This is a genomic window from Cupriavidus oxalaticus, from assembly GCF_038900635.1.
Taxonomy (GTDB): domain Bacteria; phylum Pseudomonadota; class Gammaproteobacteria; order Burkholderiales; family Burkholderiaceae; genus Cupriavidus; species Cupriavidus oxalaticus_B.
This window is the reverse complement of sequence record NZ_JAYMRX010000040.1, coordinates 1-45642: the sequence shown is the minus strand read 5'-3', so window position 1 is coordinate 45642 and position 45642 is coordinate 1. Positions and strand designations below refer to the sequence as shown.

Genomic DNA, 45642 nt, shown 5'->3' with positions numbered 1-45642 from the left:
GATAACGCCCAAGCGCGCACCGAATCTCGCATCGAAGTCGAGGGGAATCGCTCATTGAACTCACTTGGCCACGCTCTCACGGTCAACTCGGCGCTGCGGACGTTGTTTTGAACACCATCCCTAGCGCTGTCCACGGCAACTACAGCATCAACGGGATGACAGAACGCTATCGCGTCTACGCCAATGCACTAGTTGTCTTAACGGACACGCCAAAATTTCCATCTGGTGATGGGGTTATTCGTGAAATTCCAGATGACTTTACGCGGAGGAAGCCGTGGTGATTAAATTACTGAATAAGTCACGTGTTTTCCCGGGACTTCTACTTTGTACCTTCTTGGTTTCGGCAAGCGCCATGTCGCATGCCAGAGAACGCGTCACGTTGTCGCCTTCCAAGAGTTCGGCTATTAAGACGCATTTCATAACCGTCGGCGCCTGTCTCTTTCGCTTGAAAGATTCGCTTGGAGGGAAGGTTCGTCAATACCCCGAACAAGACATACCCAGCGCGACTTATGATGCAGAGCTGAAGCGTTCCACATTGCCAAATGCACTAATAATAGATTTCCTGTGCGACGCAAAGGGGCAAGACGAATTTTGCCGCAGATTCGCCGGCCTTGAAAAGAGAGATGGGCACTGGGTGCAGTGGCGACATCCTGACCCTGATTACGGTCCCCCACCCGAGGCGCATTTTACTGTTCGTGAAATGAATAGCATCAATGGAATTGGTGCGACGAGCACCAAAGACGACACTATTGGAGACGAAAAGGATCGTGTACGTCGACTATCAGTTTGTCTGATCTCCCCGGGTGGCAACGCCCTGATTGGAAAGGCAGTCGTTGATAGTCTGTACGGCAATCACAGAAGCACGGAACCAGAGGTAAGAAAACTGCTGGAAAGCATTGAATTCATTGAGAACCGCTAACCTGCAAAAGCCTCCCAAAGACCGGCTCGCGGCGCCGGTCCTCTAACTGCCCTCAACTGCCCTCATACCTCCTTCTCCCCATGCCTGACCGGCAACGCCGGCGCAGCCTCCTGCCTCCCCAACTGCATGAAGATCCACGCCGATGCGCAAGTGATCAGCCCCATGCAGACAAAGGTGGCATGAAATGCCGGCAACACCGCTGCCGTGTCCCCGCCAAACCGATGCTGGAACGTTGCCAGCAGCGCCCCCGCCGACGTCACCGCCAGGCTCATCGACAGCATCTGTACCATCGACAGCATGCTGTTGCCGCTGCTGGCGCCGGCACCGCTCAGGTCCTTGAGCGTCACGGTATTCATCGCCGTGAACTGGATCGAATTGACCATGCCGAACACGGCCAGCAACGGGATCAGTAGCCACAGCGGCAGTTGCGGCGTGATCAGCGCGAAGGCGGCCATCACCAGGCCGACCACGAAAGTATTCGAGACCAGCACGCGGCGATAGCCGAGACGCTGGATCAGGCGGGTGGCGAGCCGCTTGGAGGCCATGCCGGCGGCGGTGACGGGCAGCATCATCAGGCCGGCGTCGAATGGGGAATAGCCCAGGCTGACCTGAAGCGTCAGCGGGATCAGGAACGGCATCGAGCCATTGCCGATGCGGGCGAACAGGTTGCCCAGCAGGCCGACGCTGAAGCTGTGGATGCGGAACAGGCGCAGCGGGAACAGCGGCTGCTTGCGGCGGTTGGCGTGCAGGCCGTAGGCGGTCAGCGCGGCCATGCTGGCGATCAGCAGCAACAGCACGGTGGCGTGCTCGAACCCCAGGCCAGCCAGGCCGTCGAGCGAAAACGACAGCGCCAGCATCGCGATGGCCAGCAGCAGGTAGCCAGCGATGTCAAAGCGGCCGATGCCGGACAGTCTCGCGTTCGGCATATAACGGATCGTGGCAATCGCGCCAAGCAGGCCGACGGGCACGTTGATCAGGAAGATCCAGTGCCACGACAGCGCCTGCGTCAGCCAGCCACCCAGCGTGGGGCCGATCAGCGGGCCGATCATGCCCGGGATGGCGACGAAGCTCAGCGCCTGCAGGTACTGTTCGCGCGGGAAGGTGCGCAGCACCGAAAGCCGCCCGACCGGCAGCAGCATGGCGCCGCCCACGCCCTGCACCACGCGTGCCCCGACCAGAAAGTTGAGCGTGGGCGCGTACGCGCACAGCAGCGAGCCGGCCACGAACAGGCCGATCGCGGTCTGGAAGATGGTGCGCGTGCCGAAGCGGTCGGCGAGCCAGCCCGAGGCCGGGATGATCACCGCCATGGTCAGCGAGTAGGCGATTACCACGGACTGCATGCGCAGTGGGCTCTCGCCGAGGCTGCGCGCCATCGACGGCAAGGCGGTATTGACGATGGTCGAGTCCAGCGTCTGCATGAAGAAGCCGACGGCCACGACCCACAGCATGATACGGCGGGTACGGTCGTCCGGCGGTGGCACGACGGGAACGTCTGGCAGGGGCGCGGTCATTACGCAAACTCCGGGGTGGCGCGCGCCGCCGCCGGCAATGACCAGTGGGGCATGCCGGCGGACGCGGCCAAAGCCAACACCTTAAAGGGCAATGGCGCGACAGGCAATGAACGAAATCGGGCGCGACCACCACCCGCCACGTGCCGGACCTACAAGGCCGCGCGCAGCCCGATGAAGAAGCGCCGTCCTGGTCCTGGCTCGAAATAACGCCCGTTGGCCTCGTTGACGATCACCGAGCCGATATAGCGCCGGTCGGTCACGTTGTCAATGCGCCCGAACAGGTAGGCGCGGGTCGGGCCGATGCGGAATTCATAGCCCGCGCGCAGGTTGAAGACCGCGTATCCGGGCGCGGCCTGCGTGTTGAGGTCGTCGGCATAGACGCGGCTGTCGACGCGCATCTCGGCGCCGAGCGTGAGCGGCGCCAGCGGCCGCCAGGCCACCTCGGCGCTGACGCTGTGGCGCGCGGTGCCGGGCAGCCGGTTGCCCGCGGCCACGGTCTGGCCCTGCGCGTTGACGAAGGCATCGCCGAAATAGGCATCGAGCCAGGTATAGGCCAGACCGGCCTCAATGCGGCTGCCCCCGCCCTGCCCCGGCGTGCCGACCTGCCCCAGGAAGCCGCCGCGCCAGCCCAGCTCGAAGCCGCGCCGGCGCACGCCGTTGACGTTCTGGTAGACGGTGCGGCCCGCGTTGTTCGATTGCGGCACCACTTCGTCGTGGCTGTCGGCATCGAACAGTGCCGCTTCCAGCCGCTGCCCGCCAGCCTGCCACTTGATGCCGATCTCGCCCTGGCGGCTGGTCGAGGCGCGCAGGCCGAGGTTGCTGCCGACCCCGCCGGGGCCGTAGGCGACCTCGGTCAGCGTCGGCGTCTCGAAACCGCGACCGAGGTTGGCGTAGACGTTCAGGGTATCGAGCGCATGCCACACCAGTCCCAGTACCGGGCTGACGTTGCTGTAGGTAGCGGTGCCGCTGTCGTCGGGGCTGGCCGCGGTGATGAACTGGTCGTCGATGCCCAGCCGCACGCGGCTGGCGCGCACGCCGCCGACCACTTGCCAGGCGGGATGGAAGGTCCAGTCGACCTGCGCGAAGGCGCCCAGGTCGGTCGCGGTATTGGTCTCGTCGCGCCGTAGCGCGCCCTGGCTGCCATCCTGGTTGACATAGCCGTTGCGGCCGTCGCGCATGCCGTTGGCCCCCACCCCGGCGGTCCACAGCAGCGGCAGGCCGTTGGCGGTGGTGCGCCGGCTCCAGGACAGCGCGCCCCCGCCATAGATGCGATCCAGGTCGACGATGCCGCCGGCAGACGTCGGCGCGGCGCCGCTGAACCCGAGCCGCTGGTACAGGTTGCGGGTCCCGCCATAGAGACGTCCGGAGAGGCTGTCGATGTCGGTCAGCCGCTGCTCCACCACCACCCCCGCCTGCGCCTGCTCGACGTTCTTGCCGGTGTCGAACTGGGTCGCCGCCGGCACCGCCTGGCGCGGGTTGGCATCGGCCTGCGCGCGTGTCAGCCCGAGCGGATCCTGCGCCAGCGGCTGGTTGAAGTAGTTGAACTGGCCAATCACGCGCGTGCCGCTGGCCGGCTGCGCCACCACGCGTGCATTGAGCTGGTAGCGGCGCGCCGCCGAGTGGTCGCGGTAGCCATCGGTCTGGTAGGTCCAGGCATCGAGCGAGCCGCCCAGCCGCTCGTTGCCGCCGGCCAGCGCCACCCCGGCCTGCCACTGGCCGTCCGAGCCGATGCCGGTCGACGCGCGCGCGGTAAAGCCGTCCTTGGGCGGATCGGGCGTGAACACCTGCACCACGCCGCCCGAGGCATTGCCGTACATCTGCGCAAACGGGCCGCGCAGCACTTCGACGCGGCCGGCATTGGCGAGGTCGGCGGTGGAGGCCTGGCCCTGGCCGTCGGGCATGGTCGCGGGGATGCCGTCGACATAAAGCCGCACGCCGCGCACGCCGAACGTGGAGCGCGTGCCGAATCCGCGCACCGCCAGTTGCAGGTCCTGCGAATAGTTCTGCCGGTCACGCACGGCCACGCCCGGCACACCCGCCAGCACCTCGGACAGATTGACCAGCGGTGTGGCGCTGCGCAACGGATCGACCGGCACGCTGTCTACCGCAGCGGGCGCATCGAAGCGGCGCTGCTCGCTGCGGGTGGCGGTGACCACGATGTCGGGGAGGATCTCGCCGGTGGCGGCGGCCACCGCGCTGTCCGGCGGATCGGCGGCGCGCACGCCGGTGCATGTGAGCAGCAGGGCTGCCAGCGCCAATGCCCTGGGCACCGGCACACGGAGGCAGCGACAGCGCTGATGCATGGCCGACGAAGGCTGCGTGCCGCCTGGTCTCATGATTATCGGGGGCGTGGGCACAGGTGGAGGTGTCGCAACTTTATCGTGTCCCGCGGCGCATTTCCATGGCCGCCGCTGCGGGGAAAGCCCGGCATACCGCTGCGTAGATGCAGCATCCGCCAGAACGCTGACGAATATTCAAAATATTTCAATAATTCATTTCACGGACGGCCCCACGCAGGGGCAACCCTCTGCCTAAACTCTCTTCACCGGCCGACACAAGCCGCGATGCAAATGGCAAATCGCTACAGCGCAACGCAGCAAACGGTCATTCAGATTTTTAAATCAAGGGACTAGACACCATGCATAGCCAACCTACCCGCGTCGCCATCGTCTACCACAGCGGCTACGGCCACACCGCCAAGCAGGCCCAGGCCGTCGCCCGCGGCGCCGGTAGCGTGGCGGGCGCCGAAAGCCTGCTGATTCCGGTGGAGGACATCGACCAGCACTGGGACACGCTGGAGCAGGTCGACGCCATTATCTTCGGCGCGCCAACCTACATGGGCAGCGCCTCGGCGCAGTTCAAGGGCTTTATGGACGCCACCTCGCGCAACGTCTTTGCCAAGGGCGGCAAGTGGGCGAACAAAGTCGCGGCCGGATTCACCAACGCCGCCTCGCGTTCGGGCGACAAGCTGGCAACGCTGCAGCAAATCGCCATCTTCGCGGCACAGCACGGCATGCACTGGGTCAACCTGGGCCTGCCTCCGGGCCACAACAACTCCAAGTCGACCGAAGACTCGCTGAACCGCCATGGCTTCTTCCTGGGCGCAGCCGCGCAGTCCAACGCCGATGAAAGCGCGGACGTGGTGCCGCCGCTGGCGGACCTGCGCACCGCCGAGCACCTCGGTGCGCGCGTGGCCGAAGTGGCGCAACAACTGGTGGCAGGCCGGCGCGCGCTGGCAGAACTGAAGCAAGCCGCCTGACCTTTCACCACGCATCGCACGTGAATTGCCTGCCGGCCCTTCGGGGCCGGTTTGCGTTTTGGGAGACGTGCGTTGCGCCGCAGTGGATATGCCCCGCGCGCCAGTATGGCTTTGCGCCAGCGCAAGCGCGGCCGACGCAGGCCAGATGCCAGCCATGCCGGTTGACAGCCATCAACCCGGGCGCAGAACAGCTGACTCCGGCAACGCTTGACCACTATATGTAGTGCTAATCTGCCAATCAGACACTACATAAAGGGGCAAGAATGCACGACGCACAGCAAGCCGGCACGCTGCCGCCGGCACAGCCAGGCGGCCAGGTCGACGTGGCCAGCGCCATGGAGGAATACCTGGCCCAGCGCGACTGGCGCGTGCGCGCCAACGCCAACCAGGGCTACAGCCTTGGCGGACTGATCCTGAACGTCGCCGGCAAGGTCACGGCCAACTACTGGCTGTCGCACATCTTCAGCCCGGAAGCGGGGCAGGCGCATCGCGACGGCGACCTGCATATCCATGACCTCGACATGCTGTCCGGCTACTGCGCCGGCTGGTCGCTGCGCCAGTTGCTGGCGGAAGGCTTCAACGGCGTGCCGGGCAAGGTCGAGGCCAACCCGCCCAGGCATATGTCGGCCGCCGTCGGCCAGATCGTCAACTTCCTTGGCACGCTGCAGAACGAGTGGGCCGGCGCGCAGGCGTTTTCCAGCTTCGATACCTATATGGCGCCGTTCGTGCGGCACGACCGCATGGACTACCGCGCGGTGCGCCAGGCGATGCAGGAACTGGTGTTCAACCTCAACGTGCCAAGCCGGTGGGGCACGCAGACGCCCTTCACCAACCTCACCTTCGACTGGACCTGCCCGCAGGACCTGGCCGGCCAGGTACCGTATATCGCCGGCGAGGAAATGCCGTTCACCTACGGCGACCTGCAGCCGGAAATGGACATGATCAACCGCGCCTACATCGAGGTGATGATGCAGGGCGATGCGCGCGGGCGCGCTTTCACCTTCCCGATTCCGACCTACAACATCACGCCCGACTTCGACTGGGACCATGCCAATGCCGAGCCGCTGTTCGAGATGACGGCGCGCTACGGGCTGCCCTACTTCCAGAATTTCATCAATTCCGACCTGGAGCCGCATATGGTCCGCTCCATGTGCTGCCGCCTGCAGCTGGACCTGCGCGAACTGCTCAAGCGCGGCAACGGCCTGTTCGGCTCGGCCGAGCAGACCGGCTCGGTCGGCGTGGTCACCGTCAACTGCGCGCGCCTGGGCTACCTGCACGCGGGCGACGAGGCGGGGCTGATGGCCGCACTGGACCGCCTGCTGGCGCTGGGCCGCGACGTGCTCGAAGACAAGCGCCGCGTGGTGCAGCACTACATCGACGCGGGGCTGTATCCCTATACGCGCCGCTACCTCGGCACGCTGCGCAACCACTTCAGCACGCTCGGCGTCAACGGCATCAACGAGATGATCCGGAATTTCTCCGGCGATGCCGACGACATCACGACGCCGCGCGGGCATGCCATGGCTTTGCGGCTGCTCGACCATGTGCGCGCGCGCATCGGCGAGTTCCAGGAAGCGACCGGCCACCTTTACAACCTGGAGGCAACGCCGGCAGAAGGCACTACCTACCGCTTCGCGCGCGAAGACCGCAAGCGCTGGCCCAACATCCTGCAGGCGGGCACGGCCGAACAGCCCTACTACACCAATTCCAGCCAGCTGCCGGCCGGCTGTACCGACGACCCGTTCACCGCGCTGTCGATGCAGGAGGCGCTGCAAGGCAAGTACACCGGCGGCACCGTGCTGCACCTGTACATGAACGAAGCCCTGTCCAGCGCACAGGCGTGCAAGGCGCTGGTCCGGCGCGCGCTGTCGCGCTTCCGCGTGCCGTACCTCACCGTCACGCCAACGTTCTCGATCTGCCCCAAGCACGGCTACCTGAGCGGGCGCCACGAGTTCTGTCCCCGGTGCGATGCCGAGTTGCTGGCACGCACCCCAGCCGCGGCCAGCGCGCCGCAAACCCAACCTGAAGAGGAACTCTCATGAATACCGAATCGCGCCAGCCAGCCACGCCGGCCCTCGATCCCGCCCTGCGTACCCGCTGCGAGGTCTGGACCCGGGTGATGGGCTACCACCGGCCCGTGACATCCTTCAACACCGGCAAGCAGGGGGAGTTCAATGAGCGGCGCTTCTTCACCGAAAGTGCCTGCCGCTGACGGCCACTGCCTCACGGCCACGCCGATGCCCGCGCCGGCGCCAGCGGCGTCATTGCGCGGCGGGCCGGCGCTGGCCGGGCTGGTGCCCTTCTCCAGCGTGGACTGGCCCGGCCAGCTGGCCGCGGTGCTGTTTATCGCCGGTTGCCCGTGGCGCTGCGGCTATTGCCATAACGCCCACCTGCAGCAGCGCCATGCGGCCTATGCCTGGCCAGCGGTGCTGGACTGGCTGAAGACCCGCGCCGGGCTGCTCGACGGCGTGGTGTTTTCCGGCGGCGAGCCGCTCAGTGAAGCGCGCCTGCCGCAACTGGCCGCGGCGGTGCGCGCGCTCGGTTTCAAGGTGGGGCTGCATACCGCCGGCATCTACCCGCGCCGTCTCGCCACGCTGTTGCCGCGGCTGGACTGGGTCGGGCTGGATATCAAGGCGGACGCCGCCGGCCACGATGCGCTGGTCGGACGGCCCGGCGGCCTGGCGCGGGTGCAGGCCAGCCTGGCGCTGCTGCTTGGCGCCGGCGTTCCGTTCGAATGCCGGACAACGTGGGATCCCGCCTGCCTCAGCGAGCCGCACTTGCTGGCGCTGGCAAGTGCGCTGGCCGCGCAAGGCGTGCGCCACTATGCCGTGCAGGCCTGCCGGACGGGCACTGTGGCGGTGCCTGGCGCATCGTTGAGTGCGCCGGCGCGCGAGGCGCTGGAGTCAGCGTTCGAGACATTTTGCTACCGCGAAGGATGAGACGGGCCGCCGACCCGTGCCTTTGGCTCCCGTCTGAAAAATCCCCTAAAGCCCCGCCTTCCCCAGTCGATAACAGTAGGTTGAGGCGTCAAGCGTGCGTGCCGGCAAACCGGGACCGGCGTGGCGCCGTAACAGCCGACTAGGAAAGCTGGGGAACGGAGGAGACATGCAGAACCTGGGGATACGGATGAAGCTTGGCGCGGCGTTCGGCGCCATGTGGGCACTGGCGGCGGTCGGCATCGCGATCGCACTGCCGCGCATGCAGGGCGCCGCCGACGGCAACGCGCGCAACCTGCTGGTGGCGCTTGGCCTGGCTGGATTGGGTGTGGCGATTGCGGCCACCTGGGCGCTGGCGCGCAGCATCGAGGCGCCGCTGGCAGAAGCCGTCTACATCGCCGAAACGGTGGCCGCCGGCGACCTGAGCCAGGACTTCGAGACCGAGCGCGGCGGCGAATTCGGCCGGCTGCTGGGCGGACTGGGCGAGATGGAGGACATGCTCACCGACCTGGTGACGCGCATCAAGGCCGCCACCGATTCCATCGGCGCGGCCTCGCACCAGATCGCCGCCGGCAATACCGACCTGTCGCAGCGCACCGAGGAACAGGCCGCCTCGCTGCAGCAGACCGCGGCCAGCATGGGCGAGCTGACGGCGATGGTGCGCCAGAACACCGAACGCGCACGTGCGGCCAACGGCCTCGCGGAAGCCGCATCCGGCATCGCCGAGCGCGGCGGCGAGGTGGTCGGCAACGTAGTTCAGACCATGTCGGCGATCAGCGCCAGTTCGCGCAAGGTCACCGACATCATCGAAGTGATCGAAGGCATTGCCTTCCAGACCAACATCCTCGCGCTGAACGCCGCAGTGGAAGCCGCGCGCGCCGGCGAGCAGGGTCGCGGCTTTGCCGTGGTGGCAGGCGAGGTGCGCACGCTGGCGCAGCGCAGCGCCGCGGCGGCCAAGGAAATCAAGCAGCTGATCGATGCCTCGGTGCAGCAGGTCGGCAGCGGTTCGGCGCTGGTGGGCCAGGCCGGCGAGACCATGCATGAAATCGTGCAGTCGGTCGGCCGCGTCACGGCGCTGCTGGGCGAGATCACCGTGGCGTCGGAGCAGCAGAGCGCGGGGATCGCGCAGGTGAATGAAGCGGTGGCGCAGATGGACAGCGTGACGCAGCAGAACGCCGCGCTGGTGGAGCAGGCGGCCAGTGCTTCGAGTGCGCTGGCGGGGCAGGCTACCGAGCTGCAACAGGTGGTGGGGGAGTTCAAGCTGGAGGCTTGAGCGGGGATTGAGCCGAGTATTCCGGGCCGACAGCACTGCGAATGTTGCCGCCCCTCTCCCGCAAGCGGGAGAGGGGAGCAAGCCGACGGAATGGGATCTGTCCTCGGCTTTCCCAAGCGGCCTTCGCCGCGTCACTGCCTTACACCGCCGCAGCCACCCCAACCGGCAGCACCGACTGCACCGCCTCAGCAAAGCGCTCCACGATGTTGTCGATATCCTGCCCGGTGCAGATGAACGGCGGCGCAAACAACACGTGGTCGCCGCGCACACCGTCCACCGTGCCACCCATCGGATAGACCAGCAACCCGTTCTGCATCGCCGCCGACTTCAGCCGCGCATGCGTCTTCAGCGCGGGATCGAGCGTCGCCTTGCTGTCGCGGTCCGCGACAAACTCCACGCCGACAAACAGCCCGCGCCCGCGCACGTCGCCCAGGTTGGGATGCTCGCCCAGCGCCTCGCGCAGCCGCGCACGCAGTTGTTCGCCGCGGGCCAGCACATTGGCCAGCAGCCGGTCTTCGGCAATCGTGCGCTGCACCGCCAGCGCCGCCGCGCATGCCGTGGCATGGCCGATGTAGGTATGGCCGTGCTGGAAGAAGCCGCTGCCGCCGACGATGGCGTCATAGATGCGGCGCGTCGACAGCATCGCTCCGATCGGCTGGTAGCCGGCTCCAAGGCCCTTGGCAATGGTGACAATGTCCGGCACCACGCCATCCTCTGCGCACGCAAACAGGTAGCCGGTGCGGCCCATGCCGGACATCACCTCGTCCAGGATCAGCAGCACGCCGTACTTGTCGCACACGGCGCGGATGCGTCTCAGGTAATCGCCCACCGGCGGCACCGCGCCGGCCGTGGCCCCAACCACCGTCTCGGCGACGAAAGCGGCGACGGTGTCCGGCCCCAGTTCCAGGATCTTCGCTTCGAGTTCGTCGGCGAGCCGCTGTGCGTACTGCGCATCGGTCTCGCCCGCCTGCTGGTCGCGATAGGCGTAGCACGGCGAGACGTGGTGCGCCGGCACCAGCAGCGGCAGGAACGGTTCGCGCCGCCACGCATTGCCGCCGATCGCCAGCGCGCCGAGCGTGTTGCCGTGGTAACTCTGGCGGCGCGCGATGAAATGGCGGCGGCCCGGCTGGCCCACCTCGACGAAGTACTGGCGCGCCAGCTTCAGCGCCGATTCCACGGCCTCGGAGCCGCCCGACACGAAATACACATGGTCGAGATCTCCGGGCGCGGCTTGCGCCAGCGTTTGGGCCAGCGTTTCCGACACCTCGGTAGTGAAGAACGAGGTATGGGCGTAGGCGATGGTGTCGAGCTGCGACTTGATCGCCTCGATCACGCGCGGGTGCGCGTGCCCCAGGCACGACACGGCGGCGCCGCCGGAGGCATCGAGGTAGCGCTTGCCTGCGCTGTCGATCAGTTCGATCCCCTGCCCGGCAACGGCGACGGGCAGTGTCTGGCGCGGATTGCGATGGAATACGTGGGTCATGATGGTGTTGAAGTGGCAAGAGCTGGACGGTGCGGCCGCGCGGCATTGGCGATACGCGCCGTGGTGCCGTACGGAACAGTATAGGGACTTGACGCCAATATATGCAACATTTGTTGCATATGCAGATATTCCAAGCTGTAGCCGCACTTTTACCGCACGCCCCGAGGGAAACGTCCCAAAGCCCCCCAATACGAAACAACTGTTTCACGGAAAAGCGCGTTATTGCGCCTCCCGGACACCCTCACCCCCTTCTCATTGCCGCTTTCCGCTTGGTGCCCTCTCCTTCGGCAAGCGCCTCCACCAACGCGGCCTCCACGCGCCTTTGCTCGGTCACGTCCTGCGACGCGCCCACCATGGTCAGCGCATTGCCGTGCTCGTCCAGCGTGACCTCGCCTTCCTCGTGGATGTCGCGGAGGCTGCCATCTGGCAGCGTGATGCGGTAGTCGACGCGGTACGGCGCCTTGTCGACAGTGGCCGCGCGGATGGCGGCCTGCACGCGCGGGCGGTCTTCCTCCACGATCGATGCCAGGTAGCGGTCCATGGTCACCTTGAACGCCTGCGGCGCCCAGCCGAAGATGCGGTAGGCCTCGTCGGTCCAGGCGCAGTCATCGGTCTGGATGTTCCAGGTCCAGCCGCCCAGGTGCGCAATCTCCTGCGCCTTGGCCAGCAGCGCCTCGTTCTGGCGCAGCGCGGCCTCGGCGCGGCGGCGCTCGGTGATGTCCAGGCTCACGCCGATCATCTTCACCGGGCGCTGGTCGAAGTCGCGCACCAGCGTGGCGCGCGACGAGATCCAGCGGGTCGTATCCTCGTGCACCACGCGGAATTCCCACTCGTGCATCTCCTGCGCGCCGAGCGTGCGCGCCAGCACTTCTTTCAGGCGCGCCACGTCGCCCGGATGCACGCAGGCCCAGAAGTCGTCCATGTTGCGGATATGGCGGCCGAACAGCGTGACGTCGTTGGACGAATAAGTCAGGCCATCGGTCAGCACGTTCCATTCCCAGGTAACGATGCCCGAGACTTCCTGCGCGAATTTCATCCGCGCCTCGCTTTCCATGATCTCGGCGAGGTGCTTCTGGCGCAGTTCCTTGATGTGCGGATCGGACGCGCTGCTCGCCTCCAGGTCGGCGATGGCCTGCTCGCCGTAGCGCAGCCACAGCCAGTTCACGCCCAGGAAGCGCGCCAGCGCCAGCAGGCGCTCATATTCGATCTCGCCGCCGCGGGTCCACTTGTGTACCGCCGATGGCGAGACCGACAGGGCCTCGGCCACTTGCTTGAGCATGATCCTTTTGCCCTCCAGCACGCCTTTCAGGCGGGTGGCAAAAGTGTCTTCGGTCATGGCATCCCCTCTACTTTTTTTCAACCGATGGTGAATTGAGTAACTCGAACCTTACACCATCGAAGTAAATCGCGCGAATCAATAGCCCAGATCAATTGCGGAGATGAACTCGATCGATTTTCCGATATTGCGGCATCCCCGCTCTGGTCACTAGACTTCGTTTCACATCACTGTTGGTAATTTAATTTACTAATAGTGAATCTACAAGTCGCCGCACAGACCGAGACAACCGAGGAGACACCCCATGCAAGAAACCACCGCCCCCGTCTGCAGCACCGCCCCGCTGGCCTACACGCTGCCGGCCCACTACTACACCTCGCCGGAGATCTTCGAGCACGAGAAGAAGACGGTCTTCGCCCGCAGCTGGGTGTGCGTGATGCACAGGAGCCAGGTCGCCGAGAACAACCAGTACGCCACGGCCAAGGTGGCGGGGGAGAACGTGTTCGTGGTGCGCGGTCGCGACGGCGTGCTGCGCGCGTTCTACAACGTGTGCCCGCACCGCGCGCACGAGCTGTTCGCCGACGGCGCCGGCAAGGCGAAGAACGTGATCACCTGCCCCTACCACGCCTGGTCCTTCGGGCTGGACGGCAAGCTGATCCATGTGCGCAACGCCGAGAACGTGCCGGGCTTCTGCAAGGACAACGCGGGCCTGACGCCGGTGCGTGTGGAAGAGTTCTGCGGCCTGGTTTTCGTCAACCTCGACATGGATGCGAAGCCGCTGGCCGAACTGGCCGCCGGCCTGAACGACGAGATCCGTGCGCGCTGCCCGGACGTGGACAAGCTGGTGCCGGCGCACAAGCTTACCTACGAGATGAAGGCCAACTGGAAGGTGGTGGTCGACAACTACCTGGAATGCCTGCACTGCCAGACCGCGCACCCCGCGCTGGTCGAGTCGATCAGGATGGAGACCTACAAGCACGAAGTGCGCGGCCTCTACACCAGCCAGGTCGGCCAGACCCGCTCGGGCAGCGACGCCTTCACCTATGACAGCGACGCCCCCAACACCGACTTCGCCGCGTACTGGCTGTGGCCCAACGTCACACTGAACGTGCTGCCGGGCGACGGCAACTACGGCGTGTTCTACATGTTCCCGGTGGATGCCGACACCACCATCCAGCACTTCGAGTTCTACTTCCGCGACAGCACGCCCACGGCCGAGCAGGAACAGCTGATCGAGTACTACAAGAACGTGCTCAAGCCGGAAGACCTCAGCATCGTCGAATCGGTGCAGCGCGGCCTGAAGTCGCGCGGCTACCGCAACGGGCAGGGCCCGCTGCTGGTCACCGACGACAAGACCTCCGCCATCGGCGAACACGGCGTGCAGCACTTCCAGCAGATGGTGCTCGACGCCCTGGCCGCCTGAACCCGCAAGAACAACCGGAACCGCAGCAATGATCCAGACCCAGCTCTATATCGACGGCCAGTGGCAGTCGCCCATCGACAACGGCACGCGCGCCATCCTGAGCCCGGCCGACGAATCCGTAATCGCCCAGGCCGCCGAAGCCACCCGCGCCGACGCGCGCCTGGCGATCGCGGCTGCGCGCAAGGCCTTCGACGGCCCGTGGCGCCAGACGACGATCCGTGACCGCGCCAGGCTGCTGAACAAGATCGCCGACCTGGTCGACCGCGATGCCGAAAAGCTCGCCCGCCTGGAGTCGCTCAACACCGGCAAGACGCTGACCGAGAGCCGCACCGACATGGGCGATATCGCCGCCACCTTCCGCTACTTTGCGGGGCTGGTGGCGTCGGAATCGGGCGCCGTCAACGAAGCGCCGCACCACGTGATCAGCCGCACGCTGCGCGAGCCGGTGGGTGTGTGCGGCCTGATCACGCCGTGGAACTACCCGCTGCTGCAGGCCGCGTGGAAGATCGCGCCGGCGTTGGGCGCGGGCAACACGGTGGTGATCAAGCCCAGCAACCTGACGCCGCTGACCACGCACCACTTCACGCAGCTGGTGGCCGAACTGGACCTGCCGCCGGGCGTGTTCAACCTGGTGACCGGCGGCGCCGAAGTCGGCGCCGAACTGGCCGAAAGCCTTGACGTGGACCTGGTGTCCTTCACCGGCGGCGCCTACGCTGGCGAGAGCATCATGAAGGCGGCCACCGGCAACTTCAAGCGCATCGGCCTGGAGCTCGGTGGCAAGAATCCGAACATCGTCTTTGCCGATGCCGACCTGGATGCAGCGGTCGACTACGCGCTCAACGCCGCGTTCTTCCACGCCGGCCAGGTCTGCTCCGCCGGCTCGCGCCTGATGGTAGAAGACAGCATCTATGATGCATTTATCGGCCGGCTGGCCGAGCGCCTGCCGCGCATCGTAATCGGCAACGGCTTCCATGGCGAAACGCAGATGGGCCCGGTGCAGTCGGCGCAACAGCACGAGAAGATCCTCGGCATGGTGCAGGCCGGCATTGCCGAAGGCGCGCGCCTGGTCCACGGCGGCAAGCGACCGGCCGGCGACGTCTACAAGCAGGGCTACTGGCTGGAACCGACGCTGCTGACCGACGTGACGGCAGAGATGAAGATTGCGAAGGAGGAGATTTTCGGGCCGGTGATCACCGCCGAGCGCTTCCGCTCCGAGGAAGAGGCGCTGCGTGCCGCCAACGACACGCCGTACGGCCTGGCCGCCGCGGTCTGGACCCGCGACCTGGACAAGGCCAACCGCATGTCGCGCGCGCTGCGCTTCGGCACGGTGTGGGTCAACGACTACCACCCGTACTTCCCGGAAGCGCCGTGGGGCGGCTACAAGGCGAGCGGCATCGGCCGCGAACTGGCCCGCATCGGCCTGGACGAGTACACCGAACTCAAGCACAGCTATATCAACCTCGCCCCCAAGGCGATGGGCTGGTTTGGCGCCTGAGCACAGCTGACTTCGCAATCGCGTGCGCGGCGGCACCGGCCCCGGGGCCGCCACGCACGGCGTCACGCAAACAAGGAGATTGCACCATGCAGGCAATCCAAGAGTACGACTACATCATCGTCGGCGCCGGCTCGGCCGGCTGCGTGCTGGCCGCGCGGCTGACCGAGGACGCCGGTGTCTCGGTGCTGCTGCTGGAGGCAGGCGGTCCCGACTGGCGCCTGGACTGGCGCACGCAGATGCCGGCCGCGCTGGCCTACCCATTGCAGGGCACCACCTACAACTGGGCCTACGTCACCGAGCCCGAGCCGCACATGAACAACCGCCGCATGACGCAGGGCCGCGGCAAGGGGCTGGGCGGCTCGTCGCTGATCAACGGCATGGTTTATATCCGCGGCAATGCGATGGACTATGACGGCTGGGCGGAGAACCGGTCGCTGGAGAACTGGAGCTACGCCGACTGCCTGCCCTACTTCCGCAAGGCCGAGACCTACGACAAGGGCGCCAACGATTACCACGGCGGCAATGGCCCGCTGCATGTGACCACACCGAAGGCCGATATCAGCCCGCTGTTCGATGCCTTTATCAAGGCCGGCGAGCAGGCCGGCCATGGCCGCACCGACGACCTGAACGGCTACAGGCAGGAAGGCTTCGGCCCGATGGACCGCACCACCACGGCGGGTGGGCGCCGCTGCAGCACGTCGCTGGCCTATCTCGACCAGGCCCGGGAGCGTGCCAACCTGACCGTGCATACGCGTGCGCTGGCCGACCGCATCCTGTTCGCCGGGCAGCGCGCCATCGGCGTGTCGTACCTGCAAGGCGACCACGTGCGCGAAGCCCGCGCGCGCCGCGAGGTGATCGTCAGCAACGGCGCGATCGCATCGCCCCAGCTGCTGCTGCGCTCGGGCGTGGGCAATGCCGACGAACTGCGCGCCTTCGGCATCGATGCCGTAGCCGACCTGAAAGGCGTGGGCGAGAACCTGCAGGACCACCTGGAAATGTACCTGCAGTACGAATGCACCAAGCCCGTCTCGCTGTATCCTGCGCTGAAGTGGTGGAATAAACCGGCCATCGGCATCGAGTGGTACCTGCGCGGCACCGGCATCGCCGCATCCAATCATTTCGAGGCCGGCGGCTTTATCCGCAGCAGCGACGAGTTTGCCTGGCCCAACCTGCAGTACCACTTCATCCCGCTGGCGATGAACTACGACGGCAGCAATCCCGTCCAGTCGCACGGCTTCCAGTGCCATGTGGGCTCGATGCGCTCGCCAAGCACCGGCTTCGTCAAGCTGGCCAGCCGCGACCCGCGCGTGAAGCCGCGCCTGCTGTTCAACTACATGGCGCACGACGTCGACTGGCGCGAGTTCCGCGCGGCGGTACGCCTGACGCGCGAGATCATCGGCCAGCAGGCAATGGACCAGTTCCGCGGCCGCGAGATCAAGCCCGGCATGATGATCCAGAGCGATGCCGAGATCGATGCCTTCGTGCGCGAGCATGCCGAGACCGCGCTGCACCCGTCCTGCACCTGCAAGATGGGCGACGCCTCTGACCCGATGGCGGTGGTCGACAACCAGGGCCGCGTACATGGCTTGTCTGGCCTGCGCGTGGTCGATGCCTCGATCATGCCCAGGATCGTCACCGGGAACCTGAACGCGCCCACGATCATGATGGCCGAGAAGCTGGCCGACGTGATCCGCGGCCGCGCCCCGCTGCAACGTTCGACGGCGCCTTACTACAAGGCGGCGCCGGCGCGCATGCAGGTGAGCGCGGAGCGGGCGCAGCCGCCCACCGCGCGCATCCCCATGCCGATGCCTGCCTGACCCGAGCGGCGCGGCGCGCGGGCCTTCGGCCCGAACCCTGACTGGCGGCACATGTGCTGCCGGGACCGAGGTCCCGGCGGGCAGCGTGCGCCCTGTCGGACGCGCCGCGTCCCAACACCACCAAAGCCGGCGACCCATAAACAAACCCAGACCGGCTGCAAGGAGGAGACACAACCATGCTGCGCAAATGCTTTGCTGCAAGACGGGCCCCATACAGCGTCCTGTACGGCGCCCTGTACGGCGCCCTGTATGGCGCCCTGCCCCTGTTGCTGTGCCAGGCGCTGCCCGCGCTGGCGCAGGCCGGCGGCGACACCACGCTGGCAGTCGCGCCGGTGCCGCAAGTCACCGCTACCGTGCCGCCGGCCGAAGCCACCGCGGCAGCGTCACCCTGGAGCGCCAACATGACGCTGACCTCGCAGTACGTCTCGCGCGGTTTCCGCCAGACCTGGGGCAAGCCCGCGGTGCAGGGCGGCATCGACTACGCCCACCCCAGCGGTTTCTCTGCGGGCACCTGGATGTCGAGCATCAGCGACAAGTTCATCGAGGGCGGCACGGTCGAATGGGACCTGTATGCGGGCTATACCGGCACCATCGGCGACTTCGTCTACGCCGGACAGGTCTACTACTACCTCTACCCGGGCGCGAAGCTGCAGTACGCGCAGACCAAGTACAACTACGGCGAAGCGGTCGCGTCGCTGACGTGGAAGTGGTTCAACGTCAAGTACTGGCTGACGTATACGCCCGACTACTTCGGCTATAACAGCGCCTCGCTGATGACCGGCAACAACCTGCACAGCCGCGGTTCCGGCTACCTCGACGTGAACGGCACCTTCGACCTGGGACACGGCGTCACGCTGCTGCTGCACTACGGCCAGGAGCGCGTGCGCAACTTTGCCGCCTACAGCTTCCGCGACGTGCGCGTGGCGCTGTCCAAGGCCTTTGAAAGCGGCTGGACGCTGACCGGCGCCTACACCCGCGGCTGGGGACGCACCGACGTCTACGACAACTACACCACCGGCGCGCTGGATTCCTCCGGCAACCCGGCGGTGTCCAACCCGCTGAAAAGCACGTTCCTGGTCTCGCTGACCAAGACGTTCTGACGGCATTCATCAACCGCTGTACCACTGCCTTACGAAGCACACACCACCATGGCCTCCCTGGGTCTTACCGACGCGACCGGTCTTGTCGGCGTTGCCGCCTACGTTGCCGCGCATTTTGCCGTGCAGGTCCTGCACAAATCCCCGACCGGCCGGCTGGCCGTCGTCCTCAACGTGATCGGGCCGAGCTGCATCCTGATCTCGCTGATGGGCGCGTTCAACCTGGCCTCGTTTCTGACCCAGTGCTTCTGGCTGGGGCTGACGCTGTTGGGATGGTGGCGCAACCGACGGGCCGGGCGACCGGTGGTGGAAACGCTGGGAGGCCCGCGTCCGGGGCAGCCCGTGCAGCAGTAAACGAGGCACGCCCCTGCCGATTGCAACGCGATACAAATCTTCCGTTGCCGTGGCGCAGGGACGTTTCTATACTCACTCGAAACACCATTAGTAACATAATTTACCGATGGTGAATTTACAAAACCGGAGGCCACGATGACCTGCATTCGGGTCTCGTGGCAACCCCGGGATGACAACAGGAGACAAGGATGAGAAACGCCCCCAAAATTCCAGCCAGCCATTCCCGACCGTCGTAACCACCGGCAGGCAGTACCCCAAGTACCTACCCACCGCAGACGGCAGACCGTGACGGAGCTCGCGCTCCAGAAAACGGCAACCGGGAAGCAAGGAGACATTTCGTGTATTCACAAAAAGACGTGCTGTCGATCGGCGCGCAGGCGCCGCTCGCCCCTGCCCACCAGAAAAACGAACAGACCCAGCAAACCCAATCCCATGAACTGCAGCGCACACTGACCTGGAAGGATGCGTTCTGGGTCACCAGCGGCGTGCCCGCGGGCGTGCTCTTCACCATCGGCGGCGTGTCCGCCACCATCGGCAACCCGGCCTGGGTGATCTGGATCCTCGCGATCCTGGTTGGCTTTGCCCAGAGCTTCGTCTACGCCGAGATCTCGGGCCTGTACCCGCACAAATCGGGCGGCGCCTCGATCTACGGCGCGCTCGGCTGGGTGCGCTACAGCAAGTTCGTCGCGCCGGTTTCGGTGTGGTGCAACTGGGTGGCGTGGTCGCCGATGCTGGCGCTCGGCACCAGCCTGGCCGCCGGCTATATGCTGAGCGCGCTGTTTCCGGCCGATTCGGTCATCAACACCTGGCAGCTGACGCTGGTGGACCTCGGCTTCGTCAGCAAGGGCCTGACGCTGCGGGTGAATTCCACCTTCCTGCTGGCGACCGCGTTCCTGCTGATCACCTTCAAGCTGCAGCACAGCGGCGCCTCGGCCGCTGCCACTACGCAACGCATCCTGGGTATTGCCTCGCTGACGCCACTGGTGGTGATCGCGCTGGTGCCGCTGTTCACCGGCGACATGCCTTCAACCAGTTTCCTGCCGCTGCTGCCGCTGACGCACGACGCCACCGGCGCCGCAGTGCTGGGCGGCTGGAACGCGGCCGGCATCAGCACGGCGATGGGCGCGATGTTCCTGGCCTGCTGGTCGACCTTCGGCTTCGAGACCGCGGTCTGCTACACCCGCGAGTTCAAGGATCCGCAGAAGGACACCTTCAAGGCGATCTTCTGGTCCGGCGTGCTGTGTCTGTTCATGTTTATCGCGGTGCCGATCGCCTTCCAGGGCTCGCTCGGCCTGCAAGGCATGCTGGCGCCGGACATCGTCGACGGCTCCGGCGTGGGCGCGGCAATGGCGAAGTTCGTCGGCGGCGGCGCGGTGGTGTTCAACGTGATCGTGGTGATGCTGGTGCTGGCGATCCTGCTGATCGTGATGACCTCGATGATGGGTTCATCGCGCACGCTGTACCAGGCCTCGATCGACGGCTGGCTGCCGCGCTACCTCTCGCACGTGAACGAGCACGGGGCCCCGACCCGCGCAATGTGGACGGACCTGCTGTTCAACCTGTTCCTGCTGCTGATGTCGAACTACATGGCGGTGCTGTCGATCAGCAACGTCTGCTACATGATCTTCGTGTTCCTGAATCTGCAGGCTGGCTGGATCCACCGCATGGACCGGCCGGACTGGGCCCGCCCGTACAAGTGCAGGAACTGGCTGCTGGCACTGGGCGCGTTCTGCGGGTTCTTCGACCTGGCCTTCGTCGGCGCCGGCGCCAACTTCCAGGGCGAGAACACGCTGCGCAATGGCCTGATCGCCGCGCTGCTGATCGTGCCGGTCTTCATCTACCGCCACTACATCCAGGACAAGGGCCGCTTTCCCGAGTCGATGCGCCGCGACATGGAACTGCCGCATGCGCGTGCCGGCAAGCTGCCCTACCTGGCGCTGATCGCCGGCGCGCTGGTGCTGTGGATCGCCGCGCGGCTGACTGTGATCACCTGATCTGCCGTGACGGGCCGGCGCCTGCCGTCCGGCCCTCCATTCCCGACACTTTCTGTATTCCGAGGTATTGCCATGACTGACATGCTCCGCGTACGCGTCGGCCGCGTCGAGCCGCTGGCCGCCGGCATCAAGCGCTTCACCCTGCAACCCTGCGACGGCGGCGCGCTGCCCGCGTTTTCCAGCGGCAGCCACGTCGTGGTCCATATGGACAGCGGCCGGCTGCGCAACGCCTACTCGCTGACCAGCGCGCTGGACGACGCCGCTCACTACCAGATCGCGGTGCGGCTGGAAGAAGCCTCGCGTGGCGGCTCGCGCTACATGCATGAGCAGGTGCGCGAGGGCGATGAACTGCATATCGGCGCGCCGGGCAACCTGTTCGGCCTGGCCCCCGGCGCCGGCCGCCATCTGCTGATCGCCGGCGGCATCGGTATCACGCCGTTCATGACGCATATCCAGGCGCTGGCGGCGAGCAACGCGCATTTCGAGCTGCACTACTGCTTCCGCAACTCGCAGTCGGCCGCCTTTCTGGACGTGCTGCCCGCCACGCTGCGGCCGGACCAGTTGCACCTGCATGAGAGCGATACCGGCAACCTGCTGGACATCGCTGCGCTGCTCGGCAGACAAACGGCCGACACCCATGTCTATGTATGCGGCCCGGCCCCGCTGAACGATGCAGTGGTCAACGCCGCTCGCGCCGCCGGCTGGGATGCCGGCCGCATCCACTTCGAGCAGTTCCGCAACGAAGTGGACGCCACCGGCGGCGCCTTCGAGGCCGTACTGCAGAAGAGCGGGCTGACGCTACAGGTAGGCGCTGAGGAATCGCTGCTGCGCGCGATCGAGAAGGCCGGTGTCAAGGTGGACTGCATGTGCCGCGAGGGCATCTGCGGTTCGTGCGAGACCGCGATCCTTGCAGGTGAGGCGGATCACCGCGACCAGTACTTGTCTGATGCGGAGAAGACAGCGCAAAAGACGATGATGCTGTGTGTATCGCGGTGCAAGGGACAACGGCTGGTGCTCGATCTCTGAGCACCCTGCCCTCGATAACAAGCAACCATCAGGTTGCGTTTTCCGCCCCGGTCTCCTAACATGCAACCATGGCGTTGCATATCAACGCCTGAAACTGGAGACCGGACATGCCCACAGAAACCGACCGCATTGAACGCAGCATCCTGATTGAAGCCCCCGTCGCGCGTGTCTGGCACGCGCTGGCCGATACCGATACTTTCGGCAGCTGGTTCGGCGTCAAGTTCGATGGCGCCACCTTCACTCCCGGCCGGCGCGCGGTGGGCAGCATCACCTACCCCGGCTATGAATATCTGAAATTCGACGTGCAGGTGGAGCGCGTGGAGCCGGAAAAGCTGCTGTCCTGGCGCTGGCACCCCGCGCCCATGGAACGCGGGCGTGACTATTCCGACGAACCGAGCACGCTGGTGGAATTCACGCTGCGCGAAGTCGACGGCGGCACCATGCTGACCGTGGTCGAGTCGGGCTTCGACCAGATCCCGCCCGAACGCCGCATGGAAGCGTTCCGCATGAACAGCGGCGGCTGGGATCAACAGGTGAAGAATGTCCACAAGCACCTCACCGGCGCCTCCTGAGGCACTGAACCTGCAGCAGTCCGCGGCGGTCTTTGCCGCGCTGGGCGACGAGACCCGGCTGCGGCTGGTCGCGGCGCTGTGCGCGGGCGGCGCAATGTCGATCGCGCAGCTGACTGCCGGCAGCGCCATGACCCGGCAGGCGGTGACCAAGCACCTGCAGGTGCTGTCGCAGGCCGGGCTGGTGCGCGACTGCAAGGCCGGGCGCGAGCGGTTGTGGATGTTCGAGCCAGCGCAGGTCGAGGCCGCGCGGCGCTCGCTGGAGGCGATTGGAAGGCAGTGGGAGTTTGCGCTGGGCAAGCTGAAGCTGGCGGTGGAGGCAGAACATTAGCTGACTACGCGCCGCACGCTGCTGGTTTGGCAGGAGACACCGCAGCATGTAATCCCTCCCGCACCCCGCTATACTGGGAAGCCCCCCGCCCACCACCACACGCAGGCCGCGATCGCGCCAGACCTGCCGGAGGAAGCGCGCAATTGGCTGACCACGACCTGTCCAGGCTGAAAATCGACCGCAGCGCCACCGCCGCGCCCGGCGTCCATGTCCGCCCCCGGCGCAGATGGCTGCGCTATGCGGTCATCGCGCTGATCCTGCTGGCCGTGCTCGGCATCGCGGTCAGGCTCGCCGGCCCGAAGTCGGTGCAGACCACCACCGTCACGTCCGCCTATCCCACGCAGAATTTCACGCTGCTCAACGCCACCGGCTATGTCGTGCCGCAGCGCAAGGCGGCAGTCGCGTCCAAGGCGCAGGGCCGGCTCGAATGGCTGGGCGTGCTGGAAGGCTCGCGCGTGAAGAAGGACGAGGTCATCGCGCGGCTGGAAAGCAAGGACGTGTCCGCATCCTTCGCCCAGGCGCAGGCGCAGGTCAAGGTGGCGCAGGCCAACCTGGCCCTGCAGCAGGCGGAGCTGAAGGACGCGGAAGTCAACCTGCGCCGCTCGCAGATCCTGATCGGGCCGAACGCGATCTCGCGCAACCAGTACGATGCCGACGTCGCGCGCTACAACAAGGCCAGGGCCTCGGTCAGCAGTTCGCAGGCGTCGATCGCGTCGGCGCAGGCCAATGCGCGCGCGGCGGAGGTGGCGGTGGAGCAGACCGTGGTGCGCGCGCCGTTCGACGGCGTGGTGCTGGTCAAGCATGCCAACGTCGGCGACAACATCACGCCTTTCTCGGCCGCCGCCGACACCAAGGGCGCGATCGTGACCATTGCCGACATGGAGACGCTGGAGGTAGAAGCCGACGTCGCCGAATCCAATATCGCCAAAATACGCGCCGGCCAGCCTTGCGAATTGCTGCTCGACGCGTTGCCTGGCGTGCGCCTGGCCGGCCAGGTATCGCGCATCGTGCCGACGGTGGACCGCTCCAAGGCCACGGTGCTGGTCAAGGTGCGCTTTGTCGACCGCGACGCGCGAGTGCTGCCGGACATGAGCGCCAAGATCGCCTTCCTGTCGCGCGCCGCCACGGCGCGGGACCGCCAGCCGATGGTCGCCGTGCAGCCCGCCGCGGTGGTCACGCGCGATGGCCGGCAGGTGGTCTACGTGGTCCGGGAGGGCAAGGCGCACGAGACCCAGGTCAAGACCGGCGACAAGCTCGGCGAGCTGGTCGCGGTGCAGGGTGTCAAGCCCGGCGACGTACTGGTGCAGTCGCCCGGCGACAAGCTCGGCGACGGCGACCGCGTCACGCCGGCCAAGCCTTGAGGGTGACCACATGACGGTGCGCGCATGAACACCAACCCGCTGGTCCGCATCAGCCACGTCGCCAAGTCCTACCGGCGCGGCATGCAGACCGTGCCCGTGCTGACCGATATCTCGCTCGATATCGGCGAGGGCGACTTCGTCGCGCTGATGGGCCCGTCCGGCTCCGGCAAGAGCACGCTGCTGAACCTGATCGCTGGCATCGACCGGCCCGACAGCGGCACGCTGCAAGTGGCCGGCCTCGATATCACGCAGCTGCCCGAAGCCGCGCTGGCGGACTGGCGCGCGGCCAACGTCGGCTTTATCTTCCAGTTCTACAACCTGATGCCGGTGCTGACCGCGTTCGAGAACGTGGAGCTGCCGCTGATGCTGACCAGCCTGCCGCGCGCGGAACGGCGCGCGCGCGTGGAGCTGGTGCTGGACATGGTCAACCTGGCCGACCGCATGAGCCACTACCCGTCCGAGCTGTCGGGCGGGCAGCAGCAGCGCGTGGCGATCGCGCGGGCGCTGATCACCGACCCGACGCTGATCGTCGCCGACGAGCCCACCGGCGACCTCGACCGCACCTCTGCCGCGGAGATCCTGGCGATGATGCAGCGCCTGAACGCGGAAGTCGGCAAGACCATCATCATGGTCACACACGATGCCCATGCCGCGGCCGCGGCGGGCTCGCTGGTGCACCTGGAGAAGGGCGAGCTGAGCCGCGGCGAGTTGGCCTGACCAGTCATGTACGCGCTCAAGCTGATCACCCGCAACGCACTGCGGCACAAGCTGCGCACCGCGCTGACCGTGCTGGGCCTGGTGATCGCGGTGCTGGCGTTCGGGCTGCTGCGGACCGTGATCGACGCGTGGTACGCCGGCGCATCGGCCGCGTCCAGCGCGCGGCTGGTGACGCGCAATGCGATCTCGCTGGTGTTCCCGCTGCCGCTCAGTTATGAGAGCCGCATCCGCGGCGTCGACGGCGTGACCTCGGTGGCGCGGTCGAACTGGTTCGGCGGCGTCTATCGCGATCCCAAGAACTTCTTCGCGCAGTTCGCGGTGTCGGACAACTACCTCGATCTTTATCCGGAATTCGTCGTTCCCGAACAGCAGCGCGCCGACTACCAGCGCGACCGCAAAGGGGCGCTGGTGGGCCGCCAGCTGGCCGACCAGTTCGGCTTCAAGATCGGCGACGTGATCCCGATCAAGGGCACCATCTACCCCGGCACCTGGGAATTCGTGGTGCGCGGCATCATGGAAGGCCGCGACGAAAGCATCATCACGAAGCAGATGGTGTTCCACTGGGAATACCTGAACGAGACCATCCGCAAGAAGACGCCGCGCCAGGCCGACCAGGTCGGGGTCTATGTGCTGGGCGTGGACAATCCCGACAACACCGCGGCGATCTCGCGCAATGTCGATGCCGTGTTCCGCAACTCGCTGGCCGAGACGCTGACCGAGACCGAGCAGGCGTTCCAGCTCGGCTTCGTCGCCATGTCGAACCAGATCATCGCGGCGATCCGCGTGGTCTCCTACGTGGTGCTCCTGATCATCATGGCGGTGATGGCCAATGCGATGGCGATGAGCGCGCGCGAGCGCACCGTGGAATACGCCACGCTCAAGGCGCTGGGTTTCGGCCCGGGATTCCTCGCGCTGCTGGTGTTCGGCGAGTCGCTGGCGATCTGCGTGGCGGGCGGCGCGCTCGGCATGCTGGCCACGCCGCCGATGGCGGCGGCCTTCAAGCAGGCGGTAGGCGGCGTGTTCCCGGTGTTCACGGTATCGCCGGAAACGATGCGCGCGCAGGCCGCGTGCGCGCTGGCGGTCGGCATCGCCGCCGGCATCGTGCCGGCAGTACAGGCCGCGCGCGTGCGCATCGTCGAAGGCCTCCGGGCGATCGGCTGACACAGCGGGCAACCATGGCGATCCCGCTCACCTATATCGCGCGCAACCTGTGGGCCAGGCGGCTGACGACCGCGCTGACCGCGGGCGGGCTGGCGCTGGTGGTCTTTGTCTTCGCCACCATGCTGATGCTGGATGCCGGCCTGAAGAAGACGCTGGTCACCACCGGCGAGCGCGACAACGTGGTAGTGATCCGCAAGGGCGCCGAGACCGAGATCCAGAGCGCCGTCGAGCGCGGCCAGGCCGGCATCCTGGAAATGCACCCCGCGGTGGCCATGACCGGCGCCGGCCAGCCGATGGCCTCGCGCGAGGCGGTGGTGCTGATCTCGCTGACCAAGTCCAGCACCGGGCAGCCCTCCAACGTGGTGATCCGCGGCATCTCGCCGCTGGGCATGGACCTGCGTCCGCAAGTCAGGCTCGTAGCGGGACGCATGTTCCGCAGGGGCTCGGCTGAAATCATCGTCGGCAGCAGCATTGCCGGCGGCTTTGCCGGCGTGCAGATCGGTGAACACCTGCGCTTCGCCCAGCGCGAGTGGACCGTGGTGGGCCACTTCGACGCCGGCGGCAGCGGCTTCGACTCGGAGATCTGGGGCGATGTCGACCAGCTGATGCAGTCGTTCCGGCGCAATGCCTATTCGTCGATGGTGGTGCGGCTGGCCAACCCCACGCTGTTCGAGCGCTTCCGCGCCGATATCGACGTGGACCCGCGCCTGGCCGACGAGGCCAAGCGCGAGCAGGTCTTCTACAGCGACCAGTCCAAGGCCCTGTCGAGCTTTATCAATATCCTGGGCTTTACGCTGTCCACGATTTTTTCGATTGCGGCAATGATCGGCGCCATGATCACCATGTACGCATCGGTGGCCAACCGCGTGGCCGAGATCGGCACGCTGCGCGCGCTGGGATTCAAGCGTGCCAGCGTGCTGGTGGCTTTCCTGATCGAGGCGGCGTTGCTCGGACTGGTGGGTGGCGTGGCCGGGCTGGCCTTTGCGGCGCTGATGCAGTTCGCGTCGTTCTCGACGACCAATTTCCAGACGTTTGCCGATTTGTCGTTCCGCTTCATCCTGACGCCTGGCATTGCTTTGCAGACGCTCGGGTTCGCTATGGTGATGGGACTGGTGGGCGGCTTCCTGCCGGCGATGCGGGCGGCGAGGATGAATATCGTGGATGCGCTGCGGGCGCATTGAGTGGCCCACCTGCCCCTTGTTTTCTCCCCTCTCCCGCGCGCGACGGATTGTGAGACATACAAGGGGCCGGGGGTGAGGGCATGCGCCTCCACGAAAGTTATGCTCATCAAAACCATAGGCTCGCTTGATGTGGTGCCTGGCTGAACCACCCCTCACCCCAACCCTCTCCCCATGAGGGGAGTGGGAGAACACCTTGCTCAGGCCAGCCCGGACGGCTTGGGTGCACCCAACACCGTTGGCCTCGCCACAGGTTTCCGATCGCCCCCGATCCTTTCCTTGCCTTCTCCCCACTGTCCGTCTACAACCCGTAGTGATGCATGCTACTCGCCAGGCCTCGCTGGCGGCCAGTGCGCACCGGCACGGCCAGCGGCGCCCCACCGCAGGACTTACCGCCAGGACGCCCCCGATGAATCTCGACCTGCTGGCTTCATTGCTGACCGCCGTGGTGGTGCTGCTGATCGGCACCCTGGTCAACCGGAGCGTCGGCATCCTGTCGCGCTACAACATCCCCGATCCCGTCACCGGCGGGCTGCTGTTCGCCATCGTCGCGTCGGTGGCAGCGGCGGGGGCGAATTTCCGGGTGGTCATCGATCCCGGCATGAAGCCGGTGCTGCTGCTGATGTTCTTCGGCGGCGTCGGCCTTGGCGCCGACCTGCGCATGCTCAAGCGGGGCGGCAAGGCGCTGGTGATCTTCCTGATCATCCTGCTGCCCTATATCGTGGTGCAGAACGCCGTCGGCGTGGCCATGGCCAGGACGCTCGACCTGCACCCGATCTTCGGGCTGGTGAGCGGCTCCATCACGCTGGTGGGCGGCCATGGCACCGGGGCCGCCTATGCCGAGCGCTTCGCCGAGGTCAACAACCTGCAGGCCGTGATGGACCTGTCGATGACGGTGGCGACCATCGGCCTGGTCGTCGGCGGCATCATCGGCGGTCCCGTGGCGCAGTACCTGATCTCGCGCTACAAGCTGCGCTCTACCGCGCGCGAGGCCGGCGACACCGAGGAGGAAGCCGCCGCCGCTTCGCCGATCACCACGGTCGGCGCGCTTGCGGCGCTGGCCGGCATCCTGGCCGCGGTGATCGGCGGGCGCTGGATCGCGGCGCAGATGCCGGCGGGTCCGATCACCATCCCCGGCTTCCTGTGGTGCATGATGCTCGGCATCGCAATCCGCAACCTGCTGCCGTTCATCGGCATGCGCTTCGACGACCGCGCCACCGACCTGATCACCAACGTCTGCCTGTCGCTGTTCCTGGTGATGACCATGATGGCGCTGGACCTGGCCGAGGTGGCACTGTCGGCCGGCCCGTTCCTGCTGATCATCGCGATGCAGGTCGTGTTCATCATCCTGTACGTGGTGTTCGTCTGCTTCCGCTTCATGGGCCGCGACTACGAGGCGGCGGTCACCTCGGCCGCGTTCATCGGCTTCAACATGGGTTCCACGGCAACCGCCATGGCCAATATGCGCGCGATCACCGCGCGCTACGGGCCGGCGCCCACCAGCTACCTGATCACGCCGCTGGCCGGCGCGTTCTTTGTCGACCTGATGAACGCGTTCGTGCTGACCATGATGCTGGCCTTGCCGCTGATCGGAGGCTGACATGCGCCGCGCCTGCTTTGCCTTCCTCTTTGCGTTGCTGGCCAGCCTGTGGCTGGCAGGCTGCGGCGGCGGCCCGAACGCCGACGGCATCCGCGCCAATCTCAACGAGCGCCTGGCGCAGGCGCTGCCGCCGGGCACCGTGCAGCTGGTCGACATCGACCGGCGCGGCTCGCAGTCCGATACCAAGGCACCGGCCGGCGAGACCCGGCGCGTGGTGTATTTCGACGCGGAACTGAAGCTGCTGCGCGACTACGACTTCGGCGCGTGGGATTCGCCCGGCGTGGCCGGGCTGATCTCGGCGCTGGGCGCGGGGCCGCGCGGCATCACCGGGATCACCAGCGGCGGCAACAAGGCGGGAGACGTCCTGCGCGCACACGGCACCGCGCTGTACCGGCGCGACGGCGAGCGCTGGGTCAGCGTGCAGCCCGCCGGCTATCGCCCGGCCGAGGCACCGGCCGTGGCCACCAACGCGCCCACCGGCCCGGCGGCAATCCTGGATGCGATGCGCAAGGTGGTCGAGGCGGTCCAGAAGGACGCCTCGCCGGCGCAGCGCGCGGTGATCGAACAGGAACTTACTACTGCGCACGCCAATATCCGCGCCCGGCTGGCCCGCGTCGACGAGGGCTACGCCATCGCCGCCGGCGCCGAGCATGGCCAGTACCTGCGCTTCGTGCGTGCGCTGGTGGACGGCGCGCGCGTGCGCGCCATCGCGCTGGTCACTCGCGGCGGCGAAGAAAACCTGCAACTGCTGCGCGGCGGCAAGGTGTCGGTGGCCATGGCCCAGGGCGATGCCGCGCTGGATGCCTACGAGGGCAAGGGCGCCTTTGCCGAGGACGGGCCGCACGCGTCGCTGCGCGCCATCGGCAGCCTGTACCCGGAACCGGTGCACGTGCTCGTGCGCGACGGCGATCCGGCGCGCTCGGTGTCCGACCTGCGCGACAAGCGCATCGCCGTGGGCGAGCGCGGCGCGGCCTCGCGCGGCACGGTGCTGCGCGTGCTGGCCGCGCACGGGCTCACCGAGAAGGATTTCAAGGCCGAGGAAGTCGGCCTGGGCGCGGCGCTGGTGGCACTGCGCCAGAACCAGGTGGATGCCGTGATGCAGGTGATCGGCGTGCCGTCCGACAGCATCCGCGATGCGGTAAGCGAACTGCCGTTGCGGCTGCTGCCGCTGGACGAGCGCGCGATCGCGGCGATGGTCGGGCAGAAGGCCGGGTATTTCCGCGCCAGCATCGCGCCCGGCACCTATCCCGGCCTGCGCGAGCCGGTGCGCACCGTCGCCACCGCGGCGATCCTGGTGACCGGCCCGGACCTGTCCGATACCGAGGTGGCCGACCTGACGCGGCTGGTGTACCGGCATGGCCGCGACTTCGTCGCGCGCGGCAGCGCCCAGGGCGGGCAGATCAACGTGGCCACGGCGCGCGAAGGGCTGGTGATTCCGCAGCACCTGGCGGCGGCCAAGGCGCTGGACGGCCTGGCGGCGGGCACGACTGCCACGCCAGGGCAACGGTCCGGAGGACCGGCTGCTCAGGCACCGGCGCCCGCGTCGGCACCGGCCTCCGCTGCATCCAAACCGGGGGCCCGCTAGCCCCGAAAGCTGCCGGCCGCGCTACCCTGCGGCCGGCAACTCCGCCGCCAGCCGGCAGCGCCGGTCCAGGAAGTCGCTCGCATGGCCATTGCTGCCGCCCGCCGCGTGAACCGGCTGGTCCACCAGGAAGAAGCCATGGCGGCCCTGCCGGTCCTGGCCATAGGTGAGGAAGATGCCGCGGTCGGGCGGCGGCACCGCGACGGCGCTGGCCCCGGGGTCGTCAGCCCTGCCCCCGACCAGCGCGAACGGGTCGGCCGACAAGACCGGCGTGGCAGCCGGGATAAACCTGGCCCGCACCGGCTTGCCATCGAACCGCAGCGAAGTCCACTCCGTGCCGATCGGCCCGCTCGCGCCATTGACGAAGGCGCGCGCCGCGGCGCTGATGCAGTCGAGGTGGATATGGAGCTGGTCCTGGCTGCGCGAGGTGCGGGAATTGACCGCCAGCCCCAGCATGTCGTCCGGCACCGGCTTGCCCAGCGCCTGGCCGACGACGCCGCGCTCGTCCCAGCCGAAGGCCCAGGCGTTGGCACCGGTGCCGTCCCACGCCTTGCGATCCTCCACGCCCGTCACTGTCCGCGCCGGGATCACCAGGTAGTGCGACACGCCGATCGCGTCCTTGTACAGCACCAGTCCGCGGCCACGGTCGACGCTGGCGCAATCGGCGTGCTGCGGCTGCGGCGGCACCAGGCAGCGCTGCTGCACGTTGCGCCACAGGCCATCGCGCCCGCCGGACAGGACGCCGACCACCTTCTCGGGGGTGCAGCCTGCCAGCATCAATGCCGCTGCCAGCGCCAGCGCGCCGCGCCGGCGTGCCGGAGTCAGCGTCGGCATGGAATGCCGTAGTACGTCCCTACCCGCGGGTTGGACACGATGTAGGCGTGGCGCTGGGCCCAGAACTGGGCGTCGCGGAAGACCTCGGCCTCGCGTTCGCTCCAGGGCGTGGCCAGCAGCGGCAGGGCTTCGGCGTCAGTAGTCGGATAAACCTGGGCCTGGTAGCGGGCCGTTTGCAGCGCGCCCGTACGGATGGTACGGATCGTGACGTGGAGTGTCATAGGCAGCTTCTCGTCATGAGGACGACAAATCATAACCACATTCCTGTGTTGCTTTGATGACTACCGTTGGAACTTGATGTCAGGAAGCCGCACCGGAAACGACCAACCCCTGTCCCCTCGCCGGAAACCGGAGCCAGACATGACGTCCAAGTCTCGTCGCAAGATCGCGATCCTCTCGCTGACGCACCTCGCCATGCTGGCGACCGGCTTCGCGGCCGGGATCTATGTGCTGCCGATCCTGACCGAGCAGGCGGGAGCGACTATCGGTCAGGTACAGGCGGTGTCGCGGCAGGCGGCCTATTCCGGCGACTTCCGCAAGGACCTGGCTGGCAGTGACGCCTTCCACTGGGCCAGCGGACGGCTGCATGTGTCGGCCCGGGCCATTGCCTTCGAAGGCAGCGTGGCGCCGGGACCGGACTACCGGATCTACCTGGTGCCGGAGTTCGTCGACACCGAGGCGGCTTTCCTCGCGATCAAGGGCCGCGCGGTGCAGGTCGCACCGTTGAAGACATTCGGCAATTTCACCGTGGCGCTGCCGGATGGCGTCGATCCCGGCCAGCACCGTGCGGTGGTGATCTGGTGCGAGCGGTTCGGGCAGTTCATCAGTGCCGCGGCCTACCGGTAGGGCGGGCAAGAAAAAAGGGCCGATCGAGGAACCGGCCCAACGAACCCCGCACAGGCAAGGTGTCGATATGAACATCGCGCCCGCCCGTGCGCGCCGCTGGTGCGCCATGCCGGGCGGGCGTCAGGACGCCGGGATCAGAAGCGGTGACGCATGCCGATGGTGGCGCCGGTCTGGTTCTCGCCCGCGACCACGGTGCCCACGCCATTCAGGCCAAGGGCCGAGCCGTTCTTGTTCTTGGCGTAGCCCACGTTCAGGTACACGTCGGTGCGCTTGGACAGCGAATAGTCCGCCGACAGCACGAACATCCACGGATCGGCATCGCTGTTGCGGGTGTCGTTGTAGTAGGCGGCGCCGGTCACCAGGAAGGCGGGCGTGAAGCGGTACTGCGCGCCGGCCCAGTAGACGTTGGTGCGGGTCGCGGCGGCGGTGGCGCTGGATACGCCATCGTCCTTCAGCCAGCGGTAGCCTGCGAACACCTTGGCGTCGCCGAAGGCATAGGCGGTACCCAGCGCGGCGCGCTTGGCGGCGCGGTCCTGCAGCGCCACGGTGGCGCCCTGGTACTGGTCATAGGCGGCACCAACCGAGAAGCCGCCGACGGCATACGACAGCCCGCCGCCGAAGTTGCGCGCGACCTTGGGTTCGCCCGGCACTTCGCCGTTGTTATCGCGGCCGAAGCTGTAGAAGCCGGTGGCGGTCAGGCCGCCGAACTTGCCGGTGTACTTGATGGTGTTGTCGGCGCGGCCGTTGAAGGCCGAGTCGACGCTGTTGAGCGAGTAGCGCGGGCCCACGCCCATCGGGTCGAAGGCGCCGAACAGGTCGTACAGCGCGTTCTGCTGGCGGCCCAGCGTGACGGCGCCAAAGCCGCCCTGCAGGCCCACGTAGGCCTGGCGGCCGAACAGGCGGTTGCCCTGGCCGGAGGTGCCGGTATCGATATCGAAACCGCTTTCCAGCACGAAGATACCCTTCAGGCCGTCGCCCAGGTCTTCGGTGCCGCGCAGGCCCCAGCGCGAGCCGGACAGGTTGCCCGAGTTCAGGCGGGTGGTCGTACCCTGGGTACCGTTGCTGCCGGGCACGTGGCTGATGACTTCGAGGCCGGCATCGGCGATGCCGTACAGCGTTACGTTCGATGCGGACTGGGCCGATGCCAGCCCGGATGCCGCCGTAGCGACTACTGCTGCCGTCAATACAAGGAGAGCTTTCTTCACTGTGATTTCTCAGTTTTATGGTGATCCATGACACCGCGCCGGTCCGACCAGGGCCGGCGGCCATTCCGGCCTGAGCTGGCTGGCCGCGCCGGACCCGGCTGGCGGCGCACGTCCGCACATGTGCGGCCCGCGCATTGTGCTGGCGCAATATGAAGGCGTTGTGACGAGTAGTACTCAGCACAAAGTGCCGAATAGCGCGCGCATGGGGGTTTTCCCTGTGAGTAACGGGATCGTTTTGGTAGGATGCAGGCTTTTCCGAAGACGGTAATGCCAGTGCCACGTGCCGCCATGTGCCTTTGCCTCGACAGCTTCGCCTCATGAAGCTGGCAGAGATCAAGACCCGGCTTGCCTCGCTGCAGGCTCCGCTCCCCGCCTCGATCCAGCAACGCCTGTCCGGCCTGTGCGCGCGCAGCGCGCGCCTGGGCCTGACCCGGCCCGGCTCGCTACGCCCCACGCGCCGCGGCGTGCTGGTGGGCATGGCCGCGGTGCCGGCAGCCTTGCTGCTGTACGTGCTGGTGCTGGTGCCGTTCACGCCGGGCATCAGCGACATCCGCAAGGCCAAGTCCGAGCAGCCGGCGCAGGTGCTGTCGGCCGACGGCAAGGAGCTGGCGGTCTTCAAGTGGGCCAACCGCGACTGGGTGCCGCTGAAGCAGATCTCGCCCAACGTGGTGGCGGCGCTGATCTCGACCGAAGACCACCGCTTCTATGAGCACCACGGGCTCGACTGGCGCCGCCTTGCCTCGGCCGCGGTGCATACCTTCTCGGGTGACCGCCAGGGCGGCTCGACCATCACCCAGCAGCTGGCGCGCAACCTCTATCCCGACGAGATCGGCCGCGCGCCCACGCTGACGCGCAAGCTCAAGGAAGCGATCACCGCGTTCAAGATCGAGGCCCTGTACACCAAGGACGAGATCCTCGAGACCTACCTGAACACGGTGCCGTTCCTGTACAACGCGTTCGGCATCGAGATGGCCGCGCGCACGTACTTCGACAAGCCGGCGCGCTCGCTCGACGTGCTGCAGAGCGCCACGCTGATCGGCATGCTCAAGGGCAACAGCTACTACAACCCGGTGCTGAACCCCGAGCGTGCGCTGGACCGGCGCAATATCGTGCTGGGACAGATGGTCAAGCGCGGCAAGCTCGACGCGGCCCGCTACGAGCAGCTCAAACGCCGTCCGCTGCGCATCGACTTCGAGCGGCAGACCGAGCCGCCCGGACCCGCGCCGCATTTCGCGCAGCAGCTGCGCAAGTGGCTGATCGGCTGGGCCGACCGCAACGGCTACGACATCTACGCGGACGGCCTGGTGGTGCGCACCACCATCGACGCGCGCCTGCAGGCCATGGCCACGCAGGCGGTGGCGCAGCAGGGCAACCGCCTGCAGGCGATCGCCAACGCGGCCTGGGCGCCGCGCGCGGGCTGGGCCGCGGACCGCGCGCTGGTGCAGGCCTTCGTGCGCGAGTCGCCGGAATTCCGCGCCGCCACCGCCGCCGGCACGCTGCCCGAAGACGCGATGAAGCAGTTGCTGGCCAATGGCGCCTTCATGCGCGCGCTGCACCAGCAGAAGACGCGGATCCAGGCGGGCTTCCTCGCCATCGATCCGCGCAACGGCGAGATCCGCGCCTGGGTCGGCAGCCGCGACTATACGCAGGACGCCTTCGACCACGTGCAGCAGGCGCGCCGCCAGCCGGGCTCGACCTTCAAGCCCTTCGTCTACGGCGCGGCATTCGAGGAAGGCAAGTCGCCCGACGACACGCTGATGGACCAGCCGGTCGAGATCGAGCTGGCCGGCGGCGAGATCTGGCGCCCGTCGGACGAGGGCCGCCCCACCGGGCGCGCGATGAGCCTGCGCGACGGCCTGGTCTATTCGCGCAACACCATCACCGCGCAGCTGATGCAGCAGGTAGGCCCGGCGCGCGTGGCGCGGCTGGCGCGCGAGATGGGCGTGCGCGAAAGCCGGCTCGACGAGGTGCCGTCGCTGGCGCTGGGCACCAGCCCGGTCACGCTCAAGGAAATGGTGGCCGCCTACGGCACCATCGCCAACGCCGGCAACTTCATCGCGCCGACCATGGTCACGCGGATCGAAGACCGCAACGGCAATGTGCTCCAGGTCTTCCGCTCGGCGCGCGCCGAGCGCGCCCTGCCCCACGCCACCACGCAGACCCTGCTCGACGTGATGCGCGACGTGATCGACCGCGGCACCGGCGCCGGCATCCGCTCGCGCTTTGGCATCCGCGCCGACGTGGCCGGCAAGACCGGCACCACGCAGGACAACGCCGACGGCTGGTTCATCATGATGCACCCGGAGCTGGTCGCCGGCGCCTGGGTCGGCTTCAATGACAGCCGCGTCACGCTGCGCAGCGACTACTGGGGCCAGGGCGCGCACAGCGCGCTGCCGATGGTCGGCGATTTCTACCAGCGCGCGCTGCGCGGCCGCGTCATCGACGGCCGCGCGCGCTTTGCCGAATACGAGGAAACCCATGTGTTCGCCTCGCTCGGCAACCAGGTGCGCGGCTGGTGGGCCCGGCTGTTCAGCCGCGACAAGGCCAACGAAGCCACCGCGCCGCGCCCGGCGCCGCGCCGTCCGGCGCTGCCGGCGCCCGAGGCCGATGTGACGCCGCCGGCGAGCACGCCGATGGCATCGGCTCCTGCGCCGGTGGGTGGTGGGAGCAGTGGCGAGGGAGAGTCCAGCCTGGCGCTGGATCGCGGGGAAACGGTGATGGCGGTGCCGCCGCAGGATCCGGCGACGGCGAGCGCACCCACCGCGCCGGCAGCGCCGCCTGGCCCACCGGCGCCCGCGGCACCGGCCAGCCCCAATGCTCCTGGCCTCCCGCCACCGCCGCCTGCCATGGCCCCTGCCGCCCCTGCCGCCCCTGCGACCCCTGCGGCCCCTGCGCCTGCCGCGCCCATCTATCCGGTCGCGCCGACGACGATCTCGCCCGCCAAAGGCAGCAACTGAGCCCGGCGGGCGACCTTGCGTCGGCCCGCTAGACCAACCCCAGATCGCGCCCCGGCACGCCCGGGAACACCTGCCCCAGCCGCGCCGCATCCAGCCCGTACAGCCGCTGGAACAGCCCGCCCAGCACCGCCCGATACTCATTGCGCACCGGCCAGTCCCGATCCTGGTTCAACGTCGCGCGCTCCACCGCGACCTGCTCGCCCGCGATGCGCCCGCCGCGCACCGCGCCGCCGGCCACCCAGTAGACGGTGCCATGGCCATGGTCGGTGCCGCGGGTGCCGTTCTCGCGGAAGGTGCGCCCGAACTCTGACAGCACCACCACCGTGGTGTTGCGCCATGCCGGTCCCATGCCCTCGGCAAACGCCGACAGGCCGCGGCCGAGGTTGTCGAGCAGGCCGGCGAGCTGGCCCTGCGCCGCACCCTGGTTGACGTGGGTATCCCAGCCGCCGACGTCGATAAAGCCGAGGTTGAAGCGCTCGCGCATCAGCCCCGCCATGCGCCGGGCCTCGACCTCGAAGCCGCGCGCGCTGAGCGAGCGACGATTGGCGGCCTGCATCTCCTGCTGGCGCGCGGCCATGCTGTTGCCACCTGCCATGTCCCCTGCGGCCGCCTCGGCCTGGCGCGCAACCGCCTGGCGCAGTTCGAAGCCTTCGTCGATCAGCGACTCGAAGCGCGTGCCGCGGTACATCTGCGCCAGCATCTGTTCCTGGCGTGCATCGAAAGGGGTGCGGCCGCTGCCCTTGAGCGAGACGTTGGGCACGCCGCGCGGCCCGGCCAGCACCATCGGCAGGCCATCGGTGAAGGCCACCGGCGCGGCCTGGCCGCCCATCGCCTGCGCCAGGCGGTTGAGGAAGCCGCTGCCGCGCAGCGCGGCGAGCTGACTGCGGTTGTGGTCGCGCGGCTCGCCGTCCGTGCCTGGCAGGCCGGCCTCGATGGTGTCCTGGGTCTCGAAATGGCTGCGCGACAGATCATGGGTGCCGGCAAACGGCACGAAGGCCAGCTGCCCGCGTTGCCACAGCGGCAGCATGGCCGGCGCCAGTGCCGGGTGCAACGCCCAGTCGCCGATGCCGCGCGCGGCGCTGTCGGCGGCAAAGGCCGGCGCCAGCGCGACGGCTGCGCCGGGGTCAGGGTCTGCTCCGGCGGCTGGCGGTCGCCGGATCGCGATATTGGGGCGCGCCGCGTAATAAAAGTCGCTGCCGGCCGGCACCAGCACGCTGGCGGCGTCATAGCCGCCGCGCAGGAACACCAGCAGGAAGCGGGCCTCGGCCTGCGCCGGCAGCGCCCAGACACGCGACACCGAGGCGGGCAGCGTCCACGCCAGCGCGGCGGCGCCCATCGTCTTGAGCCATTGTCTGCGTTGCATGGCGGACTCCTTTCCTGTGCGCGTCAGCGCTGCATCCATTCGGGCGAGCTGAGCAGCACGGCATTCCACTCCGCCTGCGACGCCGTTTGCGCCAGCGCCGCGCGCGTTGCCGGACCGAGCGTGGCTTCGATGCCGTCGTAGTAGAGCTTGTTGCCGATTACCGGGAAGCGCGCGCCGCGCGGCGTGCCCGCGTCGCCGGCGAACAGCCCGGCCGGCCCGGAGCCGATCGCGCGCGCGATCTCGAAGCGCCGCACCATCTGCCCGGAACTGGCCCACGCGCTTTCCGCCGCCGGATAGCCGTCCGGTGTCACGTGGCCGTACAGCGGCTCGCCCAGCTGGTTCAGCCAGTTCAGCACCGGGCGCAGGTTGGCGACCGGCCGGCCTTCGTAGGCCAGCCGCAGCGACGACACCACGTAGACCACCGGATCCTTGAACTTGCGCGGGGATGACGCCGGCAGCCGGTCCAGTTCGGGCGCCATCAGCATGGTGCGCAGCACCGCGGCAATATCGCCATCGGTGCGCGCGAAGGTCCGGGCCATGCGGTCGATCAGTGCCGGCGACGGGTTGTCGGCGATGAAATACGCTGCCAGCCTGGCACTGATAAAGCGCGCCGTGGCCGGCTCGCGCGACAGGATCGTCACCGCGCGCTCGACTTCCGCAAACCCGGACGGCTCGATGCGCTGACCCAGCAGCGTCTTGGCGCCGAAGTCATGCCGCGCCGGATTGAACTCGAACGCGCCGTCGCTGCGGTACAGCGCCGCGCGCGCGGGCGGCAGCCGCGGCGGCGTGCCGCGCAGGTTGACGCCGACGCCGGTCAGCACGCGCGCCAGTTCCTGCACGTCCTGCTGGGTGTAGCGCGAGCCGCTGGGGCCGCCCGCCACGCCGAGCGTGTGCAGTTCCATCAGTTCGCGCGCGTAGTTTTCGTTGATGCGGTTGGCGCTGCTTTGCGCGTTGTCGAGGTAGAGCAGCATCGCCGGCGCGGTGACGGTGGCCATCAGCAGGTCGCGGAAGCGGCCCAGTGCGTGCGGCCGGATCGCGCGTTCCTCATAGTCGGGCAGCAGCCAGCGCACCTGCCCCTTGCCCGAATAGACATTGAAGTGGTTCATCCAGAACCACGTCATCTGCTCGCGCAGTTGCGCCGGCGAGTACAGCGCCCGCAGCAGGTGGCGCCGCGCGGTATCCGCCACCAGTTCGCGCCCCTGTGCGTTCAGGGCCTGGCGGGCCTGCTGCCTGCTGTCTTCGTCGGGCAGCGCATCGATGCGCTCGCGCGCCTGCCGCGCGGCCAGCAGCGGCGCGCCGGGATCGCCTTGCAGCGCCGGCAGCGCGGCAATGGCGGCGGCCAGCTCCGGTGGATCGGCCGGCGCCATCGCCAGCTGGCGCTCCAGGTAGGCCGCGCGTCCCAGGCGCCGGAGCTCGGCCAGGCTGGCCTGGTCGGCGCCGAAGCTGACGGTATTGAGCCAGCGCAGGTCGGCCGCGCTGTCGCTGCCGGCGTCCGGCACCTGGGCACAGGCGCCAACGCAGGCTGCCAGCACCACCGCCGCGCCGGCGCGCCAGGCCGCCAGCCGCCGCGGCACCGTGCCATATCCCGCCTGTTGCGCCGCATCCATGCTCGCCTCCCTGTCATGGCCAACCTTGATGGCCAACCTCTCAATGTTACGTGGCAAGCGCGTTTCCGTTGACGTCCAGGCGCCGCGGCAGTGTTACCAATGCTTTCAGTGCCAGGCCGGCCGCATTGCCGGAAATGCCAAGACAGCCCCGGCACACCTGGCTAGCCTTAGCGCTTTGTCTTTTCAGCGAGCTGTCATGTCGCGCCCCGTCTTCCCTGCCCGCTCCTGGCTGCCCAGCCTTGCCTTCGTCCTGATCTGGTCCACCGGCTTCATCGTGGGCAAGGCCATCGTGCCGCTGGCCGATACCAGCCTGTTCCTGCTGGGGCGCTTTGCCGTAGCCGGGCTGATGTTCCTGGCGTGGGCGCTGGCCGCCCGCGCGGCCTGGCCGCCGCTGCGCGAGGCGCCGCGCCACCTGCTGGCAGGCGCGCTGATGCAGGGCGTCTACCTCTGTGCCGGCTACGGCGCCGTGGCGCAAGGCCTGCCGCCGGCGATCATGGCGCTGCTGGGCGCGCTGCAGCCGCTGCTGACCGCGCTGCTTGCCATTCCGCTGCTGAAAGAGCTACCTTCCAGGCGGACCTGGCAGGGCCTGGCGCTGGGTGCGCTGGGCGTCGCGCTGGTGGTGGCGCCGGCGATGCAGGCCGGCGTGCAGCCGGTCTCGCCGTGGATCGTGTTGCTGGGCGTGCTGGCCATTGTTTCGATCACCATGGGAACCCTGTTGCAGAAATCCGCGATCGCCGCCTGCGACCTGCGCGCCAGCTCGGCGTGGCAGAACCTGGGCGCGATGCTGGTGGCCGGCGTCATGGTCGCCGTCATGGCCGCGACCGAGGACACCGGCGCGCCGCTGCACTGGGAAGGTGGCGCGGTGCTGTGGGCCGCGCTGGCGTGGGCCGGCCTCGGACTGTCCGGCGGCGGCACCTGGCTGCTGGTCAGCCTGGTGCGGCGCGGGCAGGCGGCCAATGCCGCGGCGCTGATGTTCCTGGCGCCGCCGCTGGCGGCGGTGCAGGCGTGGCTGCTGTTCGGGCAGGGGCTGGGGGCGGTGCAGTCGCTTGGCATGGCGGTTGCCGGCGCGGGCGTGTGGCTGTGCCAGACACAGGGCAGGCAGCGGCATGCCGAAGCGCGCTGAAGCCCCTGCCCCGCTGGTCGAGCACCGCCGCTACCGCGACCAGCCCGACGGCCACCAGCACCGCTACCACCAGTTGCTGTTCGGGCTGGCGGGCGCGACCGAGCTGGAGATCGATGGCCATGTCTATCGCGTCGATGCGCATACCGGCCTGATCGTGCCGGCCGGCAGCCACCATGAGTTCCTGGGCTTCGACGGCAACCTGCAATTGGTCGCGGACTTCCCCGCGCAGTCGGTGGCGTTGCCGGCACGGCTGATGGCACGCCCCCGCACCTTTGCGCTGGACGGCGCCTTTGGCAGCCACGTACGCGCGCTGGCGGCCTGGCGCGCCGCCGCGGCAGCGCGCGGCCCGCATACCGACTGGCCGCTCGCCGCGACGCTGGCCGCGGCGCTGGCCGAGAGCCTGGGCATGCCGGCCGACCGGCATGTCTTTCCGCTGATGGCCATCGATGCCTACCTGCGCACCAACTTGTCCGAGCCGTTGCGGGTAGCCGAGGTGGCCGGGCACTTCGGCTGGAGCGTGCGCCGCTTCCAGACCCTCTTCACCGACGCCTTCGGCGATACGCCCCACCGGTACCAGACCCGGCTGCGGCTGGACCGCGCGCTGCAGCTGCTGTCGCAGACCACGCTGCCGCTGGCTGAGATCGCGCTGGCATCCGGCTATCCGGACCAGACCACCTTCACGCGCGGCTTTGCGAGGCGCTTCGGGCAGCCGCCCGGCGCGTGGCGGGCAGCGGTGCGCCACCAGTCCGCCTGACCACCGCGGTCCGCCAGCTCGCGCCGCTCCAGCGCCGTGTGACGATTGCCGAGCCGAGGCCAAGTGCCGATTGGCAAGGGCCCGCACAGCAGGAGACTGCGCGCGCGGCGGAAGTTTCGATGCAACCAGCATCCTGGCCGGCTGCACCGGCAACATTCCGGTAAGACTGACGTGCAAATCATCGATTTTGTCGACACCGGCCATCCTGCATTGCTGCGTATGTGGGACAAGCGACAGCGAGGGTACCGGGCAATGGGATACCGGATGGCAGCAGAGGCCGCGCTGGACTGACCGAGGCCGGCTACCTGGCCGGCGATCCGCTCTGCATGCGGCACGCCGCTGCTGTCTGGACTAGCCTTGGCCTCACAGGAACTCCAATGCAGGCGTTATAGCCTGGTGGGATTTAATGCTTGGCGATTAATTGCGTTTTATTTTTTGTTCCCAAGAGCTTCCCTGCTGACGTAGTTGTGCGTCCGACGAGGGAACCGGAAAAGATATCCGTTGCTGCGCCCGCTCATGGCCCCGGGTACTCCATCTGCAGGCGCACCCAGTCCGCAGTCCGCTTCCCCATTCCCTTGGCAATAATCCCCAGCGCTTCGTCTAGCGCGCGCAGCGGCTGGTTGCTGCGGGGCGCCGACAGCATGCGCCGCGGCGCGTCGACGTTGGTGACACGGTCGGGCAAGATCGTCAGGCCGCGCCGCGTGACGACCGGCTCGCGGTCCTTCGAGACGGTGTAGACCGTGGACCGGAACGTGGTCGCGAACGCATCGGCCTCTAGCACGAGGGAGATTTCGTCCACGCCAGGCGCTACCGGAATGCCGACGTCCTCGTGCCGCCAGAACGAAGCGTAGTTGCCAGCGATGGTGAGAATTGGCGACAGCCCGAGCCGAAAACGCTCGCTGGGGTGCGCGGACGACCAGCGCTCGACGCCGAGCGACTTCGCCAGCGCCAGTGCCTTGGCGCGGCCCTCTATAGCTTCGACGAGCGCGAATGAGACCGGAATGGTAGCCGTAACGCCCGTGGTCGTGACCACCTTACCGTCCGCGACGTAACGCTTGCCTCGCTGCCATTGCGTCTTCGGATAGGCCTCGCGCAAGTCGTCGAACGAATACCAGTGACCGGTAGCCTGGCGTCCCTCAAGCAGCCCTGCGCGCGCAAGCACCCACACTCCATCGCAGACGCCTACTACCGTGGCGCCCTTGCGCGCCTGCGCTGCCACCCACGCAAGCAGCTTCGGATCATTGTCGCGATGTACAGCCGGCACAACCACGTAATCAGCGCCCTTGGGAAAGCGCCTGTCAAAATCGTCGGTAGTGGCTTGCGGCACGATGGTGAGATTCGCGGGGAACATGCGCACCACGCCCGGCTGCGTTGCAAGCGCGTGCACGTCGACTGCGTTGGACGCCGACAGGATGCCGAAGGGCACCACGTAATCGGAAAGTTCCGTGTAGTGGTTTTCTGCGACGACGGCCACGACCGGCTTCGCGCGGCCGAAGCGCGGAGCGTACGCGGGCAGCCGATCCGGAGCCGCCTCGGTCGACCGTGCCACGGGAGACGCGGGGCCGAGGGCGCGAGCATTCGCGGCGCACGGGGTCTGTGCGGCTATCAGCAAGCATATCGGCAACAGGATCAGCCTACGCATGAATTCCACCTCATCTGCGAGTAAGGCTAATACCATACTGTGTCACTGTGGCGGCATCGGGAAAGCACGCCGTTCCGAGCTTCTTCGATGTGGGAGACATCGTTCATTTCCCTTCCATCGCGAATCGCGAGCTCGGTAGTTGCATTCAAAAGCCGCGAGACAATCCATCGATCGCGGGCCGACAGGAGCATCGCGTGATCGCCACGGTCGGCGCAGAATTGCTCGACCGCGTGAGTGATCCCCTCAGTGCTTTGTCGGGTCATCGGCGGGATTCTCGTACACCGTGTCCGTGGGCCCGTTACCGGTGATCAACACCACGACTGCCTCGTTGCCGGTCATCGCGAAGTGCGGTCCGCCCGACGGCTCGGTGTAAACTGACCCGACCGGCAGCGTGCGAAGCTTGGCCTTGTCGAACTCGGGTCCGTAGCCGAACCGCCATGTACCCTTCAGCACCGTCCCGATCCGGTCACCGGCGTGATGATGCGCGGCAATGGATGCATTGGGCCCTACTTTCAACAATTGCGCGTAGGGGCCTGGCTTGGATGAATCTCCCAGAATATTGACGACCTGGACTTTCGGATTGCCCGAGCCACCGGCCCCGCCGGTTGGCGCGATAGCAGCGAGCTCCGCAGGCGTCTTCGCGTATTCGGGCAGATGCGGCGCCGATGACTGCGCGAATGCAGTGGTGGCCAGCAGCGTTGCCACTGTCATGATGAGCGTCTCGTTACGAGTCATTCTTCCTCTCCGTTAAGTACTTTGGTCACATTAAGGACAGGCGGCGGGTGAACACCACCTACTCATTCATCGAGTTCTTCCAATTGGCGGCGTGGCCGTCGGGTTGCTGCGGCGGTTGCAGGAATTCGACCGTCACGCCGTCTGGACCGCGTGCGTAGGCGATCCGCAAGCCATCGCGCTGAGTGCCTCGCACAGTTTGCGGCTCGCCAAGCCTCAACCAGCCGGCCTCCTCCACACGTGTCAGCAATGCATCCATGTCGTCGATCAGGAATGCAAGGTGAACGGAGCCCACGTCGCACGCACGCGGCTTGAACAACTGGCGGTCACCTGGCGCGGCATATTCGAGCAACTCGATCAGGTGTCCACCGGGCGCTTCCACCATGGCGAGCGTCAATTCGGCACCCGGCACGCCGACGACGTTCTCGAGAAACTCGCTCGGGGGGTAGTGGCTCGTGGTAACAAGTCGGAAGCCGAGCACATCCACCCAGAATTTCAGCGACGCCTCCAGTGAGGAGACGGTGAATCCGGTGTGATCGGCCCGTGTCACGCCCTGCGGCGCAGCAATCTCTCGCATCATGTCCTCCCAGACTCTGTTCGGGAATTCTTCGATCAGCTGTGTGCCGCCCAGAACTCGCCAAGCTGTTCGTTGATGAATTCGGTCTTCTCTTCGAATACCCAGTGGCCGCACTCTTCGATCACGCCGCCCGTGGCGGAGTTTGAGATGGCCTTGGCACAATCGAAGCAGTGGTCGCCAAATGAAGCGCGCCCTGCCCATGCGAGCATCGGCACGTCCAGCTTGGACTTGGCAAGCTCGCCAGTTTGCGCCGCCATTTGCGGTATGTAGCCGTAGTGATTGAGACTGGCGCGCAGATTGCCGGGCTGGCGCATCTGCATCGCGTACTGCTGGACTTCCTCTTCCGGGATGGCGCCTGGGGTGTAGGCAAAGTCGCGAAAGAAATGGCGCAGATACTGTTCCTCTCGCCCTTCCACGAGGAACCGCGTGATGTCCATGTTCATGTGCATGCCCAGGTGCCAGTACGGCACGCGCGGATCGATATAGCCCGGAAAATCGAGGCCGAAGAATGGCGTCTCGATGGTGGCCAACGACAGCGCCCGTCCCTTGGACAGATACGCCAGCGCCACCGAAGGAGGACCACCGAGGTCATGGCTGAGGATGTGAAACTTATCCACGCCCTCGATCTTCAGCAAGTCCAGCATGTCAGCCGCAATGGTCTTCGGTTCGTAACCATCGAATGGCTTGTCGCTATCCGCGTAGCCGCGCAAGTCCGGCGCAATGAAACGGTACTTGTCGTGGAACGCTTCGATCACCGGCAGAAACTCCCGATGGTTCTGCGGCCAGCCGTGCATGCACAGCACCACAGGCCCGCTCCCGGCAGTAACATAGTGGAGGCGCACGCCATTGGCCATCGCCCGCTTGTGAGTGAGCACGCTCATCACCTTCTCCTCTTTAAACGCTTAAAAAGAGATGCGCCGGTCTAAGGGCTGGCTTGCATCAGCGAGACAGTCGACGCCGAAGGCGCAGCCATTGAGCTGCGAAGCCCGAATCTCGACGAGCTCGCGGAGGTGGCCTTCGATCTGGGCCAGCGGCCCGAATTCCGCGAGCGTCCTGGGCAGTTCCCGGGATCGCTGAAGATAGTTGAGGCGTTGCGGCATGATCTCTCCTGATGAGCCGGCGGGAATTGCGTTCACCCAACCTGCGTCGAATTTCTTGCTGCAGGGACGGCTTGGAGAGAAGCCTATGCATCGGCTCAGGATGTCGGTAGTGCCGTCGCGGTGCTCACACTGTTGTCGCCTTGGCATCAACGCGCGAGCAGCCTGAAGCGGTCGCAACGCTGTGTATTCCCTCCCAGGCCGTGGGAGAGGCACATTGTGCGTACAGCAATTCTCAGGTTTGGCCTCTACGACACGTAGCGAGCAGTGCGGAGCGTGCCTTGTCGAAGACGACGCCAAGCCAGGCCACCTTGTCCTGTGCTATTCGTTTTGAAGATACCAGATGTTGGAATTCTTGAATTTACGATGGTGCGGGCACTTCCTACACTCCTCTGGATAAAAGAAGCATCCGGAGACTGTAGTGGTCTAATTTCCTCGGACAGGTCGATAGGAGGACAATCCCGAATCGACGAGGAAAAAAGCTAGATGACAAGAAGGCGCCGACAATTTGATGCCAGCTTCAAGCTGGAAGTGGTACGGATG

The 45642-nt window shown here is 67.0% G+C and carries 39 protein-coding genes; 25 read left to right on the top strand and 14 right to left on the bottom strand.

Annotated elements, in window-relative coordinates:
• Nucleotides 1–277: 277 nt before the first annotated feature.
• Complete coding sequence (locus tag VSR71_RS33605) at nucleotides 278–919, top strand: hypothetical protein (protein ID WP_342917788.1); 642 nt, start codon at nucleotides 278–280, stop codon at nucleotides 917–919.
• Nucleotides 920–981: 62 nt separating this feature from the next.
• On the opposite strand, the gene mdtD is transcribed toward VSR71_RS33605, so the two are convergent.
• Both mdtD and VSR71_RS33595 read right to left on the bottom strand, forming a co-directional pair.
• Nucleotides 982–2430 carry a multidrug transporter subunit MdtD gene (gene mdtD, locus VSR71_RS33600; protein WP_342917787.1) on the bottom strand — a complete coding sequence of 483 codons (1449 nt, stop codon included), beginning with the start codon at nucleotides 2428–2430 and terminating at the stop codon, nucleotides 982–984.
• 149 nt (nucleotides 2431–2579) lie between these two features.
• Nucleotides 2580–4766, bottom strand: a complete 2187-nt coding sequence (locus VSR71_RS33595) for a TonB-dependent receptor (protein ID WP_342917786.1) — start codon at nucleotides 4764–4766, stop codon at nucleotides 2580–2582.
• 302 nt (nucleotides 4767–5068) lie between these two features.
• On the opposite strand from VSR71_RS33595, the gene VSR71_RS33590 reads away from it, so the two are divergent.
• The 5 genes from VSR71_RS33590 to VSR71_RS33570 all read left to right on the top strand — a co-directional run bounded on the left by VSR71_RS33590 (nucleotide 5069) and on the right by VSR71_RS33570 (nucleotide 9898).
• A complete protein-coding gene (locus tag VSR71_RS33590; protein WP_342917785.1) occupies nucleotides 5069–5689 on the top strand; it encodes a flavodoxin family protein in 621 nt (206 codons plus the stop codon).
• 263 nt (nucleotides 5690–5952) lie between these two features.
• Nucleotides 5953–7731: a ribonucleoside triphosphate reductase gene (locus tag VSR71_RS33585; protein WP_342917784.1), complete on the top strand. Its 1779-nt coding sequence runs from the start codon at nucleotides 5953–5955 to the stop codon at nucleotides 7729–7731.
• The gene (gene nrdD, locus VSR71_RS33580) at nucleotides 7728–7901 is read left to right on the top strand and encodes an anaerobic ribonucleoside-triphosphate reductase (protein ID WP_116319437.1); all 174 of its coding nucleotides are present in this window, start codon (nucleotides 7728–7730) and stop codon (nucleotides 7899–7901) included. Before VSR71_RS33585 ends, nrdD begins: the two co-directional genes overlap by 4 nt.
• Nucleotides 7864–8628 carry an anaerobic ribonucleoside-triphosphate reductase activating protein gene (locus VSR71_RS33575; protein WP_428979487.1) on the top strand — a complete coding sequence of 255 codons (765 nt, stop codon included), beginning with the start codon at nucleotides 7864–7866 and terminating at the stop codon, nucleotides 8626–8628. The genes nrdD and VSR71_RS33575 overlap by 38 nt, the downstream gene beginning before the upstream one ends.
• Nucleotides 8629–8794: 166 nt before the next feature.
• Nucleotides 8795–9898, top strand: coding sequence for a methyl-accepting chemotaxis protein (locus VSR71_RS33570; protein ID WP_342917783.1), 1104 nt, complete (start codon nucleotides 8795–8797; stop codon nucleotides 9896–9898).
• A 139-nt stretch (nucleotides 9899–10037) separates the two neighbouring features.
• Here the strand turns inward: VSR71_RS33570 and VSR71_RS33565 are convergent, their stop codons facing one another.
• Nucleotides 10038–11381 carry an aspartate aminotransferase family protein gene (locus VSR71_RS33565; protein ID WP_342917782.1) on the bottom strand — a complete coding sequence of 448 codons (1344 nt, stop codon included), beginning with the start codon at nucleotides 11379–11381 and terminating at the stop codon, nucleotides 10038–10040.
• A 241-nt stretch (nucleotides 11382–11622) separates the two neighbouring features.
• Nucleotides 11623–12717, bottom strand: a complete 1095-nt coding sequence (locus VSR71_RS33560; RefSeq protein ID WP_342917781.1) for a PAS domain-containing protein — start codon at nucleotides 12715–12717, stop codon at nucleotides 11623–11625.
• 244 nt (nucleotides 12718–12961) lie between these two features.
• Here VSR71_RS33560 and VSR71_RS33555 point away from each other — a divergent pair, with 244 nt between their 5' ends.
• From VSR71_RS33555 to VSR71_RS33485, 15 genes are all read left to right on the top strand, one after another.
• Nucleotides 12962–14080: a ring-hydroxylating oxygenase subunit alpha gene (locus tag VSR71_RS33555; RefSeq protein WP_342917780.1), complete on the top strand. Its 1119-nt coding sequence runs from the start codon at nucleotides 12962–12964 to the stop codon at nucleotides 14078–14080.
• Nucleotides 14081–14108: 28 nt separating this feature from the next.
• Nucleotides 14109–15575, top strand: coding sequence for an aldehyde dehydrogenase family protein (locus VSR71_RS33550; RefSeq protein ID WP_342917779.1), 1467 nt, complete (start codon nucleotides 14109–14111; stop codon nucleotides 15573–15575).
• An 86-nt stretch (nucleotides 15576–15661) separates the two neighbouring features.
• Nucleotides 15662–17392: a choline dehydrogenase gene (betA, locus tag VSR71_RS33545; protein WP_342917778.1), complete on the top strand. Its 1731-nt coding sequence runs from the start codon at nucleotides 15662–15664 to the stop codon at nucleotides 17390–17392.
• A gap of 176 nt (nucleotides 17393–17568) precedes the next feature.
• Nucleotides 17569–18492 (top strand): TorF family putative porin, encoded by a 924-nt coding sequence (locus VSR71_RS33540; RefSeq protein WP_342917777.1) that lies wholly within the window; start codon nucleotides 17569–17571, stop codon nucleotides 18490–18492.
• A 48-nt stretch (nucleotides 18493–18540) separates the two neighbouring features.
• The gene (locus tag VSR71_RS33535; protein ID WP_342917776.1) at nucleotides 18541–18843 is read left to right on the top strand and encodes a CBU_0592 family membrane protein; all 303 of its coding nucleotides are present in this window, start codon (nucleotides 18541–18543) and stop codon (nucleotides 18841–18843) included.
• Nucleotides 18844–19181: 338 nt separating this feature from the next.
• Entirely contained in the window at nucleotides 19182–20837 is a 1656-nt protein-coding gene (locus VSR71_RS33530) for an APC family permease (RefSeq protein ID WP_428979486.1), read from the top strand.
• A gap of 72 nt (nucleotides 20838–20909) precedes the next feature.
• Nucleotides 20910–21863, top strand: a complete 954-nt coding sequence (locus VSR71_RS33525; protein WP_342917775.1) for a PDR/VanB family oxidoreductase — start codon at nucleotides 20910–20912, stop codon at nucleotides 21861–21863.
• Between the two features lie 107 nt (nucleotides 21864–21970).
• Nucleotides 21971–22435 (top strand): SRPBCC family protein, encoded by a 465-nt coding sequence (locus VSR71_RS33520; protein ID WP_342917774.1) that lies wholly within the window; start codon nucleotides 21971–21973, stop codon nucleotides 22433–22435.
• Nucleotides 22404–22763, top strand: coding sequence for a metalloregulator ArsR/SmtB family transcription factor (locus VSR71_RS33515; protein WP_342917773.1), 360 nt, complete (start codon nucleotides 22404–22406; stop codon nucleotides 22761–22763). Before VSR71_RS33520 ends, VSR71_RS33515 begins: the two co-directional genes overlap by 32 nt.
• Before the next feature lie 143 nt (nucleotides 22764–22906).
• Nucleotides 22907–24124, top strand: a complete 1218-nt coding sequence (locus VSR71_RS33510; RefSeq protein ID WP_342917772.1) for an efflux RND transporter periplasmic adaptor subunit — start codon at nucleotides 22907–22909, stop codon at nucleotides 24122–24124.
• Between the two features lie 24 nt (nucleotides 24125–24148).
• The gene (locus tag VSR71_RS33505) at nucleotides 24149–24841 is read left to right on the top strand and encodes an ABC transporter ATP-binding protein (protein ID WP_342917771.1); all 693 of its coding nucleotides are present in this window, start codon (nucleotides 24149–24151) and stop codon (nucleotides 24839–24841) included.
• A 6-nt stretch (nucleotides 24842–24847) separates the two neighbouring features.
• On the top strand, nucleotides 24848–26002 hold the full coding sequence (locus tag VSR71_RS33500; protein WP_342917770.1) for an ABC transporter permease: 1155 nt from the start codon (nucleotides 24848–24850) through the stop codon (nucleotides 26000–26002).
• Nucleotides 26003–26016: 14 nt separating this feature from the next.
• Entirely contained in the window at nucleotides 26017–27183 is a 1167-nt protein-coding gene (locus VSR71_RS33495; RefSeq protein WP_342917769.1) for an ABC transporter permease, read from the top strand.
• A 406-nt stretch (nucleotides 27184–27589) separates the two neighbouring features.
• A complete protein-coding gene (gltS, locus tag VSR71_RS33490) occupies nucleotides 27590–28780 on the top strand; it encodes a sodium/glutamate symporter (protein WP_342917768.1) in 1191 nt (396 codons plus the stop codon).
• A gap of 1 nt (nucleotide 28781) precedes the next feature.
• Nucleotides 28782–30365, top strand: coding sequence for a TAXI family TRAP transporter solute-binding subunit (locus VSR71_RS33485; RefSeq protein ID WP_342917767.1), 1584 nt, complete (start codon nucleotides 28782–28784; stop codon nucleotides 30363–30365).
• Between the two features lie 21 nt (nucleotides 30366–30386).
• On the opposite strand, the gene VSR71_RS33480 is transcribed toward VSR71_RS33485, so the two are convergent.
• Nucleotides 30387–31196, bottom strand: coding sequence for a CDP-diacylglycerol diphosphatase (locus VSR71_RS33480; protein WP_342917766.1), 810 nt, complete (start codon nucleotides 31194–31196; stop codon nucleotides 30387–30389).
• Nucleotides 31184–31417 (bottom strand): hypothetical protein, encoded by a 234-nt coding sequence (locus VSR71_RS33475; protein WP_063237348.1) that lies wholly within the window; start codon nucleotides 31415–31417, stop codon nucleotides 31184–31186. Before VSR71_RS33475 ends, VSR71_RS33480 begins: the two co-directional genes overlap by 13 nt.
• Before the next feature lie 139 nt (nucleotides 31418–31556).
• Here VSR71_RS33475 and VSR71_RS33470 point away from each other — a divergent pair, with 139 nt between their 5' ends.
• Entirely contained in the window at nucleotides 31557–32042 is a 486-nt protein-coding gene (locus VSR71_RS33470; protein ID WP_342917765.1) for a DM13 domain-containing protein, read from the top strand.
• 134 nt (nucleotides 32043–32176) lie between these two features.
• Here VSR71_RS33470 and VSR71_RS33465 read toward each other — a convergent pair whose 3' ends face one another.
• Entirely contained in the window at nucleotides 32177–33247 is a 1071-nt protein-coding gene (locus VSR71_RS33465) for a porin (RefSeq protein WP_342917764.1), read from the bottom strand.
• A gap of 317 nt (nucleotides 33248–33564) precedes the next feature.
• Between VSR71_RS33465 and VSR71_RS33460 the strand changes: the two genes are divergently transcribed.
• A complete protein-coding gene (locus VSR71_RS33460) occupies nucleotides 33565–36204 on the top strand; it encodes a penicillin-binding protein 1A (protein ID WP_342917763.1) in 2640 nt (879 codons plus the stop codon).
• Between the two features lie 28 nt (nucleotides 36205–36232).
• Here the strand turns inward: VSR71_RS33460 and VSR71_RS33455 are convergent, their stop codons facing one another.
• Together VSR71_RS33455 and VSR71_RS33450 are read right to left on the bottom strand one after the other, a co-directional pair.
• Nucleotides 36233–37567: a DUF1501 domain-containing protein gene (locus VSR71_RS33455; RefSeq protein ID WP_342917762.1), complete on the bottom strand. Its 1335-nt coding sequence runs from the start codon at nucleotides 37565–37567 to the stop codon at nucleotides 36233–36235.
• Nucleotides 37568–37590: 23 nt separating this feature from the next.
• Nucleotides 37591–39174, bottom strand: a complete 1584-nt coding sequence (locus VSR71_RS33450) for a DUF1800 domain-containing protein (protein ID WP_342917761.1) — start codon at nucleotides 39172–39174, stop codon at nucleotides 37591–37593.
• 196 nt (nucleotides 39175–39370) lie between these two features.
• Here VSR71_RS33450 and VSR71_RS33445 point away from each other — a divergent pair, with 196 nt between their 5' ends.
• Nucleotides 39371–40297, top strand: a complete 927-nt coding sequence (locus VSR71_RS33445; protein ID WP_342917760.1) for a DMT family transporter — start codon at nucleotides 39371–39373, stop codon at nucleotides 40295–40297.
• Nucleotides 40281–41051, top strand: a complete 771-nt coding sequence (locus VSR71_RS33440; RefSeq protein WP_342917759.1) for an AraC family transcriptional regulator — start codon at nucleotides 40281–40283, stop codon at nucleotides 41049–41051. Before VSR71_RS33445 ends, VSR71_RS33440 begins: the two co-directional genes overlap by 17 nt.
• A 514-nt stretch (nucleotides 41052–41565) precedes the next feature.
• Here the strand turns inward: VSR71_RS33440 and VSR71_RS33435 are convergent.
• The 5 genes from VSR71_RS33435 to VSR71_RS33415 form a co-directional block, all read right to left on the bottom strand.
• The gene (locus tag VSR71_RS33435; protein WP_428979485.1) at nucleotides 41566–42693 is read right to left on the bottom strand and encodes a DJ-1/PfpI family protein; all 1128 of its coding nucleotides are present in this window, start codon (nucleotides 42691–42693) and stop codon (nucleotides 41566–41568) included.
• A 243-nt stretch (nucleotides 42694–42936) separates the two neighbouring features.
• Entirely contained in the window at nucleotides 42937–43428 is a 492-nt protein-coding gene (locus VSR71_RS33430; protein WP_342917757.1) for a cupin domain-containing protein, read from the bottom strand.
• Nucleotides 43429–43486: 58 nt separating this feature from the next.
• On the bottom strand, nucleotides 43487–44005 hold the full coding sequence (locus VSR71_RS33425; RefSeq protein ID WP_342917756.1) for a VOC family protein: 519 nt from the start codon (nucleotides 44003–44005) through the stop codon (nucleotides 43487–43489).
• Between the two features lie 32 nt (nucleotides 44006–44037).
• Nucleotides 44038–44883 carry an alpha/beta hydrolase gene (locus VSR71_RS33420; RefSeq protein WP_342917755.1) on the bottom strand — a complete coding sequence of 282 codons (846 nt, stop codon included), beginning with the start codon at nucleotides 44881–44883 and terminating at the stop codon, nucleotides 44038–44040.
• 21 nt (nucleotides 44884–44904) lie between these two features.
• Nucleotides 44905–45102, bottom strand: a complete 198-nt coding sequence (locus VSR71_RS33415) for a hypothetical protein (protein ID WP_342917754.1) — start codon at nucleotides 45100–45102, stop codon at nucleotides 44905–44907.
• Nucleotides 45103–45642 lie beyond the last annotated feature (540 nt).

Coding starts and splice junctions, on each gene's coding strand:
- VSR71_RS33430 (WP_342917757.1), bottom strand. CDS start 43,428: ATGACTCGTAACGAGACGCTCATCATGACAGTGGCAACGCTGCTGGCC.
- VSR71_RS33590 (WP_342917785.1), top strand. CDS start 5,069: ATGCATAGCCAACCTACCCGCGTCGCCATCGTCTACCACAGCGGCTAC.
- VSR71_RS33485 (WP_342917767.1), top strand. CDS start 28,782: ATGCGCCGCGCCTGCTTTGCCTTCCTCTTTGCGTTGCTGGCCAGCCTG.
- VSR71_RS33595 (WP_342917786.1), bottom strand. CDS start 4,766: ATGAGACCAGGCGGCACGCAGCCTTCGTCGGCCATGCATCAGCGCTGT.
- mdtD (WP_342917787.1), bottom strand. CDS start 2,430: ATGACCGCGCCCCTGCCAGACGTTCCCGTCGTGCCACCGCCGGACGAC.
- VSR71_RS33450 (WP_342917761.1), bottom strand. CDS start 39,174: ATGGATGCGGCGCAACAGGCGGGATATGGCACGGTGCCGCGGCGGCTG.
- VSR71_RS33475 (WP_063237348.1), bottom strand. CDS start 31,417: ATGACACTCCACGTCACGATCCGTACCATCCGTACGGGCGCGCTGCAA.
- gltS (WP_342917768.1), top strand. CDS start 27,590: ATGAATCTCGACCTGCTGGCTTCATTGCTGACCGCCGTGGTGGTGCTG.
- VSR71_RS33460 (WP_342917763.1), top strand. CDS start 33,565: ATGAAGCTGGCAGAGATCAAGACCCGGCTTGCCTCGCTGCAGGCTCCG.
- VSR71_RS33565 (WP_342917782.1), bottom strand. CDS start 11,381: ATGACCCACGTATTCCATCGCAATCCGCGCCAGACACTGCCCGTCGCC.
- VSR71_RS33480 (WP_342917766.1), bottom strand. CDS start 31,196: ATGCCGACGCTGACTCCGGCACGCCGGCGCGGCGCGCTGGCGCTGGCA.
- VSR71_RS33505 (WP_342917771.1), top strand. CDS start 24,149: ATGAACACCAACCCGCTGGTCCGCATCAGCCACGTCGCCAAGTCCTAC.
- VSR71_RS33575 (WP_428979487.1), top strand. CDS start 7,864: ATGAGCGGCGCTTCTTCACCGAAAGTGCCTGCCGCTGACGGCCACTGC.
- nrdD (WP_116319437.1), top strand. CDS start 7,728: ATGAATACCGAATCGCGCCAGCCAGCCACGCCGGCCCTCGATCCCGCC.
- VSR71_RS33425 (WP_342917756.1), bottom strand. CDS start 44,005: ATGATGCGAGAGATTGCTGCGCCGCAGGGCGTGACACGGGCCGATCAC.
- VSR71_RS33520 (WP_342917774.1), top strand. CDS start 21,971: ATGCCCACAGAAACCGACCGCATTGAACGCAGCATCCTGATTGAAGCC.
- VSR71_RS33455 (WP_342917762.1), bottom strand. CDS start 37,567: ATGCAACGCAGACAATGGCTCAAGACGATGGGCGCCGCCGCGCTGGCG.
- VSR71_RS33555 (WP_342917780.1), top strand. CDS start 12,962: ATGCAAGAAACCACCGCCCCCGTCTGCAGCACCGCCCCGCTGGCCTAC.
- VSR71_RS33435 (WP_428979485.1), bottom strand. CDS start 42,693: ATGCGTAGGCTGATCCTGTTGCCGATATGCTTGCTGATAGCCGCACAG.
- VSR71_RS33500 (WP_342917770.1), top strand. CDS start 24,848: ATGTACGCGCTCAAGCTGATCACCCGCAACGCACTGCGGCACAAGCTG.
- VSR71_RS33560 (WP_342917781.1), bottom strand. CDS start 12,717: ATGACCGAAGACACTTTTGCCACCCGCCTGAAAGGCGTGCTGGAGGGC.
- VSR71_RS33570 (WP_342917783.1), top strand. CDS start 8,795: ATGCAGAACCTGGGGATACGGATGAAGCTTGGCGCGGCGTTCGGCGCC.
- VSR71_RS33470 (WP_342917765.1), top strand. CDS start 31,557: ATGACGTCCAAGTCTCGTCGCAAGATCGCGATCCTCTCGCTGACGCAC.
- VSR71_RS33440 (WP_342917759.1), top strand. CDS start 40,281: ATGCCGAAGCGCGCTGAAGCCCCTGCCCCGCTGGTCGAGCACCGCCGC.
- VSR71_RS33420 (WP_342917755.1), bottom strand. CDS start 44,883: ATGAGCGTGCTCACTCACAAGCGGGCGATGGCCAATGGCGTGCGCCTC.
- VSR71_RS33550 (WP_342917779.1), top strand. CDS start 14,109: ATGATCCAGACCCAGCTCTATATCGACGGCCAGTGGCAGTCGCCCATC.
- VSR71_RS33445 (WP_342917760.1), top strand. CDS start 39,371: ATGTCGCGCCCCGTCTTCCCTGCCCGCTCCTGGCTGCCCAGCCTTGCC.
- VSR71_RS33535 (WP_342917776.1), top strand. CDS start 18,541: ATGGCCTCCCTGGGTCTTACCGACGCGACCGGTCTTGTCGGCGTTGCC.
- VSR71_RS33495 (WP_342917769.1), top strand. CDS start 26,017: ATGGCGATCCCGCTCACCTATATCGCGCGCAACCTGTGGGCCAGGCGG.
- VSR71_RS33415 (WP_342917754.1), bottom strand. CDS start 45,102: ATGCCGCAACGCCTCAACTATCTTCAGCGATCCCGGGAACTGCCCAGG.
- VSR71_RS33540 (WP_342917777.1), top strand. CDS start 17,569: ATGCTGCGCAAATGCTTTGCTGCAAGACGGGCCCCATACAGCGTCCTG.
- VSR71_RS33515 (WP_342917773.1), top strand. CDS start 22,404: ATGTCCACAAGCACCTCACCGGCGCCTCCTGAGGCACTGAACCTGCAG.
- betA (WP_342917778.1), top strand. CDS start 15,662: ATGCAGGCAATCCAAGAGTACGACTACATCATCGTCGGCGCCGGCTCG.
- VSR71_RS33525 (WP_342917775.1), top strand. CDS start 20,910: ATGACTGACATGCTCCGCGTACGCGTCGGCCGCGTCGAGCCGCTGGCC.
- VSR71_RS33585 (WP_342917784.1), top strand. CDS start 5,953: ATGCACGACGCACAGCAAGCCGGCACGCTGCCGCCGGCACAGCCAGGC.